Annotated in this window: 33 protein-coding genes, 2 tRNA genes and 3 pseudogenes; 18 read left to right on the top strand and 20 right to left on the bottom strand. The window is 63.2% G+C overall.

Translation table 11 applies throughout. From position 1 onward, the window contains the following. Positions 1-220: 220 nt before the first annotated feature. From SB822_RS48430 to SB822_RS48415, 4 genes are all read right to left on the bottom strand, one after another. Entirely contained in the window at positions 221-1786 is a 1566-nt protein-coding gene (locus tag SB822_RS48430) for a DHA2 family efflux MFS transporter permease subunit (RefSeq protein ID WP_410858083.1), read from the bottom strand. A gap of 49 nt (positions 1787-1835) precedes the next feature. After that, positions 1836-3056 (bottom strand): EmrA/EmrK family multidrug efflux transporter periplasmic adaptor subunit, encoded by a 1221-nt coding sequence (locus tag SB822_RS48425; protein ID WP_090838426.1) that lies wholly within the window; start codon positions 3054-3056, stop codon positions 1836-1838. 82 nt (positions 3057-3138) lie between these two features. Next, positions 3139-4647, bottom strand: a complete 1509-nt coding sequence (locus tag SB822_RS48420; protein WP_090838424.1) for an efflux transporter outer membrane subunit — start codon at positions 4645-4647, stop codon at positions 3139-3141. A gap of 57 nt (positions 4648-4704) precedes the next feature. After that, complete coding sequence (locus tag SB822_RS48415) at positions 4705-5220, bottom strand: MarR family winged helix-turn-helix transcriptional regulator (protein WP_007587418.1); 516 nt, start codon at positions 5218-5220, stop codon at positions 4705-4707. A gap of 300 nt (positions 5221-5520) precedes the next feature. Here SB822_RS48415 and typA point away from each other — a divergent pair, with 300 nt between their 5' ends. The 6 genes from typA (at position 5521) to SB822_RS48385 (ending at position 15354) form a co-directional block, all read left to right on the top strand. Further along, a complete protein-coding gene (gene typA / locus SB822_RS48410) occupies positions 5521-7347 on the top strand; it encodes a translational GTPase TypA (RefSeq protein WP_007587417.1) in 1827 nt (608 codons plus the stop codon). Positions 7348-7699: 352 nt separating this feature from the next. Beyond that, positions 7700-10555, top strand: coding sequence for a 2-oxoglutarate dehydrogenase E1 component (locus SB822_RS48405; protein ID WP_007587416.1), 2856 nt, complete (start codon positions 7700-7702; stop codon positions 10553-10555). Positions 10556-10697: 142 nt separating this feature from the next. Further along, positions 10698-11972, top strand: a complete 1275-nt coding sequence (odhB, locus tag SB822_RS48400; RefSeq protein ID WP_007587415.1) for a 2-oxoglutarate dehydrogenase complex dihydrolipoyllysine-residue succinyltransferase — start codon at positions 10698-10700, stop codon at positions 11970-11972. A 135-nt stretch (positions 11973-12107) separates the two neighbouring features. Next, a complete protein-coding gene (lpdA, locus tag SB822_RS48395; protein WP_090838422.1) occupies positions 12108-13538 on the top strand; it encodes a dihydrolipoyl dehydrogenase in 1431 nt (476 codons plus the stop codon). 107 nt (positions 13539-13645) lie between these two features. Continuing rightward, entirely contained in the window at positions 13646-14743 is a 1098-nt protein-coding gene (zapE, locus tag SB822_RS48390; RefSeq protein WP_079499452.1) for a cell division protein ZapE, read from the top strand. Between the two features lie 158 nt (positions 14744-14901). Then, on the top strand, positions 14902-15354 hold the full coding sequence (locus tag SB822_RS48385; RefSeq protein WP_007587408.1) for a transposase: 453 nt from the start codon (positions 14902-14904) through the stop codon (positions 15352-15354). A 121-nt stretch (positions 15355-15475) separates the two neighbouring features. On the opposite strand, the gene SB822_RS48380 is transcribed toward SB822_RS48385, so the two are convergent. Beyond that, entirely contained in the window at positions 15476-15961 is a 486-nt protein-coding gene (locus SB822_RS48380) for a DUF2147 domain-containing protein (RefSeq protein WP_079482311.1), read from the bottom strand. Positions 15962-16147: 186 nt separating this feature from the next. Then, positions 16148-17050, bottom strand: a pseudogene (locus tag SB822_RS48375) (ShlB/FhaC/HecB family hemolysin secretion/activation protein); the annotation flags it as partial. On the opposite strand from SB822_RS48375, the pseudogene SB822_RS48370 reads away from it, so the two are divergent. Together SB822_RS48370 and SB822_RS48365 are read left to right on the top strand one after the other, a co-directional pair. Further along, a pseudogene (locus SB822_RS48370) lies at positions 17024-17443 on the top strand (helix-turn-helix domain-containing protein); the annotation flags it as partial. The pseudogenes SB822_RS48375 and SB822_RS48370 overlap by 27 nt on opposite strands. A gap of 48 nt (positions 17444-17491) precedes the next feature. Further along, entirely contained in the window at positions 17492-18205 is a 714-nt protein-coding gene (locus SB822_RS48365; protein WP_007587404.1) for a DUF2968 domain-containing protein, read from the top strand. Between the two features lie 265 nt (positions 18206-18470). On the opposite strand, the gene SB822_RS48360 is transcribed toward SB822_RS48365, so the two are convergent. Further along, positions 18471-18641, bottom strand: a complete 171-nt coding sequence (locus SB822_RS48360) for a hypothetical protein (protein ID WP_007587403.1) — start codon at positions 18639-18641, stop codon at positions 18471-18473. Between the two features lie 271 nt (positions 18642-18912). Here SB822_RS48360 and SB822_RS48355 point away from each other — a divergent pair, with 271 nt between their 5' ends. After that, positions 18913-19140, top strand: a complete 228-nt coding sequence (locus SB822_RS48355) for a hypothetical protein (protein ID WP_007587399.1) — start codon at positions 18913-18915, stop codon at positions 19138-19140. Positions 19141-19218: 78 nt separating this feature from the next. Here SB822_RS48355 and hfq read toward each other — a convergent pair whose 3' ends face one another. Beyond that, a complete protein-coding gene (hfq, locus tag SB822_RS48350) occupies positions 19219-19680 on the bottom strand; it encodes an RNA chaperone Hfq (protein ID WP_007587398.1) in 462 nt (153 codons plus the stop codon). Positions 19681-20197: 517 nt separating this feature from the next. Here hfq and SB822_RS48345 point away from each other — a divergent pair. The 6 genes from SB822_RS48345 (at position 20198) to SB822_RS48320 (ending at position 24546) form a co-directional block, all read left to right on the top strand. Beyond that, positions 20198-20347 (top strand): hypothetical protein, encoded by a 150-nt coding sequence (locus SB822_RS48345; protein WP_007587397.1) that lies wholly within the window; start codon positions 20198-20200, stop codon positions 20345-20347. A gap of 33 nt (positions 20348-20380) precedes the next feature. Next, complete coding sequence (locus tag SB822_RS48340) at positions 20381-20899, top strand: sigma-70 family RNA polymerase sigma factor (protein WP_007587396.1); 519 nt, start codon at positions 20381-20383, stop codon at positions 20897-20899. A 10-nt stretch (positions 20900-20909) separates the two neighbouring features. Continuing rightward, on the top strand, positions 20910-21701 hold the full coding sequence (locus SB822_RS48335; RefSeq protein WP_090838418.1) for an anti-sigma factor family protein: 792 nt from the start codon (positions 20910-20912) through the stop codon (positions 21699-21701). A 246-nt stretch (positions 21702-21947) separates the two neighbouring features. Beyond that, positions 21948-22412, top strand: coding sequence for a hypothetical protein (locus tag SB822_RS48330; protein WP_090838430.1), 465 nt, complete (start codon positions 21948-21950; stop codon positions 22410-22412). A gap of 138 nt (positions 22413-22550) precedes the next feature. Next, entirely contained in the window at positions 22551-24131 is a 1581-nt protein-coding gene (locus SB822_RS48325) for an FAD-binding oxidoreductase (RefSeq protein WP_090838416.1), read from the top strand. Positions 24132-24153: 22 nt separating this feature from the next. Then, positions 24154-24546: a hypothetical protein gene (locus tag SB822_RS48320; RefSeq protein ID WP_090838414.1), complete on the top strand. Its 393-nt coding sequence runs from the start codon at positions 24154-24156 to the stop codon at positions 24544-24546. Here SB822_RS48320 and SB822_RS48315 read toward each other — a convergent pair whose 3' ends face one another. From SB822_RS48315 to SB822_RS48270, 10 genes are all read right to left on the bottom strand, one after another. After that, complete coding sequence (locus SB822_RS48315) at positions 24547-25518, bottom strand: DUF1571 domain-containing protein (RefSeq protein ID WP_007587391.1); 972 nt, start codon at positions 25516-25518, stop codon at positions 24547-24549. Positions 25519-25579: 61 nt separating this feature from the next. After that, entirely contained in the window at positions 25580-27367 is a 1788-nt protein-coding gene (locus tag SB822_RS48310; protein ID WP_090838413.1) for an AMP-binding protein, read from the bottom strand. Positions 27368-27447: 80 nt separating this feature from the next. Continuing rightward, the gene (locus tag SB822_RS48305; RefSeq protein WP_090838411.1) at positions 27448-28770 is read right to left on the bottom strand and encodes an acetyl-CoA C-acetyltransferase; all 1323 of its coding nucleotides are present in this window, start codon (positions 28768-28770) and stop codon (positions 27448-27450) included. Continuing rightward, the gene (locus SB822_RS48300; RefSeq protein ID WP_158660498.1) at positions 28763-28915 is read right to left on the bottom strand and encodes a hypothetical protein; all 153 of its coding nucleotides are present in this window, start codon (positions 28913-28915) and stop codon (positions 28763-28765) included. Before SB822_RS48300 ends, SB822_RS48305 begins: the two co-directional genes overlap by 8 nt. Next, entirely contained in the window at positions 28912-29829 is a 918-nt protein-coding gene (locus SB822_RS48295; protein ID WP_007587388.1) for a MaoC/PaaZ C-terminal domain-containing protein, read from the bottom strand. The genes SB822_RS48300 and SB822_RS48295 overlap by 4 nt, the downstream gene beginning before the upstream one ends. 5 nt (positions 29830-29834) lie before the next feature. Continuing rightward, complete coding sequence (locus SB822_RS48290; protein WP_090838409.1) at positions 29835-31262, bottom strand: 3-oxoacyl-ACP reductase; 1428 nt, start codon at positions 31260-31262, stop codon at positions 29835-29837. 210 nt (positions 31263-31472) lie between these two features. Continuing rightward, complete coding sequence (locus SB822_RS48285; protein WP_090838407.1) at positions 31473-32789, bottom strand: M60 family metallopeptidase; 1317 nt, start codon at positions 32787-32789, stop codon at positions 31473-31475. Positions 32790-32913: 124 nt separating this feature from the next. Next, complete coding sequence (locus tag SB822_RS48280) at positions 32914-35412, bottom strand: acyl-CoA dehydrogenase (RefSeq protein ID WP_090838406.1); 2499 nt, start codon at positions 35410-35412, stop codon at positions 32914-32916. Between the two features lie 230 nt (positions 35413-35642). Then, positions 35643-36569 (bottom strand): TetR/AcrR family transcriptional regulator, encoded by a 927-nt coding sequence (locus SB822_RS48275; protein WP_090838404.1) that lies wholly within the window; start codon positions 36567-36569, stop codon positions 35643-35645. Positions 36570-36876: 307 nt separating this feature from the next. Continuing rightward, on the bottom strand, positions 36877-38100 hold the full coding sequence (locus SB822_RS48270) for an MFS transporter (RefSeq protein WP_090838402.1): 1224 nt from the start codon (positions 38098-38100) through the stop codon (positions 36877-36879). A 314-nt stretch (positions 38101-38414) separates the two neighbouring features. Here SB822_RS48270 and SB822_RS48265 point away from each other — a divergent pair. Beyond that, a pseudogene (locus SB822_RS48265) lies at positions 38415-38937 on the top strand (GNAT family N-acetyltransferase). Positions 38938-39084: 147 nt separating this feature from the next. On the opposite strand, the gene SB822_RS48260 reads toward SB822_RS48265, so the two are convergent. Together SB822_RS48260 and SB822_RS48255 are read right to left on the bottom strand one after the other, a co-directional pair. Beyond that, a tRNA-Leu gene (locus SB822_RS48260) sits at positions 39085-39171 on the bottom strand. 223 nt (positions 39172-39394) lie between these two features. After that, positions 39395-39481 (bottom strand) — tRNA-Leu (locus SB822_RS48255). 415 nt (positions 39482-39896) lie between these two features. Between SB822_RS48255 and rnr the strand changes: the two genes are divergently transcribed. Together rnr and rlmB are read left to right on the top strand one after the other, a co-directional pair. After that, positions 39897-42362 carry a ribonuclease R gene (gene rnr, locus SB822_RS48250; RefSeq protein ID WP_007587373.1) on the top strand — a complete coding sequence of 822 codons (2466 nt, stop codon included), beginning with the start codon at positions 39897-39899 and terminating at the stop codon, positions 42360-42362. A gap of 124 nt (positions 42363-42486) precedes the next feature. Beyond that, complete coding sequence (gene rlmB / locus SB822_RS48245) at positions 42487-43230, top strand: 23S rRNA (guanosine(2251)-2'-O)-methyltransferase RlmB (RefSeq protein WP_090838401.1); 744 nt, start codon at positions 42487-42489, stop codon at positions 43228-43230. The last annotated feature ends 108 nt before the right edge of the window (positions 43231-43338 follow it).

The raw sequence follows: 43338 nt of genomic DNA, 5'->3' as shown, positions 1-43338 counted from the left end.
TCCCCGCACACCCGTTACCCATGTCCCCGGTCCATACACGGCGGCAAAGAAAAGTAGGTGCCGCCCCGCACAGGGGCCACGCGTGAAGCACGAAGGCATAGCGCGGATGCCAGCGAAAAGGCTAGAACAACCAAACCGGCCGTGCCACGAAGTCAAATCGCGGATGCCAGCGAAAAGCAAACCAAACCAACAGCCCAAAGGGCAAATCAAAAGCGTACGTTCAATGCGCCGCCGACGCCGCAGCGGCTGAATCCCCACCACCCGCACGCTCAGGCTTCGTCACCCAGATCAACGCAATCAGCGCAACAAATATCCCCGCCGAAATATAAAAGAGATCATTCACCCCAAGCTGCGCCGCCTGCTGCGTCGTCATCGAATTGACGAGCCCATACGCCTGCGACTGATTCAGCCCGAGCCCACTCATCTGCGTAACCGATTGATTGAACACAGGGTTATACGCATTCGCATGCTCGCTCAACTGCGCGTGATGCAGAATCGATCGATGATCCCACGCCGTCTCGAAGATCGACGTGCCGATCCCACCACACATGATCCGAACGAAGTTCGACAGCCCCGACGCCGCCGGAATCCGGTTCCCCGGCAACCCCGACAGCGTGATCGACACTAGCGGAATGAAGAAGCCCGCCATGCCGATCCCCTGGATCAACGTCGGCAGTATTAGCGAATAGGTATCAACGCCCGTCGTATAGCGCGAGCGCATCCAGAAACACAGCGCGAACACCAGAAACGACGCCGTCGAGATATAGCGCGGATCAGTGCGCGGCAGAATCTTGCCCGTCAGCGGCGAAAGAATGATCGCGAACACGCCGACAGGCGCCATCACGAGACCCGCGTCCGTCGCCGTGTAGCCGATGTCGGTTTGCAGCCAAAGCGGCAGCAGCACGAGATTGCCGAAGTACAGTCCATAGCCGATCGCGAGCGCCACCGTGCCGCCCGTGAAATTGCGCAGCTTGAACAGCGACAGGTCGACGACAGGATGCTTGTCCGTCAGCTCCCACACGATAAAGAACGCCAGCGCGATCACGGCCGTCAGCGCAAGCACCACGACCGTCGTCGATGAAAACCAGTCGAGATCCTTGCCCTTGTCGAGCATCACCTGCAACGAGCCGACCCACGTGATCAGCAGCAGGAGACCGACCATATCGATCGGCGCTTTCTTAATGACGGAATCGCGGTTGCGGAAGATCGCCCATGTGGCGAGCGCGGCGATGATCCCGACCGGGATATTCACGTAGAAAATCCACGGCCACGAGATGTTGTCGGAAATCCAGCCACCAAGAATAGGACCGGCAACGGGCGCGATCAATGTCGTCATCGCCCACATCGATAGCGCCATCGGCGCCTTCGCACGTGGATAACTCGCGAGCAGCAGCGTTTGCGACAGCGGAATCATCGGACCGGCCACGGCGCCCTGCAACACGCGCGAGGCGAGCAGGAACGGCAGGTTCGGCGAGAGCCCGCACATCCACGACGAGATCACGAACAGCACGATCGACGCCATGAACAGGCGCACCTGGCCGATGCGGTCGGTGAGCCAACCGGTGAGCGGCACGGAGATCGCATTGGCGACCGCGAACGACGTGATCACCCACGTGCCCTGGTCGGACGACACGCCGAGGTCGCCGGAGATCGACGGAATCGACACGTTTGCAATCGACGTGTCCAGCACGTTCATGAAAACGGCGAGCGACACCGCGATGGTGCCGATCACCAGTTGCGCGCCCTCGAGCGGCGGGTGAGGGACTTGCGCTTGAGACTGAGCCATCTATTGTTCGAACCTTGTCTGATGCAGATGCGTGGCAGATGCGTGCCGCTTACATCAGCTTGGCCGCAGTCTTCGAGCCCGTCGCCGCCTTCTGCGGCTGACCTGCATTCGGGCCGGCGTTTTCAGTGATGATGCGAGCGATTTCCGCGTCGGCCTGATCGCCGTACTTTTCGAATACGTTGGTCTGATACACGGTGTTCACTGCGCTGCCGAGCTCGCCGCCCGTGTCGTCCTTGATGCTCACTTCGACCTGCATCGACAGGCCGATGCGCAGCGGATGCTTCTCCAGTTCCTGCGGATCGAGCGCGATACGCACGGGCAGACGCTGCACGACCTTGATCCAGTTACCCGTCGCGTTCTGCGCGGGAAGCAGCGAAAACGCCGAACCCGTACCCGCCGAGAAGCCGACCACCTTGCCCTGATACTTGACGGACGAGCCGTACACGTCCGCCGTCAGTTCGACGGGCTGGCCGATGCGCATGTGCTTGAGCTGCACTTCCTTGAAGTTCGCATCGACCCACACGGCGTTCAGCGGCACGATCGCCATCAGCGGATTGCCCGGCGCGACACGCTGGCCGACCTGCACCGAGCGCTTCGCGACATAGCCCGTGACGGGCGCGGGCAGTGTGTTGCGCGCGTTGTTCAGATACGCGTCGCGGACCTTGGCGGCCGCGGCCTGCACGTTCGGGTGGCTCGCGATCGTCGTGTTCGCCGTCAGCGCGCGGTTAGACGCGAGTTGCTGCTGCGACGCGTCGAGCGCGGCTTGCGCGCTCTTGACGGCGTCGCGAGCGTGCGAGATTTCTTCCTGCGAAACAGCGCCCGTCTGGGCGACCTGCATGCGGCGCTTCAAATCGTCCTGCGCGCGCGACAGGTCCGATTGGCGCACGGCAACCTGCGCCTGGTACTGGCTGTCGTCGGCGTAGAGGCCGCGCACCTGGCGCACGACCTGGCCGAGATTCGCTTCCGCGGATTGCAGCGCGATGCGCGAGTCGGCAGGATCGAGCATGACAATCGGATCGCCGACCTTGACGGTCTGCGTGTCGTCCGCGTTCACGGCGATGACGGTGCCCGTCACCTGCGGCGTGATCTGCACGACGTTTCCGTTCACGTACGCGTCGTCGGTCTCTTCGTGGAAGCGCGCGACGAGGAAGTAGTAGAGGCCGTACGCGATCGCGGCAATCAGGATCACGATGACGAGCAGCGTCATCATGCGCTTGCGTTTGCCGTTGCTGGCCGGCTGCGCGTTCGCGGGTTGTTGGGGCGTGCTCATGGATATGCTCCGGATTCTGTCAGTTTGTATCGTTTATTCGGATCGCAATCGGGTGTGCGTGTGCGTTTCTTTGCTGGGGCGCTCAGTTCGCCGCGTGGGCCGTCGAGGCCGACGAAGCGGGCGCATCCGTCGGCACGATGAGGCCCGTCTGCGTCGCGTCGAAACCGCCGCCGAGCGCCTTGATCAGCGCGATCTGCAGATCGCGGCGGCGCATCTTCAGGTTCGTCACGGTCTGTTCGGCGGCGAGGCGATTCTGGTCGGCCGTCAGCACCTGCAACTGCGGCGAGAGCCCTGCCTTGTAGCGGATCACGGCGAGGTCGTACGCTTTCGTCGACGCGTCGAGCGCGCGCTGCGCGTCGCCTTGCTGATGGTCTAGCGAGCGGATCGACGAAATCTCCGTGGCGACGTCCGAGAGCGCGCTGATGAGCGTCTGATTGTAGTTTGCGATGTCGAGGTCGAAGTCGGCGTAGCGGCCTTTCAGTTGCGAGCGCAGCGCGCCGGCGTCGAAGATTGGCAGATGGATTGCCGGGCCGAACTGGATCTGGCGGCTCGACGAGGTCAGGAATTTGCCCCAGCCGAACGCATCGAAACCGAAGCCGGCAGCGAGGTTCACGTCCGGGAAGAACTCGGCCTTCGCTTCCTTCACGTCGTGCATCGCGGCTTCGACCTGCCAGCGCGCGGCGACGATGTCCGGGCGGCGGGAGATGAGATCGGCCGGCACGTTGTCGGGCAGGGTGACGGCGCCGCCCGGGTTGAACGTTGGTTTGGCGATCTGCAGGCCGCGGTCCGGCCCTTTGCCGAGCAGCGCGCCGAGTTGGTAGCGCGTGGTCGTGATCTGGCCGTCGAGCTCCGTCAGGTTCGACTGGCTCGTCGCGATGTTGCCGTTGGCCGTCTGACGTTCGACGTTGGTGTCCAGGCCGGCTTTTACGCGGTCGTTCGCGATGACACCGATCGTCTGACGATTCTTGATCTCGCGCTCGGCGATGTCGCGCAGTGCATACAACTGCGCAAGCGAGTTGTACGTGCGCGCAACCGACGCGGCGAGCGTCACGCGCGCCTGCTGCATGTCCGCTTCGGCGGCTTTTTCCTGCGACACGGCCTGGCCGAGCCGCTGGCGATTCTTACCCCACAGGTCGAGATCCCAGGAAGCGCTGGCGAGCACATTGTTTTCGCTGTACCAAGTCCCACCGAAGGGCGGCGGGAACAGCGCATTTTCGGAATACAGCTCGCGGGTCCACGAATAGCTGCCTTCGACCTTCGGATAAAGCGCCGACTTCGACGATTCGATATAGGACGAAGCCTTCGCGATACGCGCCTGCGCCTGCGCGATCGACGGATTGCCTTCGAGCGCTTCCGCGATCAGCTTCGGCAACTGCGGGTCGCCGAACTGGCTGGCCCAATCGAGCGCCGGCCACTGGCCGCCTTCGGCGGGCAGGCTTTGCGACGCTTCGAACTGCGAGGTCGACGCAATCTGCTTGTCGTCCTTGAGATCGAAGTAATTCGCGCAGCCGGCGAGGGCGAATGCCGCCACGGCCGCGGCGACGGCCGCACGACCCGACGAAGCGGGCGCGGGCCTGGAAAGGAATTTCATCGCTCGACTCTTTGCGTGTAATGGCATTTTTCTATAATGGACGATGCAACTAATTTCTTACGATTTGTTATCGGTATTACTTGCCGAGTCACGGGTTTCGCTGAACACTTCGCAGCTGTTCGCGAGCACGCGTCTCAGAAGGCTTTTGAGGAATCCCGTTTCCTCTGGCGAAAAGCCGGATAGCAGTTTCTCGGTCACGCTGGTGAAAACAGCCGGCATGCGCGCGGCGATTGCGTGACCTTCGGCCGTCAGCGCAAGGCGCACCGCGCGCCGGTCTTCAGCGCTGCGCACCCGCGTGAGCAGGCCGCGTTTTTCGAGGCGATCGATCAGGCGCGTGACGGCGCTGGCGTCGATGCCGTATTCCCGCGCGAGTTCGGCGGCGAGCACGCATTTGCCGCTGGCAACCATAAACAGCACGCTGGCCTGCTGGCTGGTGATGCCGAGTTCGGCCATCGTGCGTTGCGTCACGAGGTTCGACATGGTCGACTTCACGCGGGAAATCAGATAGCCGACGCTCTCGCCCAGCTGGTATTCGCTGACCTCAGGCGATGGCGTGTGGGACGGTTCGGTCATGATTCTCGTGCGAATGCAATGGTTGACTATGCAGGATTGTAGAGACGAATAATTGACGCGGCAAGCGTTATTACAGCTTAGGCAAGGATCTTTCTCGCGTCAGAGGAGAGTGCGCAGCGGCTGCGAGCAGCGAGGCGCGTGTCGCTTTATCGAGACGAAGGAGCGCGCTATCGGGGAATACCAGAAACGCGTCACTCGTACGTGCTATAATTATTGGTTCCCAAAAGTGCGCTTTGGGCTTGGCGAAGGTGGCTGGGCAGGTGGCGCACTCCATTCGTACCCCAGCGTCTCCAGGTTCCTATGTCCCGCGCTCTCCGCAATATCGCCATCATCGCTCACGTCGACCACGGCAAAACCACGCTCGTCGACCAGCTGCTCCGCCAGTCCGGCACCTTCCGCGAAAACCAGCAGATCGCTGAACGCGTGATGGATTCAAACGACATCGAAAAAGAGCGTGGCATCACCATTCTCGCCAAGAACTGCGCCGTCGAATACGAAGGCACGCACATCAACATCGTCGACACCCCGGGCCACGCCGACTTCGGGGGTGAAGTGGAGCGCGTGCTGTCGATGGTCGATTCCGTGCTGCTGCTCGTCGACGCGGTCGAAGGCCCGATGCCGCAAACCCGCTTCGTGACGAAAAAGGCGCTCGCGCTGGGTCTGAAGCCGATCGTCGTGATCAACAAGATCGACCGTCCCGGCGCGCGTATCGACTGGGTGATCAACCAGACGTTCGACCTGTTCGACAAGCTCGGCGCATCCGAAGACCAGCTTGACTTCCCGATCGTCTACGCGTCGGGCCTGAACGGTTATGCCGACCTGGACCCGAGCGTGCGCGAAGGCACGATGCGCCCGCTGTTCGAAGCGATTCTCGAGCACGTGCCCGTTCGCCCGGCCGATCCGGATGGTCCGCTGCAACTGCAGATCACGTCGCTGGATTACTCGACGTACGTTGGCCGTATCGGCGTGGGCCGTATCACGCGCGGCCGTATCAAGCCGGGTCAGCAGGTCGTGATCCGCTTCGGTCCGGAAGGCGAAATCCTGAACCGCAAGATCAACCAGGTGCTGTCGTTCGAAGGCCTCGAGCGCGTGCAGGTCGCCGAAGCCGAAGCCGGCGACATCGTGCTGATCAACGGCATCGAAGAAGTCGGTATCGGCGCGACCATCTGCGCGCCGGAAGCGCCCGAAGCGCTGCCGATGATCACCGTCGACGAACCTACGCTGACGATGAACTTCCTCGTGAATTCGTCACCGCTCGCGGGCAAGGAAGGCAAGTTCGTGACGAGCCGCCAGATCCGCGATCGTCTGATGAAGGAACTGAACCACAACGTCGCGCTGCGCGTGAAAGACACGGGCGACGAAACCGTGTTCGAAGTGTCGGGCCGCGGCGAGCTGCACCTGACCATCCTGATCGAAAACATGCGCCGCGAAGGCTACGAGATGGCCGTGTCGCGTCCGCGCGTGGTGCTGCATGAAGTCGACGGCGTGAAGCACGAGCCGTACGAACTGCTGACAGTCGATCTCGAAGACTCGCACCAGGGCGGCGTGATGGAAGAGCTGGGTCGCCGTAAGGGCGAAATGCTCGACATGGCGTCGGACGGCCGTGGTCGTACGCGCCTCGAGTACCGCATTCCGGCGCGTGGCCTGATCGGCTTCCAGGGCGAATTCCTGACGCTCACGCGCGGCACGGGCCTGATGAGCCACGTGTTCGACGAATATGCACCCGTCCGGGAAGGCTCGCTCGGCGAGCGCCGCAATGGCGTGCTGATCTCGCAGGACGACGGCGCTGCTGTCGCTTACGCGCTGTGGAAACTGCAGGATCGCGGCCGCATGTTCGTGAAGCCGGGCGACGCGCTGTACGAAGGCATGATCATCGGCATTCACAGCCGTGACAACGACCTCGTCGTGAACCCGATCAAGGGCAAGCAGCTGACCAACGTGCGTGCGTCGGGTACTGACGAAGCCGTGCGCCTCGTGCCGGCGATCCAGATGTCGCTGGAATACGCGGTCGAATTCATCGACGAAGACGAACTCGTCGAAGTGACGCCGCAAAGCATCCGTCTGCGCAAGCGCCATCTGAAGGAACACGAGCGCCGCCGCGCAAGCCGCGAAGCAGCCGTCGACTGATCGCGCGAAGCCTCGCGAAAGTCTCAGCAAAAAGCCGCCCTCGGGCGGCTTTTTGCATTGGCGTTGCGCGTTTCGCTGCAGAGCTTCCTATAAGCGCCTAAAGTATTCTTCTGCAGTGCCGCAAACACTGTTACGCAAGCATAAAACTTGCCGCAAAGCCCCGTAGCACGGGCTTTCCAGTTGAGACCTGTCCTATGTCAACTATGGGTTATGTGCTATGCTCCCGCGAGTGCAAGTTTAGGTCCTTCCAAGCAAGACTTGATTCGCGCAATCCGCTAAACGGTCAGGCCGTGTCGCGGAAGGTTCAGTAACCCGCTATTTCTCGAGAAGCTCGAAGAAAGGTGAGCGTAAAATGATGAAGCAATTCCAGTCGAACTCGTATCTGTTCGGCGGCAATGCTCCGTACGTAGAAGAGTTGTACGAAGCATATCTCGACAATCCCGCGTCAGTGCCCGAGACCTGGCGCAATTATTTCGACGCTCTGCAGAACGTTCCTGCATCGGATGGCACCAGTGCCAACGACGTGGCCCATGGCCCGATCGTCGAATCATTTGCTCAGCGCGCAAAGGCGAATGCCTTCCTGCCGCGCACGGGTGGTGAGGATCTCACCACCGCGCGTAAGCAGGTCTATGTGCAGTCCCTCATCGGCGCATATCGCTTCCTCGGCTCGCAGTGGGCCAACCTCGATCCGCTGAAGCGCCGCGAACGTCCGAACATTCCCGAGCTTGAACCTGCGTTCTACGACTTCACCGAAGCCGACATGGACCAGACGTTCAACACGAACAACCTGTACTTCGGTTTCGAACAGGCTTCGCTGCGGGACATCGTCAAGGCGTTGCGCGACACGTACTGCGGCACGATCGGCGCCGAGTACATGTACCTGAGCGATCCGGAACAGAAGCGCTGGTGGAAGGAACGTCTCGAATCGATCCGCTCCACGCCGAACTTCACGAATGACAAAAAGAAGCACATCCTGAACCGACTGACGGCAGCAGAAGGCCTCGAGCGCTTCCTGCACACCAAGTACGTCGGTCAGAAGCGCTTCTCGCTGGAAGGCGGCGAAAGCTTCATCGCGTCGATGGACGAAGTCGTGCATCACGCAGGCAAGAGCGGCGTGCAGGAAATCGTCATCGGCATGGCGCACCGCGGCCGTCTGAACGTGCTGGTCAACACGCTGGGCAAGATGCCCGCTGACCTGTTCGCCGAATTCGAAGGCAAGCACGTCGACGATCTGCCCGCAGGCGATGTGAAGTACCACAAGGGCTTCTCGTCGGATGTCGCAACGGAAGGCGGCCCGGTTCACCTGTCGCTCGCGTTCAACCCGTCGCACCTCGAAATCGTCAACCCGGTGGTCGAAGGTTCGGCGAAGGCCCGTATGGACCGTCGCGGCGACGAGAACGGCCTGCAAGTGCTGCCTGTGCAGATCCACGGCGACGCCGCCTTCGCAGGTCAGGGCGTCGTGATGGAAACGCTGAACCTCGCGCAAACGCGCGGTTACGGCACGCACGGCACGCTGCACATCGTCATCAACAACCAGATCGGCTTCACCACGTCCGACCCGCGCGACGCACGCTCCACGCTGTATTGCTCGGACGTCGTCAAGATGATCGAGGCGCCCGTGCTGCACGTGAACGGCGACGATCCCGAAGCGGTCGTGCTGGCTACGCAGCTGGCCATCGACTTCCGGATGCAGTTCCACAAGGATGTCGTGATCGACATCATCTGCTTCCGCAAGCTGGGTCACAACGAGCAGGACACGCCCGCCGTCACGCAGCCGCTGATGTACAAGACGATCGCCAAGCACCCCGGCACGCGCGCGCTGTACGCGGAAAAGCTGGTGCAGCAAGGCGTCATCACCGCCGATCAAGGCGATGAATTCATCAAGGCATTCCGCAAGGCGATGGACGAAGGTCACCACACGGTCGACCCGGTCCTGTCGAACTACAAGAGCAAGTACGCCGTCGACTGGGTTCCGTTCCTGAACCGCAAGTGGACGGACGCAGCCGACACGGCTGTGCCGCTCGCCGAACTCAAGCGTCTGGCCGAGCGTATCACGACGATCCCCGAAGGCTTCAAGGTTCACCCGCTCGTCGAGCGCGTGATCAACGACCGCCGTGCAATGGGCCGTGGCGAAGCGAAGCTCGACTGGGGCATGGGCGAGCATCTGTCATTCGCGTCGCTGGTCGCATCGGGTTATGCCGTGCGCCTGACGGGTCAGGACTCGGGCCGTGGCACGTTCACGCACCGTCACGCAGTGCTGCACGACCAGAACCGCGAACGCTGGAACGACGGCACGTACGTGCCGCTGCAGAACATCGCCGAAGGTCAGGCGAAGTTCACGGTGATCGACTCGGTGCTGTCCGAAGAAGCCGTGCTCGGCTTCGAATACGGCTACTCGACGGCTGAGCCGAACACGTTCGTCGCGTGGGAAGCGCAGTTCGGCGACTTCGTGAACGGCGCGCAGGTCGTGATCGACCAGTTCATCTCGTCGGGCGAAGTGAAGTGGGGCCGCGTGTCGGGCCTGACGATGCTGCTGCCGCACGGCTACGAAGGCCAGGGTCCGGAGCACTCGTCGGCGCGTATCGAGCGCTTCCTGCAACTGTGCGCAGATCACAACATGCAGGTCGTACAGCCGACAACGCCGGCACAGGTTTTCCACCTGCTGCGCCGCCAGATGATCCGCCTGTTCCGCAAGCCGCTCGTCGTCTTCACGCCGAAGTCGCTGCTGCGTCACAAGGAAGCCGTGTCGGATCTGTCGGAACTCGCGAAGGGCTCGTTCCAGCCGGTTCTCAGCGAAACGGACGATTCGATCGATGCCAAGAAGGTCAAGCGCGTGCTGGTCTGCTCGGGCCGCGTGTACTACGACCTGCTTGCGCATCGCCGCGAAGCGAAGGCGCAGGACGTCGCGATCGTGCGTATCGAACAGCTCTATCCGTTCGCGCACAAGCAGTTCGAATCCGAACTGAAGAAGTACGACAACGCAACCGAAGTGGTGTGGGTGCAGGACGAGCCGCAGAATCAGGGCCCGTGGTTCTACATCGAACATCACCTGCGCGAAGGCATGAAGGAAGGACAGAAGCTGGCATACAGCGGCCGTCCCGCTTCGGCTTCGCCCGCTGTCGGCTACTACGCGAAGCACTACGAGCAGCAGAAGGCGCTGATCGAAGGCGCGTTTGGCCGTCTGAAAGGCGCGTCCATCGTTAAATAACCACAGAGAGCGAACCGGGAAAGCGCTGAGCGCTTTCCCGCCCACGTCTGAATCACCCATGTAAGCGCGGCAATCACGCGCGACAATCAGACGCGGCTCGCACAAGGTTCGTTGTCATCCGATACGTATTCAGAGAAATCAAATGGCTATTGTTGAAGTCAAGGTCCCCCAGCTGTCCGAGTCGGTCTCGGAAGCCACGATGCTGCAGTGGAAGAAGAAGCCGGGCGAAGCTGTCGCCCAGGACGAAATCCTGATCGAAATCGAAACCGACAAGGTCGTGCTCGAAGTGCCGGCTCCGTCGGCAGGCGTGCTCGCGCAGGTCATCAAGAACGACGGCGATATCGTGGTCGCCGACGAAGTGATCGCGAAGATCGATACGGAAGGCAAGGCGGGCGAAGCGGCTGTCGAAGCCGAAGTCAAGCCGGCTCCGCAAGCTGAGCCGGCAGCAGCGGCTGCACCGGCACAGGCTGCCGCTGTGGCAGGCGCAAGCACCACGGCATCGCCGGCTGCGACGAAGATTCTGGCCGAGAAGGGCGTCGCTGCGGGCGACGTCGCCGGCACGGGCCGCGATGGCCGCATCACGAAGCAGGATGCCGTCGCCGCAGGCGCACCGGCTGCCAAGGCTGCGCCGGCACCGGCAGCAGCGCCCGCGCGCGCTGCCAAGCCGGCCTTGCCGCAAGTGGGCGCGCCGGCATCGGCCGACCAGTGGCTCAAGGACCGTCCGGAACAACGCGTGCCGATGTCGCGTCTGCGCGCGCGTATCGCTGAGCGTCTGCTCGAGTCGCAGCAAACCAACGCCATCCTCACGACGTTCAACGAAGTGAACATGGCGCCCGTGATGGACCTGCGCAACAAGTACAAGGACAAGTTCGAGAAGGAACATGGCGTGAAGCTCGGCTTCATGTCGTTCTTCGTGAAGGCGGCTGTCCACGCGCTGAAGAAGTTCCCGCTGGTGAACGCGTCGATCGACGGTAACGACATCGTCTATCACGGCTACTTCGACATCGGTATCGCCGTCGGCTCGCCGCGCGGCCTCGTGGTGCCGATCCTGCGCAACGCAGACCAGATGAGCCTCGCGGACATCGAGAAGAAGATCGCCGAATTTGGCCAGAAGGCGAAGGACGGCAAGCTGTCGATCGAAGAAATGACGGGCGGCACGTTCTCGATCTCGAACGGCGGCGTGTTCGGCTCGATGCTGTCGACCCCGATCATCAACCCGCCGCAATCGGCGATCCTCGGCGTGCACGCGACGAAGGAACGCGCAGTGGTCGAAAACGGCCAGATCGTGATCCGCCCGATGAACTATCTGGCGCTGTCGTACGACCACCGTATCATCGACGGCCGCGAAGCCGTGCTGTCGCTGGTCGCGATGAAGGACGCGCTGGAAGATCCGGCTCGTCTGCTGCTCGACCTGTAATGCATGATGCGCGGCGGCTTGAAGTTATGAGCCGCCGTCGCGATATATGCATCAGGTGTCTCTCGCATTTCCGCAGTATCTGAAGCCACGCGCGCCGCGAAGCGCGGCCGCGTCGGTTAGCCAAAAAGGATAGTCATGTCCAAAGAATTTGACGTCGTCGTGATCGGTGCCGGTCCCGGCGGCTACATCGCGGCCATTCGCGCTGCGCAGCTCGGCAAGTCGGTTGCCTGTATCGAAAAGTGGAAGAACCCGGCCGGCGCGTTGAAGCTGGGCGGCACGTGCCTGAACGTCGGCTGCATTCCGTCGAAGGCGTTGCTCGCGTCGTCGGAAGAGTTCGAAAACGCGTCGCATCACCTCGCGGACCACGGCATCAGCGTGGAGAACGTGAAGGTCGACATCGCGAAGATGCTGGCCCGTAAGGAAGGCATCGTCGAAAAGATGACGAAGGGCATCGAGTTCCTGTTCCGCAAGAACAAGATCACGTGGCTCAAGGGCCACGGCAAGTTCACGGGCAAGACGGACGCCGGCGTGCAGATCGAAGTGTCGGGCGAAGGCGAGACGGAAGTGGTCACGGCAAAGAACGTGATCATCGCGACGGGCTCGAAGGCGCGTCACCTGCCAAACGTCCCCGTCGACAACAAGATCGTCGCGGATAACGAAGGCGCTTTGTCGTTCACCGAAGTGCCGGAGAAGCTCGCCGTGATCGGCGCGGGCGTGATCGGCCTGGAGCTGGGCTCGGTGTGGCGCCGCCTGGGCTCGGAAGTCACCGTGCTCGAAGCGCTGCCCGAATTCCTCGGCGCCGCCGACCAGGCGCTCGCGAAGGAAGCCGCCAAGCAGTTCAAGAAGCAAGGCCTCGACATTCACGTTGGCGTGAAGGTCGGCGAAGTGAAGGCCAGCGACAACAGTGTGTCGATCGCGTACACGGACAAGGACGGCAACGCGAAGACGCTCGACGCGGACCGCCTGATCGTGTCGATCGGCCGCGTGCCGAACACCGACAACCTCGGCCTCGAAGCGATTGGCCTGAAGGCGAACGAGCGCGGCTTCATCGACGTCGACGACCACTGCGCGACGTCGGTGCCGAACGTGTACGCGATCGGCGACGTGGTGCGCGGCCCGATGCTCGCGCACAAGGCCGAAGACGAAGGCGTGCTGGTCGCCGAAATCATCGACGGCCAGAAGCCGCATATCGACTACAACTGCGTGCCGTGGGTCATCTACACGGAACCGGAAATCGCGTGGGTCGGCAAGACGGAACAGCAGTTGAAGGCTGAAGGCCGCGAAGTCAAGACGGGCCAGTTCCCGTTCATGGCGAACGGCCGCGCGCTCGGCATCAACAAGGCGGATGGTTTCGTCAAGATGATCGCTGACGCGAAGACGGACGAACTGCTCGGCGTGCACATCATCTCGGCGAATGCGTCGGATCTGATCGCCGAAGCGGTTGTCGCGATGGAGTTCAAGGCTGCGTCGGAAGACATCGGCCGTATCTGCCACCCGCACCCGTCGCTGTCTGAAGTGATGCGTGAAGCGGCGCTCGCCGTCGACAAGCGCGCGCTGAACATGTAAGACGCATCTGCCCGGTTCTGAATTACGCTGAACATGGGCTGAAAGCGAAACACGACGAAGGCGGGTGGGTTGAATCCCTCCCGCCTTCTTCATTGCTGTCTCACACAATGAACGTCACCGAATACTACGAGCAGGAACTGCAGACCCGGGGATACGAGTCCGATCCGGCACAACGCGCGGCCGTCGATCGTCTGCAACAGTGCTATGAAGAGTGGGCTGCGTATAAGGCACGTCGTCCGAACGCCTTTATGAAGCTGATCATGCACCCTGATCTGCCGAAGGGTGTCTATATGTGGGGTGGCGTAGGGCGCGGAAAGAGCTTCCTGATGGACAGCTTTTACGCAGTCGTGCCGCTCGTGCGTAAGACGCGTCTTCATTTTCACGAGTTCATGCGAGAAGTGCATCGCGAACTCGAAGAACTGAAAGGGCAGGCCGATCCGCTTGACGAACTCGCACGGCGCGTTGCGAAGCGTTATAGGCTGATCTGCTTCGACGAATTCCACGTATCGGATATCGCGGACGCGATGATCCTGTACCGGCTGCTCGATCGCCTGTTCACGAACGGCGTGCAGTTCGTGATGACGTCCAACTACGATCCCGATCTGCTCTATCCCGACGGCCTGCATCGCGACCGTCTGCTGCCTGCCATCGAGTTGATCAAGAGCAAACTAGATGTGATCAACGTCGATGCTGGCGTCGATTACCGGCGGCGCACGCTGTCGCAGGTCGAGGTGTATCACACGCCGCTCGGCGCCGCCTCCGACAAGGCGCTGCGCGACGCATTCGGCAAGCTCGCCGCCGTGCCCGACGAAAGCCCGCTGTTGCGTATCGAGAAGCGCGAACTGAAGGCGCTGCGCCGCGCGGACGGCGTCGTCTGGTTCGATTTCGCGACGCTGTGCGGCGGCCCGCGCTCGCAGAACGACTACCTCGAACTGGCGAGCCGCTTCCACGCGGTGATTCTGTCCGGCATTCCGCAGATGACGCCTCGTATGCAATCCGAAGCGCGCCGTTTCACGTGGCTGATCGACGTTTTTTACGATCACAAGGTCAAGCTGCTGATGTCGGCCGCCGTGCCGCCCGAGGAACTCTATACAGAAGGGCCGATGGCCAACGAGTTCACGCGCACGGTTTCGCGTATCGTCGAGATGCAGTCGCAGGAATATCTGGATACGCCGCGACGGATCGTCGATACATCGTTGACCTGATCAAATTCCCACCCAAGGCCGCCCCGTTTGGGATAGCGCGATACGCGCTGAACCATGCGGCAGCGGCTGCCGATGCATTTTCAAGATTCGGATTGGTCTGATATTCGGTAGTGGGGCGACTCTATATCGTCGAAATACTCTTGACGAATGGAGATCCCATGACCCCCTATCGCGATATTAGTGATGAAGAATGGCAGCGCATCGCGCCGCTGCTGCCGGAACTGCGTCCGCGTTCCGAACTGCGCGGCCGGCCGCTTGCCAACACCCGCTCCGTGCTCAACGGCGTGCTCTGGGTGATCTACAGCGGCGCTACCTGGTCCGCCATGCCGCGTAAATACCCCTCTTATCAAACCTGTCACCGCCGTTTCAAGGCGTGGCATCAGGCTGGCGTACTGCAACGTGTGATGGACCAGCTGTTCGGCGACGCAAGCGGCGAACTGTGCAACACGATGGAATCACGCATGCGCACCCACGCGCCGAACGTGGCTGCAGCCGCGAACGATGCCGCGCAGCCATCCGTGCCTGCCACGCCGCTGTTCGCGCCGCCGTCTGGCGTGCCTGCAGCACCGCTGGTGTTCGACTACACCAGTCCCTTCAAGAACGCGGCATGACGGATCGAACGAATTGAGCGCGCGCGACAACAAAAAGCCGGTCTGGCGAGACTAAACGCCAGACCGGCTTTTTTACGTCCTGCTGCGGCGCTCGCCGAAAAGCGAGCACCGCGCGACAACCTCAGTTCTGGCGAATCCACGTCTGCGAACGCCCCAGCAGCGATACGCCAATATACCCGCGCACCACCAGCTTCTGCCCGCCGTCTTCGACGTGCATCTTGCATTTGTAGAGCTTGCCGTTCTCCGGGTCGAGAATCTGCCCGCCGTCCCAGCCTTCGCCGTCCTTTTTCATATCGTCGATGATCGTCATGCCGAGAATCGGCTGATCTTTGCGCGCGTCCGTGCAGGCGGTGCAGCGGCGATCCGCTTGATCGTTCGGGTTGAGCCCCTTGATGACCTTGCCGCTCAGCCTGCCGTTCCCGTCCTGCGTGATCTGCACGAGTGCTTTGGGCTGGCCCGTGTGATCGTCGATGGTTTGCCATGTGCCGACAGGCGTGTCGGTTTGTGCGAATGCTGTGACGGTGCCCGCGAGCAACGCACCGGCCACGACAGCCTGTTTCAACGTAGTGCCGAGCGCAAAGCGCGCGCGTCGGGTGAGTGATGTCATTGTCGTCCTCCTTGTTGAAAATCGTCGCGATGAATGTCGCGCGGCGCCGTGTGAGTGCTGATGCGAGGCGGCGCCATGCCTGTCTTTCGATGCATGGGAGAGGGCAGAATACGTGAAAGTATCCGCCCCGTTTGATAGTGAATGCTCTAATTGGTGCATGTTCTGGCAACGACGCATGAGTCGGTTCAATTGATACGAGAACGTCGCGTTGATGCGCGGATTGCGCGACGCGCTCTCGACGGCCGCCTTCGCGACGGACCGATCCAGGCTGTAATACTTCGCGTCGGAGATGCGAAAGCCGGGTGCCACCGAAGCAAGCTTCTTCGGCTGCGATGTGCCCGCATGCAGATAGACGCGCGCCATGTCGAACGAAACATACGGTGTGAAGGTGCGCAGATACGTGAAGCTGGGCGCAATCGCGCGATTGATTTCGAGCGACGCGCCCCACCACGAATCGCCCGATGTCTCGCCCGGTTGATAGCCCTGCGCGAAGCGTTGCGCGCCAAATGAAATCTGCTCGGAAGTCGGCAGCGTGTCGGGGCTGCATTGGCCCGTCGCGGCGACCATCGTGTCGATGCCGGGCGGCCACTCGTTGGTTTGTGGAAAGCTTGCGCCCGTGCGCACGAAGGTGATCGAAGCGGGATTGACGGTCGTCGTGCCGGGGATGTTCGAGTCGCCGGCTTTGCCCGCGCCGAGTATGTCGAACGCCTTCGCGACGTTGATGCTGGCCTTGCGCGCCTGGCCCGTCTGCACGTCCGCATAGTCGGCCTGCAACTGCATCACGCCTACCTGCGAGCGCAGCCCGATCGCCGCGCCCGTGATCGCATTGTTGGAGCGGTCTTCATCGTGCGAAGCGTAGGGCGTGACCGTTCCCGACAGAGTGCGCGCGTTGCTCAGGATGAGCGGAGACGACAGCGAACCGCCGATCCTGTCGTTGATCACCGTCCGTTCCGCATATGAAGGCAAGCCGGAGTTGTCCTTCGGATTGCCGCGATAGTGCGACGCGTCGATCTTCGCGCTCATGCCTTCACTGCCGATGGGCGGTGCACCATGTGCCGCGAGATAGGTGACGTGGTCGGGCCCAAGCGGCTCGCGTCGCTACCGGATACTCCGTACTGGCTCGCGGACGCCGTCGCCGACACGTACTTCTCCGGCAACGTGCGCGAGCTGCGCAACCTGGTCGAACGGATCGGCGTGACGGTGCGGCAGATCGGCGCGTGTGATGCGGCGCGGCTGCACCGGCTGCTTGCGGTTGCGCGCAGCAATCAGCCGGTGCCTGCCGAGAGCGCGGCGGAAGTGCTTGTCGATCGCAGCAAGGGGGATATGGCCGAGCGCAGCCGCGTGCTCGCCGCGCTCGATGCGAACAGCTGGCGCCGCCAGGATACGGCGCAATACCTCGGCATTAGCCGCAAGGTGTTGTGGGAAAAGATGCGTAAGTACCAAATTTTCGACGAGGAACCCGAAACTCGTGAAAGTGAGTAATAATCGAACGGTTTTGCAAAACTAAAACACGACACGAGCAGAAATTACATGGACCAGAAGTCGAAAGTTCGACACATCGTGATGTCGGCAATGATCGTTTTCGGGGGCGTTCAAGGGGTCTACGCGCAGAGTTCTGCCAGTAACGGCACGGACGACGCAGCGGGTGTGATCGCTGCGCAGACGACGCCAGCTGCTGCTCCCGTCACTGCGGACAGTCAAACGATTGCGCTCACGCCGGACGAGGCGAAGCAGTCTGCGACGGGCAATGTCGCGGAACTGCAACAGAAGATTCACGGCGCCGATACCACCGAGCTGCGCACGACCTACAACGGCAGCTACGGGGCAAGCCTGTTGTTCTATGGCAAGGACATGACGTACTACGTCGCGCTCTTCCAGCAGAAGAACTTCTGGCGCGTGATCAAGACGCAGGACGAAGCGCGCGCCGAGCAGATCTACCGCGACTTCGCGCGTCAGACGGCGCAGCTGTCCGATGTCGAAATCCGCCGCACCAAGCTCGAAGCGCAGAAGGCGTACACGGATCACCTCGTCGCGCTGTCGCAGGAACGCGCGAACCGCCTGCAGGCCGACCTGAACATCGCGCACGAGCAGCAGACCATCGTCAACAGCATGCAGCAGCAGACCCGTGCGGAAGCTACGGCGCTTGCGCAGCAGAAGGCGCAGTCGCAGGAGCAGTTGCGCGTGGCGCAGCGCCAGGTGCGCGATCTGCAGCGTCAGCTCGAAAGCGGCTTGCCGGTGCGCTGACGTTGCAAGAGCCGCGCTGGCCTTCGGCGGCTTCGCGGCTCGCCCTGCGTGTTTGACCAGACCCTCGCCGCGCATCTGACCATGCGCGGGGGTTCGTTCGTCTGCGCCTCTGCCATGCGTTTGCGTCGACGCATGCGGCGATGGCAACGTGAACCGTGCATCCGCGCACGGCACGCTCTTCGTCGTCGGTCACACGGCCGTCTTTATCCATCCCGCGTGCGCGTAGCGTCCGCGGATGGTACATCTCGCCTCGCAACTGTCTTCCTCAGCGCGACTTCTTCTGCTTGCCTTGACGGTTATCGTCGTCGTCCTCGTCGGGATCGACCGCGATCGGGTCGCTGGCGGGAAAGGTCTCGTCGAGCGCCTCGTCGAGGCGTTCGTCGCTGGACGGATGTTTGTCGGGCGCCTTTGGGGTGGGGTGTTTCGAAGTGGACATGACAGGCTCCGCTACGTGGATTGAAGTCAGCATAACGCAATCAGGCCATCGCAGTCGCCGAGGCCAATGGCATAGGCCAAACGCACATAAAAACGCACGCGGCGTTGCGCGAATTGCACGCGGAGCAGCAACTCAGGTTGAAGATCGCGAAAGCATGTTGTAGGTTCCATGCAGGCCAATGGAATTTCTCGCGGGATCGTTCGTTATAACGGTGTCACACGACGCCGGCGCACACGAAAGCGCCGGGCGCAGATGGCTTACGAGGGCGACCATGCAACCGAACGGATATGGCAGCGGACAGCGCTTGAACGCGTCACATGTTGTCGAATCGGAACTGGAGCATCTGGAGTGGGCAATGCGTCAGCCGATGGTGCATCTGCTGAATGCCCGCTATTGGCAGCGACGGGTGCTCGAAGTGAAGTGCGGGTATGAACTGACTGCCCAGCAGGGCGTGCGGATCGAGAGGATGCTCAAGCAGCTGGCCAGTCGTCCCGGCTAGCCAGCCGCCCGTGTTGCAGTGCAGGCGCGCTGGGCGCGCGCCGCATTCTACGATGTAGCCTGTTGGGCTTATTCGGCCTTATTCAGTGCTGCCGCCGCCGTTGTTATTACCCTGATCGTTACCATTATTGCCCGTGCCGTACAGACGCCGGCGGCGGGTGACGACCACGGGAGCGTCCGACGACGAAGACCGGTCCGACGGCCCTTGCGACGCGCCATACGACTCACGCGGCTCGCGCGGTTCCCGGGGCTCGCGATGTTCACGCGAGCCGTGCGGGCCGCGTGCGGAATGCTCGCCATGCGAAGGCCGTCCTGCGCGCGGCGCGGGGCGCGTACCCGTGTCCAGCTGGATCGTGGAAATGGCGCGCTTGTAGATGCCTTGCAGCCCGACGGGCGTGCGCAGCATCACCAGATACTGGTCGAACGACTCAATGCAGCCCGTCAGGCGAATGCCGTTGACGAGGTAAATCTCAACGCGCTTACGTTCTTTGCGCGCTGCGTTCATAAAGTCGTTTTGCGGATGCGATTCTGCGGAAGGCATGGACAATTGTGTGTAGAGAAACGGTTGTTCGCCGTGATTTTACCCGTTGTCGCTTTATGGCGACATGATGGGTCCCAAACGTCGAACGGGGTTGACGCCCACTATAACCACTTGTGGGCGCGGAAGCATCCTTTAAAGATCAAGTGTAACGTTGAGTTACCAAATCCATGCGGCGCTATGCGCGCCAGCCAACGTTGACGGGCGGATGAAGGCGCCAGACGGCGTCGCAACGCGCGCTCGCACCAGACGAAAGATGTCGCCATTGGCGAATGCCGCGGAATAAAACGCCCGTCACGAGCGTTTATCGGTCAGGCATCGCACGAAAGCCGCGAAGCCGCGAGAAGGAAAGACGGAAGTGTCAGTAGCACGCATCAGAAATGGGCGTCCGTCTTTGCAGAAGGTTTCCTCAACTGTCCAATTGGTCACCGGCGTCGCGTCATCTGTCGCTCGCGCGCGTGCCGCCGGTTCAACGCATGGCCACGCGATACGTCGCGCCTCGCCGTGCAGGAGGTTCTACATGAAAGTGTCCAGACTGGTATCGGCTGTATTCGTCGTGCTCGCGCTCGGGATGGCGTCCCTCTCGCTGACCGCGTGTCAATCCACGGGCGACATGAGTTCGTCGGGTGGGAGCAGCAGCGGCACGAGCGGCAGCGGTGGCGGCTATTGACGATGCCTGTGCTCGCATGACGGCTTGCGCCGGGTGAACTTCGAAGCGGAAGTGATCTCGTGGCTCCCGCAGTTGCGGCGCTATGCGCGCGCGCTGACGGGTGACCCAGCTTGGGCGGACGATCTGGTTCAGGATACGGCCGAGCGCGCGCTCGCGCGCTGGAAGGGCTTTCGCCCCGACAGCAATCTGCGCGCGTGGCTGCTGACGATCCTGCGGCACCTGTATATCGACCAGTTGCGCGTGCGCCGCGAAATCGCCGTCGACGACGAGAGCGCGCCCTGGCGCAATCTCGAAGCGCCGCGTGGCGAAGTCGACGGTCTGGTGTTGCGCGATGTGCAGCGCGCGCTTTATTGTCTGCCCGTCGAGCAGCGCGAGGTGATGTTGCTGGTTTGCGTGGAGGAGTTGAGCTATCAGGAGGCGTCCGTGGCGCTCGGCGTGCCGATCGGCACGGTGATGTCGCGGCTGTCTCGCGCCCGTGAGCATATGCGGGCACTGTTGATGGAAGGGCCCGTTCACAAGTCGCCGTCGCTGAAAGTGGTGAAGGCCAGGTGAGAAGCGCGCAATGAACAACGACGAAAACACTACCGGTTCCGCGAACGCGCCTGATCTGCGCGCGCTGTCGGCATTCGTCGACAGCGAGTTGCCCGAGAGCGAGCGCGCCGCGGTGCGCGAGCATCTGGCGCGCGACCCGCAGGCGTCCGCACAGGTCGCGTCGTGGCGCGCGCAGAAGGCCGCGCTGCAGGCGCTGTGCGGCGCGCCCGAACGCGAGGAGCCACCGTTCATCGTGCTGCGCGCGCGCATTCCATGGTGGCGCCGCGTGGCTGTCGCCGCGTGCTGGCTCGCCGTCGGCGCGGGCCTGGCGCTCGCGCTCGGCCCGCTCGTGCCGCGCCTTGGCGGTGGCAATGGCGACGTGATGTCGTTCGCGCGGCGCGCGGATATCGCGTATGCCGTCTATACGCCGGAGCGCCGTCATCCCGTCGAGGTGGTGGCCGCCGAGGAAGAGCATCTGATCAACTGGCTGTCGAAGCGCCTGAACCGCCACCTGTCCGTGCCGTCGCTGCAGGAGTACGGCTATACGCTCGTCGGCGGACGGCTGTTGCCGGGAGAGGCGGGGCCCGCCGCGCAATTCATGTATGAGAACCAGAGCGGCGCGCGGCTCACGCTCTACGTAACGGGCATCCCGAAGGACGAGACCGCGTTCCGGCTATTCCGCGACGGCAACCGGCGCACCTTCTACTGGATCAGTGACCACATGGGCTACGCGCTGTCGGGGCCGATCGAGGAAGACAAGCTGCGCTCGATCGCGATCGAAGTGTGCGGCGAACTGGGCGGCCGTCCGGAGACGTGGCAGTAGTTGTCGCGCCGCATCGTCTCTCCCAACGCCGGAAACATCGTGTAACACGATGCACGTCGCCGCTTCCCGCGCGGCAGGAATAGCGCCTTGCGCACAAGCGTTTAAGTTGTGCAGGCGCGTGATTTTTCGCTCCCGGCGAATCTGCAGCGGCGATTGGCCGCGCGTCCTGCAAGGCGAATCGATGGCGTCTTTACGGCGACGGCACACGTACGTGCCGCAACGCCGCACCGTCGGGCAGGACACATCATGCGTACTTTGTTTGGACTCGGCGCGACGCTGTGCGTGTGCGCCGGATGCGCGGTGCCGGCTTCACCGCCCGTTGCCGCGCAAGAGGCGCTCAACGATCAGATGATATGCCGCAACATCGTCGGCCAGGCGGAGATCGACGGCACGACGCAGCAGATCAGCGGGCTCGCTTGCCAGCAGCCGGATGGGACATGGCAGATCCAGCAGGGCGGCGACGCGGCCGCCGTCGTCTATCCGATTCCCGCCTATCCTTACTATGACCCGTGGTATTGGGGGCCACCTGTCGCCGTGGGCTTCGGCGCGCCGTTCGTGTTCGTCGACCGGTTCCACCATTTCCATCACATGAACCACGTGCATTGGGGGCGGCCGGGCGGCGGATTCCACGGAACGGGTGGAATGCACGGCTGGGGCGGTGGGCACACATGGGGCGGCATGGGTGGCATGGGCGGCGGGCATCGGCGTTGATCGTGCGCGATGCGTGTCGCGCGAATGCCTTTCGCCGCTTTGGTCGCTTCCGTCGACTGCCAGTAATGAACAAACTCTAACGAGCTACAGCCAGCAACCCAGCAAGCCGATAGCGCTTCGACACGACGAGAGGACACCTTGACACGCATCCTGCCGCCGGACATTTCCGCCGCGACGTTCGACCGCGCGCTCGCCGCCTTCGAGGCGATCGTCGGCGCCACCCAGGTCGCGTCGTCACCAGCAAGCCTTGCGCCTTATGCCGATCCGTTTGCACCGGGCCCGCTGGCGGCGTCATTCGTGCCGTCGGCGGTGCTGTTGCCCGCGAGCGTCGATGAGATTCGCGCGATCCTGCGCGTCGCGAACGAGTACCGCATTCCGCTCTGGACGGTGTCGACGGGACGCAACTTCGCGTACGGCGGCGCGGCACCGCGTTTGCCGGGATCGGTGGTGCTGGATCTGCAGCGGATGAACAGGATTCTCGCCGTCGACGAGCAGCTCGCCTATGCGCTCGTCGAACCCGGCGTCAGCTACTTCGATCTGCATCACCATCTGCGCGAGCGCGGCTACAAGCTGTGGGTCGATCCGCCCGCGGCGGGCTGGGGCAGCATCGTCGGCAACACGCTCGAACGCGGCTTCGGCACGACCGCCTACGGCGATCACGCGGCGGCGCAGTGCGGGATGGAAGTGGTGCTCGCGAATGGCGACCTCGTGCGCACGGGCATGGGCGGGATCGAGATCGGCACGTCGTGGCAGGCGTTCAAGTATGGCTATGGACCGTCGTTCGATCCGATGTTCATGCAGTCGAACTACGGCATCGTCACGAAGATGGGCGTCTGGCTGATGCCCGCGCCGAGCGCGTATCTGCTGGGCGAAGTCCAGTTTAAGCGCGACGACGATCTGGAAGCGGTCGTCGAGACGTTGCGGCCGTTGCGGCTGAACGGCACGATCGGCAACCAGGCCGTGATCGAAGGCGCGCTTCGCCGCGCGGCGGGCATCGGGCCGCGCTCGCAGTGGTATCAGGGCAAGGGCGTGATGCCGGAGAGCGCGATCGCGTCGATGACCGAGGCGCTGAAAATTGGCCGCTGGAATCTGCATTACGCGCTCTACGGCGAGCGCGAAGTGATCGATGCGCAAGAAGCGATCGTGCGACGCGCGTTTGGCCGTATTCCGGGTGCGCGGATGCTGTCGAAAACCTACGACGGCAACGCGGAGCCGGAGGCGGGCGGCGATCGCAACCTCGCCGGCATTCCGGGCATGACGGCATTCCGCATGCTCGACTGGCGCGGCGGCAGCGGCGCGCATGTCGACTTTTCGCCCGTCTGTCCGGCGACGGGTCGCGACGCGATGCGCCAGTATTCGATGGCCAAGGCGCGCGCCAACGAATACGGCTTCGACTACTACGGCGGCTTCACATCGGGCGAGCGGCATCTGCATCACATCGCCGCGGCGATCTTCGACAAGAGCGACGCGCGGCAGAGCGAACTGGCCGCCGATCTGCTGCGCGCGTGGATGAGCGACGCGCACGGCGCGGGTTACGGCGAGTACCGCTCGCATCTCGTCTACATGGACTTCGCGGCGGCGCGCTACAACTTCAACGACGGCGCCATGCTGCGGCTGTCGGAGACGATCAAGGACGCGCTCGATCCGACGGGTATTCTGTCGCCGGGCAAGCAGGGCATCTGGCCAAAGGCGTTTCGCAACTGGCGCGGATATACGTGAACCATGAGCGTGAGGGCATGACATGCAGCGGCGCACATTCATCGCAACGGGCGCATGGCTGTCGGCGGCACCGGCTTTCAGCGTGCCGTGGCTTCATCTGGACGGGATGCGCGCCGACCTCGCGCTGATCGACACGGCGCTGGCCGAATCCACGGCGCTGAGCGATCACGCCGCACGCATGGGTGTGCCCGTTTTCGACGTGAGCGCCACGCCGCACGCCGATATCGCCGCGCTCTGGTACGACACGCTCGCGCCACGCGTGATGCGCTCGGGCGGACGGCTGACGCTCGTCGGTGTCACGCGCGCTGCTGATTTCTTCGTGCTCGCGCGGCTCGCGCTGCCACCCGCCGCGCCGATCACGCACGCGCGCAGCGTGCCGCAGCGCGCGTCGGTCGCGTTCGCGCTCACGACCTGATCAGAACCGGTACTCGGGGTTTTTGGGATCGAACGCCATGTCGTCGAAGGTCTTCGGCGTGATCGTCAGGAACACGATGCGTTCGAAAATCTGTCCGTCGTTGCCGTACGATTCGGCCATCCGGAAATACGGGTGCCGCAGATCGAGTCCGAGCACTTCCTTTTTCGCGTAGTACTCGGGTTGGCCCGTGGGCGTTTCGTAGGTGAAGGCAATGACGCGCACGCCGTCGACGGTTCGCACGTCGATTTCCGCGGGCCGCGTGATGCCCACATTGGCGAATTTTTTGCCTTCGTCGAGAAACTGCTGCGCGATGAACTCGATACCGAGATCGCGCACCTGATGGTTCGATTGTGACCGCGCCAGCGTGCCGTTGATCGACGTCCACAGCGGGATGATATTGAAGATGCCGCCGAGATGGCCGTACATCTCATCGGCGCGCTTCGACGCGTCGTAGATGATTTCCTGGCCTGAATGCGGGCCGTCGGGCAGCCATCTGCCGTAGATGCGCAGCGGCTCGTGCGTGAGCCGCACGAGCATGTGATCGGGCCGGCGCGGCCAGATTCCGCGAATGCGCTCCTGGCGCAGCATCGTGAATTCGTACGACGGGTAGCCGTTCGGTCCTTCCTCGATATAGCGCGGCAGCGTGAGCGGATCGAACGATTCGAACAGCGCGACGAGCTGCGCGTCGTCCATCTGTTCGAGTGCGCCGCTTTGCGCGGCGTTGCGCAGCCATTTGACCTGCTGCTCGAGCGGCAGCTTCGCGGCATTCGCGACGGCCTCACTGGCGCCCAGCGTGACCTGCGGGGCGATATGCGCGGCGAGCGCGGATGCATCGTTCTGCGCGGCGGCGGCCCCCGCGATCAACACGCAGGCCAGCTGCGCGACGATTAGCGATAGCCAGCGCGAGCCAGCACGCCAGCGACGACTGAACCGATAGCGCGAACGCTTTTCCACAAACTCCGGGTGACGCATCAATCGCTCCCAAAAGCGCGGAAGGCTTCGCCATTGCTACGCGGTCAGGCGCGCGAAACCGTCACGAGATTGTCTGCTTTGCCAGCTCCTGATCGCGCAGCTCGCGCCGCAGGATCTTGCCGACATTCGTTTGCGGAAGCTCGTCGCGGAACTCGACGACCTTCGGCACCTTGTAGCCTGTGAGATTCTTGCGGCAATGCGCGATCACCTGTTCCTCGGTGAGCGAAGGGTTGCGCCGCACGACGAAGACTTTCACGCGCTCTCCCTGCGCGACGTCGGGAATGCCGATCGCGGCCACTTCGCGCACGTCGGGGTGCATCGCGATCACGTCTTCGATCTCGTTCGGATACACATTAAAACCCGACACAAGAATCATGTCTTTCTTGCGGTCGATCAGCCGGATATAGCCGCGCGAATCCATCACGCCGATATCGCCCGTTGCGAGCCAGCCATCGTCGTCGAGCACCTTCGCGGTTTCGTCGGGACGGTTCCAGTAGCCTTTCATCACCTGCGGACCTTGCACGCACAGCTCGCCCGGCTCGCCGATATTCGCCCAGCTGCCGTCGTCCTTGCGAAAGCGCACGTGAGTGGACGGCGCGGGCAGGCCGATCGAGCCGTCGAACTCGCGCATGTGCTTGAGATCCACCGGGTTCATCGACACGATCGGCGAACATTCCGTCAGCCCATAGCCTTCGATGATCGGCTTGCCCGTCACCTCGCGGAAACGGTCGGCCACGGCCTTTTGCATCGCCATGCCGCCCGCCATCGCGAGCTTGAGCTTCGAGAAATCGCGGTTGCGGAACTCTTCGTTGTCGAGGAACGCGTTGTAGAGCGTGTTGACGGCCGTGATGCCCGTGAAGGTTTCGTTACGCAGGATCTTCATCACCATCTTGATGTCGCGCGGATTCGCGATCAGGATGTTGCGCCCGCCCAGTCCCATGAAGATCATCGCGTTCACGGTCAGCGAGTAGATGTGATAGAGCGGCAGCGGCGTGAGCACCGTTTCGATCTCGTCGGTCAGCTGGCCTTCCGCCCAGACCTTCGCCTGCAACAGATTCGCGACCATGTTCCGGTGCGTGAGCATTGCGCCTTTCGCGACGCCCGTCGTGCCGCCCGTGTATTGCAGGAACGCGAGGTCAGTGGGGGAAATCTGCACGGGCGCGAGCGTGCGTTTAGAGCCCGTTGCGAGCGCATCCAGCAGCGGCACGGCTTGCGGCAGGTTGTACGCGGGCACGAGCTTCTTCACGTGGCGCAGTATGAAGTTGATCAGCTTGCCTTTCAGGTTCAGACCGTCCTTGAGCAGGTCGCCGAGACCCGTGACGATCACGTTCTGCACGCGCGTGCCCGGCAGCGAGTCTTCGACGGTCTTCGCGAAGTTCTCGAACACCACGATGGTCTGCACGGCGCTATCCTTCAACTGATGCGACAGTTCGCGCACCGTATAGAGCGGATTCACGTTGACGACGATCGCGCCCGCCTTCAGCGTGCCGAACAGCGCGATGGGATACTGGAACGTGTTCGGCAGCATGATCGCGACGCGGTCGCCGGGCTTCACGCCGATGCTCTGCAAGTAGGCCGCAAACGCGGTCGCCTTGCGCGCCAGTTCGGCGTACGTGAGACTTTCGCCGACGCTTACATAGGCGACGCGCTCGCGAAAGCGCGTCGTGCATTCGTCGAAGAACTCGACGAGCGACGCATACTGCGACACGTCGATCTCGCGCGGCACATCGGGTGCATACGATGCATACCAGATGCCGTCCGTGTTCGGCGCGCGCTGCGCTTGCGTCTGTGCTTGCGTCTGAGTTTGCATCTGCGTCTGCGTGGATTGTGATGTCGTCGGCTCGGTCATAGCGGTGTCTCCCGGTGTACTAGCTTTGTCGTTGTATGTGTCGTGTGCATGAATCGTGCGGGTACGGATGGCGCGCGATTCTACCGTTCCAGAATCGCGACCACCCCCTGGCCGCCCGCCGCGCAGATCGAAATCAGCCCGCGCGTGGTGCCCGCCGGCTTGTCGAGCTGCGCGAGCAGCTTCGCGAGTCCCGCGACGATCCGTCCGCCTGTGGCGGCGAACGGATGGCCTGTCGCGAGCGATCCGCCGTTCACGTTCATTTTCGCGCGATCGATGGTTCCCAGCGCGCCTTCGAGTCCCAGTTGCGTGCGGCAGTACTCATCGTCCTGCCAGGCGGCGAGCGTGCAGAGCACCTGCGCTGCGAACGCCTCGTGAATTTCGTAAAAATCGAAATCCTGCAACGTCAGGCCCGCGCGTTTCAGCATGCGCGGCACGGCGTGCGCGGGCGCCATCAGCAACCCCTCCTTTTTCTCGAAGAAATCGACTGCGGCCGTCTCGTGCCACGTGAGCCACGCAAGCACGGGAAGGCCGCGCGCCGCCGCCCATTCCTCGCTGGCGAGCAGCACGGCCGATGCGCCGTCCGTCAGCGGCGTCGAGTTGCCCGCCGTCATCGTGCCCGCATCGCGGTCGAACACGGGTTTCAGCGTGGCCAGCTTGTCCAGCGTCAGATCGCTGCGCAGGTTGTTGTCGCGCGCGAGACCGCGAAAGGGCGTCATCAGGTCGTTCAGAAAGCCGCGCGCGTACGCTTCCGTCAGCTTGCGGTGGCTATCGTAGGCGAGCACATCTTGTGCCTCGCGCGAAATGCCCCAACGCTTGGCCATCAGCTCGCAGTGCTCGCCCATCGACAGCCCCGTGCGCGGCTCGCTGTTACGCGGCAATAGCGGCTTGAAGAACATGCCGGGGCGCAGCTTCGCGAGCGCGCCGACGCGCTGTCCCGCCGACTTGCCGCGGTTCGCTTCGAGCAGGATCTTGCGCATCCGTTCGTTGACACCGATGGGCGCATCCGACGTCGTATCGGCGCCGCCCGCAATGCCCGCGTCGATCTGGCCGAGCGCGATCTTGTTGGCCACCAGAATCGCCGCTTCGAGGCCCGTGCCGCATGCCTGCTGCACGTCGTAGGCGGGCGTTTCCTTCGCCAGCGTGGTCGACAGCACGGCTTCGCGCGTCAGGTTGTAGTCGCGCGAATGCTTGATGACGGCGCCCGCCGCGACTTCGCCGAGGCGCTCGCCATGCAGGTTGTAGCGGTCGATCAGACCTTGCAGCGTGAACGTCAGCATGTCCTGGTTCGAGGCCGTCGCGTAGGCCGTGTTCGAGCGCGCGAACGGGATGCGGTTGCCGCCCAGGATCGCGACGCGGCGCGCGGTGGGAAGCGCTTGTAAGAATGGGTGTGACGAGTCAGGCATCAATGGGCTCCCGGGTCGTGTCCGTCTGTTGGGCGGATCGGATCGTGCATGCAGCGCCCGGCACCTGCTTGAAACGAATCAGGCCGGGCATTGATTCCAACGTCGGATGCATGTCGTGCAGCGCGGTGCGCACGGCAATCGTCATTGCAGATTCCACTGGAAGCGGCCGCGCAGATGTGGCTTGCCGCCTTCGGGATCGCGCACTTCGAAGTCGCGCGCAGTGGGCGAGGGCGATGCCGTCCACAGCGACGCTTCGCCCGGCAGCAGGATCGGCAGCTTGAATTCGCCTGCGAGTGTCGCGTCGGCGAGGCGCTTGGGCGGCTGTAGTGCCGCCGCCGTGCGTGCGAGCGTCCACATGCCGTGCGCGATCGCGCGCGGAAAGCCGAACGCTTTTGCTGAGAGCATCGACAGATGGATCGGATTGAAGTCGCCGGATGCCTTCGCGTAGTCGCGGCCCAGTTGCGACGGCAGTTGCCAGCGCGCCGCGCGCACGAGCGCGTCGCCCGCCGTCTCCAGCGGCGCGAGCGGATCGCCGCTCGCCGCGACGCCGCGCTTCAGATAGACGCTGTCGCCGTCCCAGACGGCCTCGCCGCGCCGGTAGACGCGCGTCTGCACCACGAACGCCTGGCCCTTGTCGTGGCGCAGGCGCGCGCCGAATTCGACTTCGACGCGCAAGGTGTCGTCGAACGAAAGCGGGCGGCGCATGTGCACGCTGTTGGCCAGATGGACGAGGCCGAGGGCGGACCATGGAAACGCCGGGTCGGTCAGCAACAGCAGATGCAGCGGAAACGCCAGCAGATGCGGGAACGTGAACGGAATGCCCTGCTCGGGGAAAAAGCCGCACACGCGCGCATAGCGCTCGATCGCGACGGAATCGAGCGACACGGCGGGGCGCACGAGCCGAAGCGCGGGTAGATCGGTCGGACGGTTGCGCTGGAAGCCCTTGACGACGCCAGTCAGCGCCCGCGCGTACAGCTTCGCGGGTTTGGGCAGCTCCGGCAGCACGACGGTTCTCAGGCGCGGCGCGCCGAACATCGAGCTGGAGTCGTAGAACGCCATGACGGTCACGCTCCTATCAGGCTTTGCCCGCACACACGCACGACCTGGCCTGTCACGCCCGCCGAGCCGGGATGCGCAAGCCATGCGATGGTCTGCGCGACGTCGGCGGGCTGGCCGCCCTGGCTCATCGAATTCATCCGCCGGCCGGCTTCGCGCAGCGCGAGCGGCATCTTCGCGGTCATCTGCGTTTCGATGAAGCCGGGCGCGACCGCGTTGATCGTGATGCGACGCGCGGCCAGATACGGCGCCATGCCCTGCACGCGGCCGATCACGCCCGCTTTCGATGCCGCGTAGTTGGTCTGTCCCATGTTTCCCGCGATACCGCTGATCGACGATACACAGACAATGCGCCCGCCATCGCGCAGCGTGCCCGCTTCGAGCAGCGCGTCGTCGATGCGCTCCTGCGCCGACAGATTGATGTCGATCACGCTGCGCCACGCCGCTTCCGTCATCTTCGCGATGGTTTTGTCTTTCGTGATGCCCGCGTTGTGCACAAAAACGTCGACGCCGAGCTCGTCGAGCGCCGCGGCGATCTGCGCGGGCGTTTCGGGCGCGGCGATGTCGAGCGCGAGCGCCGTGCCGCCGAGCTGGCGCAGGGTGGCGTCGAGTGCGTCGGTGGCGCTGGGTATGTCGATGCCGATCACATGTGCGCCTTGCGCCGCGAGCACGTTTGCAATCGCCGCGCCGATGCCGCGCGCCGCGCCCGTCACGACGGCGCGCTGGCCGGCAAGCGGCTGGGTCCAGTCGAAGTCCTCGCCGAAGTGCTGCGCGATTCCGCCCGGCGCCGCGCCGATCCGCACGACCTGGCCCGACACATACGCCGAACGCGGCGACAGGAAGAAGCGCAACGTCGATTCGATGCCGCTTTCGGCGCCTTGCGACACATAAATCAGATTCGCCGCGATGCCGCGCCGCGCTTCCTTGCCGAGCGAGCGCGTCACGCCTTCGAGCGCGCGTTGCGCCGTCCACTGGCGCGGGTTGGCGCACGCTTCGGGCGGCCGGCCGAGCACGACGATCCGGCCGCATTTGTCGAGCGAGCGCAGCGCGTCGTGAAAGAACGTGTAGAGCGACTCGAGCTGCGCGCTGCTTTCGATGCCGCTCGCATCGAACACGAGCGCCCGCACGCGCGCCTGCGAGCCGGTTGCGGGATCGGCGGGTTCAAAGCGGCCCGTCATCAGCCCGTGGCGGTTGGCGAGCGGCACCCACAGGCCCGCGCTGACATGCGCGACGCTCGTCATGCCGATATGCGCGACGACATCGGCGAGCGCGTCGAGCAATTGCGGCGCCGGCCCCGCGCCGACGGCGACGATGCCGTCGAATTCCGGCGCATCGGCTCGGTAGCGGCGCAGTACCTCGGGCTTCGGCAAACCGAGCGAGCGCGCGACCCGCGCGCCCAGCGGCGAATTGACGAAGTTCAGGTAGGAATCGTTCACGTTATTGGCTCCTGGCTCCTGGCCCCCGGACCGGCGGATGAACGACAGTGTGCACGGAGCGCGTGACTTGCCGCAAGTTGGGGGACGGATTTGCGAGGGCGGGGTGTCTGCATGGGCATGTTGCAGTGCGTTGTGCGGGGCCGCTCGCGCGTGGGGCCGATTCTGTCATGGGCCAGTCGCGCCGCAGCTGGAAGCTTCAGCCCTGGCCGGTCAGGTTTCGATCGCGCGCACGGGAAGACGCAGCGCGGCGATCTTGCCGTAGGCGTCCGCGCTGGCCCGCAAGCCCCATTTTTCGAAGAACGGACGCAGGTCGTTGCCGGCTACCGTGCACATCGCCACCACGAACTGGTCGACCTTTTTTGCCTCCGATACGTCGTAAGGCAGAGGATGCTCGCGGTAATACCTGAACAGCCGGGTGAAAAGATCCCAGCCGTAGGCGCGCTTCAGCTGATCGAACATCACGAGCCGCACGAACGCGAGATCGTCGTACTCGCCTTCCACGTCGGATACGTAGTCGCGCGACGCACGGGCGAGATAGTCGCGCGCACGCTCGCGAGGCGTGATGCCGTCGTATTCGGCCACGTCCAGCCGGTTGGGCTCGCCCATCTTCTCCTGCACATACAGCGAGAACAGATTGACGGAGACTTCGGCCAGCGATTCCCATGTCCAGGAGTCCTGCTGGTGTGTATGACCGACCTCATGCCAGATAGCCCACTCACTGCGCAGACGCGCCGGGTCGGTCAGATCGGCCGTGTTCTCCGCGAACATGCCGATGAACTGGTCGGTGGCGTACATGTACATCCCCTTCCTTTCCTTGGGCGAGGTGCGGAAGTCGACCACGAAGTGCTCGCGCAGCGGCGTGCGCGCGTCGGCCGGTTTTGTGTCGTCGAATCCTGCCAGCGCATCCTGCATCGCCAGCACCTGCCCGATGGTCGCCAGGGTGGCCGATGGATCGGCGACGGGATCGCGCCGAAACACGCCGCGTGGCAACGTGATCATGCTGTGCTGGTCGACGAGCTGAACGAACGGCGCGTCCGCGTAGTTGTCCAGTTGCGTCCGCCAGTCGTCCATGCTCGTGTGGCCTTGCACGAAGAGGGGCAGCGGCTTGCCATCCGCGATCGATACATCGACTTCAGTCGACATGGCGGGCTTGCCGGCCGGCGCGGTGATCGTGATGAACAGCGGACCGTTCTGCCTGGCGACGAACCGGTTGTTGCCGTTGCGCAGCGGCGCGGCCTGCTGATTCCGCGACGACTTTCCGATCATGCGACGGAAGCCGACCATCGCGCGTGCACGATACCCGCTGGGCATGCCGCCGACGTTCACGCGCACGGTTTCGCCCTTGCGCACGTAGCGACCCGTGGGTTGCTGATCCGACAGCTGCATGATGGTGTTCATGCGCTTCATCTCGGCTTCGGCCGAGGGTAGCGGCGTGAATGAATAGCGTCCTGACCGGTTGTCGAAATTGGTGGCGGACGCCGCCGAGGCAATAAAGGCAAGGCCGACAAGTGTTGGAATCCTTAGCATCTGTATGTCCCTTCTTCGAATTTTTATGGGGGAATACTAACGGATTGGCAACGAAAGCAGGGCGTTTGCCGGCCGACGCCCTGCAGCAACCATCAAACGATGCGTGGCGAATCGAGCGAATGCGTCACGCGGCCAGTTCCATCGCCTTGTCGAGCGCTTCCTTGCGCCGCTGCAGGTCGGCGAGCAGGCCGAAGTCGGCGGGAAAATCGTCGACCTTGACGACTTCTGCGCCATAACGCGCGTAGTCGTCGAGCACCTTGCGCTCGTCTTCGTCGATCAGCCCGCGCTGCTGCGCCCCTTCCGTCCATTCGGCGAGATCGGCGAGGCTTTGCGGAATCGGCTCGATGCGGCCACGTTTGATCGCTTCGCGCAAGCGCTGTTCGAGATGCGCGACCTGCGGCGTCAGCGCAAAGGCCAGCTCGCCGTAGCAGATGGCGTCGACGCCGGCATGCGGCACGTACGAGTCCGCGAGCAGCCGGTCGCGCGTGTCGCCCGGCGTCTGCATCAGCTCGGCGATCGCGCTGCCGAGCGCATCGGACGGCGCGCGATGCGGCAGGCCGAACGGAAACGCGAGCACCCGCACGAGGCCTGCGGCGAAGCGGTTCGGATAGTTTTGCAGCACGCCGTCCAGCGCAATTTGCGCGCGATACAGTGCATCTTCGACGCCCCATTGCACGAGCGCCAGATCGCTGCCGTGACGGCCTTCGTCTTCGAAGCGCTTGAGCGTCGCGGAGATCAGATAGAGCTGCGACAGTACGTCGCCCAGGCGCGCCGAGATGCGCTCGCGCCGCTTCAGTTCGCCGCCGAGCACGAGCATCGACACGTCGGCGAGCAGTGCGAAGATGGTAGAAAGGCGCGTCGCCGCGCGGTAGTAGCGCGTGAGCGGCGCGTGCGCGCGCTGCGGCTTCGCGATCAGCACGCCGCCCGTCAGGCCATGCACTAAGCTGCGCACCGCGTTCGACAGCGTGAAGCTCATATGCCCGAAGAACGCGTCGTCGAAATCGCGCAGCGCCTTCGCGCGGTCGGGTTCGCGCGTCGCGGCCATTTCCTTGAGCACATATGGATGGCAGCGGATTGCCCCTTGGCCGAAGATGATCAGGCAGCGCGTGAGAATATTCGCGCCTTCGACGGTGATCGAAATGGGCACCTGCTGGTACGCGCGCGCAAGAAAGTTCGACGGCCCCATGCAGATGCCTTTGCCTGCGACGACATCCATGCCGTCGTCGATCACTTCGCGGTTGCGCTCGGTGATGTGGTACTTCGAGATCGCCGAAATCACCGACGGCTTTTCGCCGAGATCGACGGCCTGCGCGGACAGGCGGCGCGCGGCGTCCATCACGTAGAGGTTGCCGCCCATGCGGCCGAGCGCTTCCTGCACGCCCTCGAACTTGCCGATCGCCGTGCGGAACTGGCGCCGCACGGCCGCATACGCGCCGACGCCGCGTACCGCGAGCTTCGACATGCCAACATTCGACGACGGCAGCGAAATCGCGCGGCCCGCCGCGAGGCATTCCATCAGCATGCGCCAGCCGTTGCCGACCTGTGCGCGTCCGCCGATTACCCAGTCGAGCGGGATGAACACGTCGTTGCCCCAGTTCGGGCCGTTCTGGAACACGGCGTTGAGCGGCCAGTGACGGCGGCCGATGTTCACGCCCGGATGGCTGGTCGGAATCAGCGCGCAGGTGATGCCCGGTTCGTCATCGCTGCCGAGCAGATGGTCGGGATCGAGCGCGCGGAACGCGAGGCCGAGCACCGTCGCAATCGGCCCGAGCGTGATGTAGCGCTTGTTCCACGTGACGCGAAAGCCGAGCGTCTCGCGCCCCTCGAACGTACCTTTGCAGATGATGCCGACGTCGGGAATCGCCGCCGCGTCGGAGCCTGCGTAAGGGCTCGTCAGCGCGAAGCAGGGGATCTCGTCGCCGCGCGCGAGACGCGGCAGATAGTGGTTCTTCTGCGCGTCGGTGCCGTAGTGCAGCAGCAGTTCGGCGGGGCCGAGCGAGTTCGGCACCATCACGGAGACGGCGGCCGCCGAGCAGCGCGTCGAAAGCTTCATGATGACCTGCGAATGCGCGTAGGCGCCGAAGCCTTTGCCGCCGTACTGCTTCGGGATGATCATCCCGAGAAAGCCTTTGTCCTTGACGAATTGCCACGCTTGCGGCGACAGGTCCTGCCAGATGGCCGTGGTTTCCCAGTCGTTCGCAAGGTCGCAGAGTTGCTCGCACTCGTTGTCCAGGAACGCCTGTTCCTCGACCGACAGCTTGGCCGGGCCGTAGCCGAGCAGGGTGTCCCAATGCGGGCGTCCGGAGAAGAGCGAGGCGTCCCACCAGACGGTGCCCGCTTCGATCGCGTCGCGCTCGGTCGGCGACATGTCGGGCAGGATCTTGCGGAACAGGTCGAGCACCCGCGCGCTGAGCCACGCGCGGCGCAGCGGTTTGAGCGTCAGCACCAGCGCGGGAAGGACGAGGACGATCGAGAGCAGGATCGTCGCCGTCGCGCCGGCTGCGCGCGTCAGGAAGGCAGCGGCGACCCACACGACGAGGAACGCGAGCCACCACGAGGCACGCGCCTGCACGTAGACGAGCGCCGCAGCGGCGACGATCAGCGCAACGATGAACCACGTCATGGCGATCCCTCCTTGTCGATTTTTCAGGGCGAGCGCGGATTGCGATGCACGGCCGGCTCGCGATGCATTCGAGTTGTCTGGTGCGGGGCGAGCGCCCGCTCTTATCCGTTGCAGCCTGTGTGCCCGCCGCACCGAGCGGCGCGTCTCATGCGGTTCAGGACAGGCGTGGTGTCGTTTGATTTGAAGCGCAGGCACCTGTGAAGATACCTGCATGTTTGTCGCAGCGGGCGTCAGCCATGCGTCGCGTAGTGTGTGCCGTAGTCCCGCGTGTCGGCCTGCCGGTCCGCTTGTGCCGGTTGCGCAAATGATACCAGGCCGGTGCGGTGGGCCGCGTCTGTCGATGGGTGCTGCAGCGGTGCTTGCGGCGTCGATTGAGTCTGCGGCTCCGATGCCACTGCCGGCTGTGATCCTGCCTCCGCCGCCTGCCGAACCGCGTCGCACGCGATGTCGGCGCTGCCCGCATCGCCGAGCACGGAGGCGAACACGGCGAGCTGGCTCGCGTCGGGCAGCGGCGCCTTCAGCGCGGACACGATCAGCGACGCGAGCCGCGCGATCAGCTGCAGATCGTTCATCGACTTGCCTTGCGAGAACTCGTTGATCAGGCTGTCGGTGTCGGCGCCCGCCAGCACGCCGGAGAGCGCGCCGATCGCGAAGTGCAGCCGCCAGCCGAGTTCCTCGCGCGGCAGATGCGGCAGCGCGCGCTGGAACGCCTCGAAAAAGCGCACGGCGACGGACGCGTAGTGCGCGTTGAGGAATTCGCGGATGAACGGCGACGGATCGGTGTATGCGCGGCCCAGCAGCCGCAGGAACGCCTTGCCGCCGATCCGCGTGTCGCGCGATACCCGCAGCGCCGGAATGAACATCGCGCCCAGCACGTGCTCGCAGGTCAGTCGCGCGCCGAGCATCGTGTCGAAGCGGTCGAGCAGCTTGACGCGCTCCTGATTCAGCAGATCGAGGCGGCGCGACAGCATCGCGTGCATCAGCGCTTCCTTGCTGCCGAAGTGGTAGTTGACGGCGGCCAGATTGACCTCCGCCTTCGACGTGATCTGCCGCAGCGACATTGCTTCATAACCGCATTCGATGAAGAGCGTCTCGGCAGCATCGAGGATGCGCGATTTCGTGTCGCCGGCCTGGCGGCTCGTTGTCCGTGTCGTCATTTGTGTCTCCCTGTGTCGGCCGGAGTTGGCGCTTCAGCGCCTTACTCCGGGCCCATCGAAACAATCGATTCAAATTGAAATTTGAAACGTGCGTTCTTTTTCAGGATAAGAATGGAGTCGGTGATCGGGCAAGAGGCGAGTGTCGATAAACCCCTCTAAAAGTGTCCGACCGCGCGAGCCCTCGCAGACGACGCGGACAAAAAAGGCCGCTCCGAAACGAATCGGAGCGGCCTCGTATCTGCTGCATTGGCCCGGGCGCCGTCGCGCCCTTATGTTGAGTGTGCGGTTGGATATGCGGTGCGTGCGCTCAGTGCACCGTCGCCGCGACCTGTTCGGCAGATTGGGTCATATCTATGCCGCGCCGTTCGCGGCTGAACAGGATAAAGACGGCGATCACGACGGCCACGATGCCGATCACCGTCGCCATCACGGTCGCGTAGTCGTTGCCGTGCGCTTCGGCGATGCCCGCCTGGAGCGGCCCGTTCACCGACGCGATCAGGTTGCCAAGCTGGTAAACGAGTCCTGGAAAGGTCGCGCGAATTTCATCCGGCGAAATTTCGTTCAGATGCACCGGAATCACGCCCCATGCGCCTTGCACCGAAATCTGCATCAGGAATGCGCCCGCTGCGAGCAGCACGGGCGTCGACGAGAACGCCCACAGCGGCAGTACGGGCAGCGCGATCAGCGCGGCGATGCAGATAGCGCGCTTGCGGCCGATCCGCTCCGACAGCGCGCCGAAGAACAGGCCGCCGCAGATCGCGCCGATGTTCAGCACGATCGTGATCCATTGCACGGTATGGGCGTCGTGGTTGTGCTGCACGCGCAGGAAGGTCGGATACAGGTCTTGTGAGCCGTGCGAGAAGAAGTTGAACGCCGTCATCAGGATGATCGCGTAGACCGACAGCTTCCAGTTCTGCTTGAGCGTGGCCACGAGGCCGGGGCGGGTCTTCTTTTCGAGCGTCTTGAACGCGGGCGACTCGGGCACGTGCGCACGGATGTACAGCACGAGCAGTGCAGGCAGCACACCGATGAAGAACATGCCGCGCCAGCCGATATACTGGTACAACTGCCCGAACACGAGTCCCGCGAGCAGATAGCCGCTCGGATAGCCCGCCTGCAGCAGGCCGGAGACGAAGCCGCGTGCTTTGGGCGGCACGGTTTCCATCGTCAGTGCGCCGCCGACGCCCCATTCGCCGCCCATCGCGATGCCGAACAGGGCGCGCAGCACGAGCAGCGTAGTGAGATTCGGCGAGAGGCCGGACAACAGCTCCAGCAGCGAAAAGCACGCGATGTTGACCATCAGCGTGGGACGGCGGCCGAACTTGTCGGCGAGGTAGCCGAAGATGAGTGCGCCGACGGGCCGCATCATCAGGGTCAACATGATGGCGAACGAAACCGATTTGATATCGGTGCCGAATTCGCTTGCGATATCTTTCAGGACGAAAACCATTAGAAAGAAATCGAATGCGTCCAGAGTCCAGCCTAAATATGCCGCGATCGTGACGTTTCTCTGTTCCCGAGTCCAGCTCATTTCAATTGTTCTCCTGTCGATCGGAGTTGGCGCTTTAGCGCTTACTCTGATTTCATGCAACCTGGTTGCGGTCTCCAATAGTTCGTGCCATTCAATAATCGGTGAAAGACCTGGGATGGCACGGCGTGCCCCGTAGCTGAAGGCTTCGACGAGTGTACGCCGACCATTAAGCGGTTGCATGAAACAAGCCAGCTTTGTCAGTGCTTATCCCTAGATAATCGTTTTCGGAATGAGCAATAATGTTTGGCGAATGTAATTAATGTATTGATTTCGATTGAATGTGGTTTGTGATTCGTAATTTACGGGAATAACAATTGCTGCCTTCTTTCGCTTCGCAGAGGCTGGCTTTAAAGCCGCGCACGCTCGCCGATCTCGACGATTGCATCGCGATGGATCGTGATCCTGAGGTCACGCGGCATGTCGACGGTCCGTGGCATGAGCCGGATGCGCATCGGCGGTTTGTCGTGGATCGCATCACGCGCGCGTATCCGTATGGACTTCGGCTACTGGTCGATTTTCGAGAGCAGCGCGCCCGCGCGTTTTGTCGGTTGGGTGCTGCTGATTCCGGAAGACACACATGGGCCGGAGGTCGAGATCGGCTGGCGGCTCGTGCGCGATGCCTGGGGCAGAGGCATCGCCAGCGAGGCGGCGCGTATCGTTGTCGCGCATGCGTTTGGCACGGTTGGGCTGGAGTCGGTGGTTGCGGGTATCGCCGACGGCAATGTCGCTTCGCAGCGCATCGCGCAGAAGCTGGGGATGAAGCGCGAGGGGAATGTGGACGGATATGTCCGGTTCAGGCTGGCGCGCGCTGACTTGGGCATCCGTCGTTCAAGCTGATGCGATGTTCGTACCGTATGAACACGCGAAATCACTGAACACGCAGGTCGTTCCGTTAAGGATCCAGCCCGCATGAGACCGATCAAAAACAAAAAACCCCGCAGGCTTATCGCTTTGCGGGGTCATTTGTTTGCAGCTTCGAGAGAGTGGTGCCCAGGAGAGGACTCGAACCTCCACGGTGTTGCCACCGCTAGGACCTGAACCTAGTGCGTCTACCAATTCCGCCACCTGGGCACGTCTCAAGCTAGACCGCTATTTTAACGAGAAGATTCTGCGTGTCAATCGGTATTTTGAAAGCGCTTCATCTTTTCGTCAGGTTGTTCGCGCATCAAATGACTCGACGATCAACCGTTACTGCAACTTCCTGCGTTGCTTCCTCGCGATCTTAAAACGGCCGCGAAGCGCAATGCACTCACAACAATGAAAAACCGCCCGAAGGCGGCTTTTCATTTGAATCTGGTGCCCAAGAGAGGACTCGAACCTCCACGGTGTTGCCACCGCTAGGACCTGAACCTAGTGCGTCTACCAATTTCGCCACCTGGGCAAGGTGCGTTTGAAGCAGCGACCGAGATTATAGCGGGTCGAAGAATCGTGTCAAGCATTTCGCGAAAACATTCGCACGACAGCCGCAACGCTCGCGCACGAGCACCGCGCGCGTCGCGCAATCGCCCGCCGGGCGGCGCGTAGCGGGCGAGACGGGTGTTAGAATCGCCGCAGTAGCAGGCTGGCGCCGGGCATCCGTCCGTGGTCCGCGTGACGGGCCGGCGGGGTCTCGGTCGAGGCCTCGCTCAGGGCCGCATTCGCGGCCGCACGGTTGTCGACGGTCAGAGAGCAGTCGCAGTCAACGAAGTCATCGAAGTCATCGAAGTCACAAGAGCAGCAGTTGCAGTTCAAGTTCAGTTAGAGCAGCGTCACCATCCGCCGACGTCCACGCAACGAGAACAATCATCGACAAGCCCTTGAGCAAATATCCGTATCCGATTCCAAGCCGCGAAGAAATCCTCGGCGTGCTGCGCACGAGTGAAACGCCGCTTGCAGCGAACGACATCGCCGAAGCGCTGTCGATCAAGCGCCAGGAGCGCGAAGGGTTTTTCAAGCGCCTTGCCGCGATGGAGCGTGATGGCCAGATCAGACTCGATCAGCGCGGCCATTATCAGCTGACTCATCCGTCGAACTTCGTCGCGGGCCGCGTGCAGGGCCATCGCGACGGCTACGGTTTTCTGATCCGCGACGACGGCCAGGACGACCTGTTCCTGCCGACGGGCGAAATGCAGAAGGTCATGCACAACGATCGCGTGCTGGCGCGCATCGTCGGCTATGACCGGCGCGGGCGCCCCGAAGGCCACATCGTCGAGGTGACGGACCGCGCGAACAAGCGCGTGATCGGCCGGTTGCTGAACGAGAACGGTGCGCTGATCGTCGCGCCCGAAGAAAAGCGCATTGGCCACGACATCCTGATTACGCAGAACACGAAGAAGGCGAAGGTCGGGCAAGTGGTGGTCGTCGAGCTGACGGACTTTCCGAGCCGCCATTCGCAGCCACTGGGGCGCGTCGTCGAAGTGCTCGGCGACATCGACGATCCCGGCATGGAAATCGAAATCGCCGTGCGCAAGTACGGTGTGCCGCACGAGTTCAGCCAGGCTGCCCTCGACGCCGCCGCAAAGCTGCCCGACGAAGTGCGGCCTGTCGATATGAAGCACCGCGTCGACCTGCGCGACGTGCCGCTCGTCACGATCGACGGCGAAGATGCGCGCGACTTCGACGACGCCGTCTACTGCGAGCCGGTGAAGGTCGGGCGCGGCGACGGTTTCCGGTTGATCGTCGCGATTGCCGACGTGTCGCACTATGTGCTGCCCGACGGCGGCCTCGATGTCGATGCGATCGAGCGCAGCACGTCGGTGTATTTCCCGCGCCGCGTGATCCCCATGCTGCCGGAAAAGCTGTCGAACGGACTGTGTTCGCTCAATCCGAACGTAGACCGGTGCGTGCTGGTGTGCGACATGGTCATCACCGCGCGCGGCGAGATCAAGGCGTATCAGTTCTACCCGGGCGTCATGCATTCGGCCGCGCGTCTCACGTACACGGAAGTCGCGGCCGTGCTGACCAACACGAAGGGTCCGGAAGCGACGCGCCGTGCCGCTTTGCTGCCGCAATTGCAGAATCTGTATGGCGTCTACAAGTCGCTCTTCGCCGCGCGCCAGAAGCGCGGTGCGATCGACTTCGATACGACGGAGACGTACATCGTCTGCAATGCGCAGGGCAAGATCGAGCAGATCGTGCCGCGTCATCGCAACGAAGCGCACAAGCTGATCGAAGAATGCATGCTGGCCGCGAACGTCTGCGCGGCCGACTTCATGAAGCGCAACAAGCATCCGGGTCTGTACCGCGTGCACGCGGGGCCGACGACGGAGCGCCTGGAGAATCTGCGCACGTTCCTGCGTGGCATGGGCCTGACGCTCGGCGGCGGCGACACGCCGCACGCCAGCGACTACGCCGCGCTGATGGCGCACATCCGCGATCGTCCCGACGCGCAGATGCTGCAGACGATGCTGTTGCGCTCGATGCAGCAGGCCGTCTACAGTCCGGACAATATCGGCCACTTCGGTCTGGCATATGAAGCGTACGCGCACTTCACGAGCCCGATTCGCCGCTATCCCGACCTGCTCACGCACCGCGCGATTTACGCGATCCTGCAGGGCCGCAAGTACGAGCCGAAGGCGCCGCATGGCGTCGAGCTGAACACGGCGCTGTCGCCGCGCGCCCGCGCGCTGCAGGCGGAAGACGAGAAGCGCGGCAATCGCCCCGACCGCGGCCGTCCGAACACGGCGATCTGGGAAGAGCTCGGCCTGCATTGCTCGGCGAACGAGCGCCGCGCGGACGAAGCATCGCGCGACGTTGAAGCGTGGCTCAAGTGCTACTTCATGCGCGACAAGCTCGGCGAAGAGTATGGCGGCATGGTGAGCGGCGTGACGTCGTTCGGCATCTTCGTACAACTCGATGCGCTCTTTATCGAAGGGCTCGTGCACGTGACCGAACTCGGCTCGGACTACTTCCAGTACGACGAGATCAAGAACGAGCTGCGCGGCGAGCGCACGGGCATCCGTTATCGTTTGTCGGATCGCGTGCGGGTGCAGGTGAGCCGCGTCGATCTCGACGCGCGCAAGATCGATTTCCGTCTGGTGCGCGACACGCCCGTGAAGTCGCAGTCGCATCGCGGGAACCCGGTGGACAAGGCGAGCGATCTCGGCGGCCCGCGCGTGCGTCCTGTCGACCGCGCGGCACAGGTCGACGGCGCGCGGCGCAAGAAAGCTGCGCCTGCGCAGACAGCGGCCGTAAAGGAGGCGCGTACGGCGCGCAAGGCGGCGGCGTCGAAGAAGCGCGCGGCGTCGAAGTCGACCGCGAAGCCGGTCCACAAGAAGCGTTGATTCTGTATTAACGCCGCGCGCGCGTCATGCGTGCGCGGCGCTCATTCTCATCGGGCGCGCCCTGACCGGTTCGATAGGTTCGATTGGTTCAGAAAGGCGCGCTCATTCAAAGGTTGTTCTAGTCATGTCACGTCTCAAGGTTCTCTACGGTTTTCATGCGGTGACGGCACGCTTGCGTCACGATTCATCGACGGTCGAAGAAATCTATTACGACCAGAGCCGCCGCGATCGCCGGATGAACGAGTTTCTGGCCGTGGCGAAAGAGGCGGGAGTCCGCCTGATTGCCGCCGACGAGACTCGGCTGTGGGGACTTGCGCATACGGAGCGGCACCAGGGCGTAGTGGCGCGCGCGGGCGATCTGCCTTTGGCGCAGAACCTTGCTGAACTGCTCGATGGTGTTCAGGGGCCGGCGTTGTTGCTGGTGCTCGATGGGATTACGGATCCGCACAATCTCGGCGCGTGTTTGCGGGTTGCCGATGCGGCGGGCGCGCATGCTGTGATTGCGCCGCGGGATCGGGCGGTTGGTTTGAATGCCACGGCGGCGAAAGTGGCCAGCGGTGCGGCTGATACGGTGCCGTATATCACTGTGACTAATCTCGCTCGCGCGTTGCGGGAGTTGAAGGATGCTGGGGTTTGGGTCGTTGGCACTGCCGGGGAAGCGACGGCGTCGCTGTACGAGACGAAGCTCGATGGGCCTGTTGCGATTGTTGTGGGTGCCGAAGGGGAAGGGATGCGGAGGCTTACCCGCGATACGTGTGATGAGGTGATGAATATTCCTATGGCTGGGTCTGTTGAAAGCCTTAACGTTTCTGTTGCATCAGGCGTTTGTCTTTTTGAAGCTGTGCGGCAGAGGGCTGTTAAGAAGTAGGTTTTTTGTCTGCGACGCTGAAGGGTGTTTAGGGGGCCTGTCATAGATTTTGTGTTCAAGGCATAACATGTAGCTCAAGGAGCATGTATGCCACGCAAACCCAAGACG

This window comes from Paraburkholderia sp. SIMBA_054 (assembly GCF_046534875.1).
In the GTDB taxonomy this organism is placed as follows: Bacteria; Pseudomonadota; Gammaproteobacteria; order Burkholderiales; family Burkholderiaceae; genus Paraburkholderia; species Paraburkholderia hospita.
This window is presented reverse-complemented; position numbering and strand designations above follow the sequence as displayed.

Bases quoted from the DNA above. Each gene is read 5' to 3' on its own strand.
- SB822_RS48310 (WP_090838413.1), bottom strand. From the start codon at position 27,367: ATGACCGAGCCGACGACATCACAATCCACGCAGACGCAGATGCAAACT.
- hfq (WP_007587398.1), bottom strand. From the start codon at position 19,680: ATGCCTTCCGCAGAATCGCATCCGCAAAACGACTTTATGAACGCAGCG.
- SB822_RS48405 (WP_007587416.1), top strand. From the start codon at position 7,700: ATGATGAAGCAATTCCAGTCGAACTCGTATCTGTTCGGCGGCAATGCT.
- SB822_RS48365 (WP_007587404.1), top strand. From the start codon at position 17,492: ATGGACCAGAAGTCGAAAGTTCGACACATCGTGATGTCGGCAATGATC.
- SB822_RS48320 (WP_090838414.1), top strand. From the start codon at position 24,154: ATGCAGCGGCGCACATTCATCGCAACGGGCGCATGGCTGTCGGCGGCA.
- SB822_RS48305 (WP_090838411.1), bottom strand. From the start codon at position 28,770: ATGCCTGACTCGTCACACCCATTCTTACAAGCGCTTCCCACCGCGCGC.
- rlmB (WP_090838401.1), top strand. From the start codon at position 42,487: ATGTCACGTCTCAAGGTTCTCTACGGTTTTCATGCGGTGACGGCACGC.
- SB822_RS48380 (WP_079482311.1), bottom strand. From the start codon at position 15,961: ATGACATCACTCACCCGACGCGCGCGCTTTGCGCTCGGCACTACGTTG.
- SB822_RS48275 (WP_090838404.1), bottom strand. From the start codon at position 36,569: ATGACGACACGGACAACGAGCCGCCAGGCCGGCGACACGAAATCGCGC.
- SB822_RS48295 (WP_007587388.1), bottom strand. From the start codon at position 29,829: ATGGCGTTCTACGACTCCAGCTCGATGTTCGGCGCGCCGCGCCTGAGA.
- SB822_RS48280 (WP_090838406.1), bottom strand. From the start codon at position 35,412: ATGACGTGGTTCATCGTTGCGCTGATCGTCGCCGCTGCGGCGCTCGTC.
- SB822_RS48430 (WP_410858083.1), bottom strand. From the start codon at position 1,786: ATGGCTCAGTCTCAAGCGCAAGTCCCTCACCCGCCGCTCGAGGGCGCG.
- zapE (WP_079499452.1), top strand. From the start codon at position 13,646: ATGAACGTCACCGAATACTACGAGCAGGAACTGCAGACCCGGGGATAC.
- odhB (WP_007587415.1), top strand. From the start codon at position 10,698: ATGGCTATTGTTGAAGTCAAGGTCCCCCAGCTGTCCGAGTCGGTCTCG.
- SB822_RS48285 (WP_090838407.1), bottom strand. From the start codon at position 32,789: ATGCTAAGGATTCCAACACTTGTCGGCCTTGCCTTTATTGCCTCGGCG.
- SB822_RS48415 (WP_007587418.1), bottom strand. From the start codon at position 5,220: ATGACCGAACCGTCCCACACGCCATCGCCTGAGGTCAGCGAATACCAG.
- SB822_RS48420 (WP_090838424.1), bottom strand. From the start codon at position 4,647: ATGAAATTCCTTTCCAGGCCCGCGCCCGCTTCGTCGGGTCGTGCGGCC.
- SB822_RS48315 (WP_007587391.1), bottom strand. From the start codon at position 25,518: ATGCGTCACCCGGAGTTTGTGGAAAAGCGTTCGCGCTATCGGTTCAGT.
- SB822_RS48270 (WP_090838402.1), bottom strand. From the start codon at position 38,100: ATGAGCTGGACTCGGGAACAGAGAAACGTCACGATCGCGGCATATTTA.
- SB822_RS48345 (WP_007587397.1), top strand. From the start codon at position 20,198: ATGAAAGTGTCCAGACTGGTATCGGCTGTATTCGTCGTGCTCGCGCTC.
- SB822_RS48385 (WP_007587408.1), top strand. From the start codon at position 14,902: ATGACCCCCTATCGCGATATTAGTGATGAAGAATGGCAGCGCATCGCG.
- SB822_RS48300 (WP_158660498.1), bottom strand. From the start codon at position 28,915: ATGACGATTGCCGTGCGCACCGCGCTGCACGACATGCATCCGACGTTG.
- SB822_RS48355 (WP_007587399.1), top strand. From the start codon at position 18,913: ATGCAACCGAACGGATATGGCAGCGGACAGCGCTTGAACGCGTCACAT.
- SB822_RS48360 (WP_007587403.1), bottom strand. From the start codon at position 18,641: ATGTCCACTTCGAAACACCCCACCCCAAAGGCGCCCGACAAACATCCG.
- lpdA (WP_090838422.1), top strand. From the start codon at position 12,108: ATGTCCAAAGAATTTGACGTCGTCGTGATCGGTGCCGGTCCCGGCGGC.
- SB822_RS48330 (WP_090838430.1), top strand. From the start codon at position 21,948: ATGCGTACTTTGTTTGGACTCGGCGCGACGCTGTGCGTGTGCGCCGGA.
- SB822_RS48425 (WP_090838426.1), bottom strand. From the start codon at position 3,056: ATGAGCACGCCCCAACAACCCGCGAACGCGCAGCCGGCCAGCAACGGC.
- SB822_RS48335 (WP_090838418.1), top strand. From the start codon at position 20,910: ATGAACAACGACGAAAACACTACCGGTTCCGCGAACGCGCCTGATCTG.
- typA (WP_007587417.1), top strand. From the start codon at position 5,521: ATGTCCCGCGCTCTCCGCAATATCGCCATCATCGCTCACGTCGACCAC.